Below are 46,278 nucleotides of genomic sequence, written 5' to 3' on the forward strand. Positions count from 1 at the left end.
ACGGCGTCGAATTCGCCGCTGGTGCGGATCCATTCGTTCAGTGCGCGCAGCTTCGCGGCGGAGGTGGGGGTGTAGTACTCGGCGCCCTTCATCGGCAGGAGGGTTCCGCCGATGACGCGCAGTCCGGCTCGGTGGGCGCGGGCGATCATGTCGCGGTAGCCCGCGATCAGCTGGTCCACGGTGACGACCGGGTTGGGCTTGTAGGTCGGCAGGTCCACCTCCGAGAAGCCGATATCGTTCAGTCCGCCGAGCATGACGACCGTGCGGGCACCGTCCTGGGCGAGGACGTCACGATCGAAGCGGCGCAATGCGCTCTCGCCGTACCAGGGGGAATCACTGATGATGGTGTTGCCGCCGATGCCCGCGTTGAGGACGGGGCGGGGGGTGCCGGCGGCGGCGAGGCGGTCGGCCAGGGCATCAGGGTAGCGGTTGTTGCCGTCGTTGTCGGAGCCGAAACCGTCGGTGATCGAGTCACCGAACGCGACGATCGCATCCGCGGAGGCGGCGCCGCTCGTCTGCACGTTCGACAGGTAGTACCAGGAGTGCGTTGTCTCGGTGAAGGCGGTGGCGTCGGCGTCGGCGGCATGGTTGCCGGGCGCGCGGTAGGACGTCGCATAGCCCTGGGCGTGGAAGGTTGCGGGCCCGGTGGGTTCGTCCAGATACAAAGTGACCGTGGCGAATTCGAGGGGCGCCAGATGCAGCTCGGCGGGGTCGCTGGTCAGGTCGGCGCCAGGAGCGATGGTGGCGGTTTCGCTGCCGTGGAAGCGGAGGGGGCGCAGTGTGTCCTGATGTACGCGGGCCCCGGAATCGGTGCGGGCGATCGTGGCCGAGGCGATGCGGAGATCGGTGCGGCCGAAGCGGTTGGAGAGGGTGATCCGGGCGGAATCACCGCCGCTGGTGACCCGGACGACCTGCCGGAGTGTGTGCTGGGCGAAACCGTCGAGCGACCAGTTCGGCTCGAAACCGGTGCTCGGCTGCTGCATCGGCACCGACCAGGCGGTGCTCGCGGTGTCGGCGGGAGCGGCCTCGGTGCTGGTGCAGGCCGCGGTGAGGGTGGCGGTGATCGCGATGGCGGCGGTCATCATCTTCTTCCAGACGTGCATGGGTTCGTCGATTCTCGGTAGTCGGTCTAGCCGCGGCGCTCGAGCGCACGGGCGAACAGGGTGGTGAGCAGGGCGGCGGCGGCCAGAGCCGCACCGATCCAGGCGGGCGCGGTCAGGCCGAACCCGGAGTCGATGGCGGCGGCGCCGAGCCAGGAAGCCACCGCGATGCCGATATTGAAGGCGGAGATATTGGCGGCCGAGCCGAGCGCCGATTCGCCGCCGGCGGTGTCGAGGACGCGCATCTGCACAGCGGGAACGATGGCGAAACCGGTCGCGCCGAGCGCGAGGATGCTGACGGCCGCGCCGACCGGATGCCCGGCGACGACCGCGAAGATCATCAGCACCACGGTCAGGGCGGCGAGCGCGCCGATCAGCGTAGGCAGCAGCGCGCAATCGGCCAGCCTGCCGCCGACGATATTGCCCGCGAACAGGCCGACGCCGAAAACGACGAGCAGCCACGGGACTGCACCGTCGGGCAGGCCGGTCACCTCGGTCAAGATCGGTTCGAAGAAGGTGAACGCCGCGAAGACGGCACCGAATCCGAGCGCGGTGATCGACAGCGCCAGCCAGACCTGCGGGCGAGCAAAGACAGCCAATTGCTCTGTCAGAGAGATGGATTCGCCGCGTGGCTGATGCGGGACCAGTATGAGGACGGCGAGCAGCGCGGCCACCCCGACGGCGGTCACCGCCCAGAAGGTCGACCGCCAGCCGAACGCCTGACCGAGCGCCGTCCCCAGCGGCACGCCGGCGACATTGGCGAGGGTGAGCCCGGTGAACATGGTGGCGATGGCCGCGGCCCGGCGGTCGGGTGCCACCAGACCTGCTGCCACCACGGAGCCGATGCCGAAGAACGCGCCGTGGGTGAGCGCGGCGACAATCCGGCCGGTGAGCAGCAGTTCATAGGTGGGTGCCAGGGCCGAGAGGAGATTGCCCGCGATGAAGAGGCCCATGAGTGTCGCGAGCATGGTCTTGCGGGGGACCCGCGAACCCAGCGCGGTCATCAGCGGCGCGCCGACGGCGACGCCCGCGGCATAGCCGGACACCAGCAGGCCCGCGGTCGGGACGGAGATGGACAGGTCGTCGCCGATCACGCCGAGCAGTCCGACGATGACGAATTCGGTGAGGCCGATTCCGAAGGCGCCCAGCGCAAGCGCACCGAGGGCGAGGGTCGGCCGGCCGGTCCCCGTTCGGGACGGGGCGGTCAGTGTGGTGGTCATGCGAGTGTGCAACTCCCTTAGTGGGAAAATTGTTCCGTTAAGACCATTCGTGTCGGTACCCGGACGTACGGTCTCGAATGGAGTGATTTCAGACTGCCGGTCGCGTTCACGTGCATCAACGGCCGTCGCCGACATGGTCGATTAGCGGGAGTTATGGAACGGCAGGAGATCGAGATCTTCCTGGCCCTGTGCGAGGAACTGCACTTCGGACGGGCTGCCGAACGTCTGTATCTGACGCAGGCGCGGGTCAGCCAGACGATCAAAAAGCTCGAACGACGTTTCGGCGCACAGCTTTTCGAACGCACCAGCCGCCAGGTGCGGCTCACGCCGGTCGGTCGGATGCTGCGCGATGACCTGCTCCCGATCCGGACGCAACTGAACCGGGCCGTCGAACGCGCGCAAGCGGCGGCGCGCAGCGTGGAAGGGACACTGCGCGTGGGCTATCTGGGCGGGTTGGCGGCGAGCCTGCTGGTCGACACCGTCCAGGAGTTCCGGAACCGTCATCCCGAATGCGAGGTACACGCCCGCGAGGTCCACCTCGGCGATGTGTTCGGCCCGCTGCGCCGCGACGAACTCGACCTGGTCATCAGCCACTCCCCGGTCGGCGAACACGACCTGGTCGCCGGACCGGAGCTACTCACCGAACCCACCGGCCTGGTTGTTCCGCGCGATCACGCCCTCGCCCGCAGCAGCTCGATCGACAGCACCACCACGGGCACCGAGGTGATCGCCATCGGCGGCCCCGCCGGCGCGTACTGGCACCGCTACCTCGACGAAACCTGGCACATCAGTCCGGCAGGCCCGAACGGCGCCCAAACCTTCGAAGACGTACTGACCGCCGTCGCATTCGGAGCCGGGGTCCACCCGGCCGGCGCCCACGCCGAGCGGCACTACCCCCGCCGCGGAACGGTATACGTCCCGTTCAGCGACGGACAGGGCCACGTGTGGCGCCCGGTATGGATGCCCGGCGCGGAAACGGCGCGCTTACGAGCCTTCGTGCAGATGCTCCTCGAGACGGTCGAGCAGCGCGGCGCGGACCACTACTTCGCACCGGACCGCACCGAATAGAAAAACGGCCCGGAGCAAAAGCTCCGGGCCGTTCAACAGATCTCGCAAGCACATGGGTAACTCACCGGGTACCGGCTAACTCACCCACGACCTCCGTCTGGCCGCCAACGCATCTCGCCCAGCACCTGAGTCCGGCCGAAATACGCGGAGAGGCGGAACAGCTCAGAAGGCGGCTTCGTCCAGCTCCATGATGTCGTTGTCCAGCGTGGTGAGGATCTGGCGGGTGGCGGTCAGCTCCGGCAGGACGTTGCGGGCGAAGAATTGCGCCGAGGCAACCTTGCCGGTGTAGAACGGCACGTCGGAGCCGGTGGCACCGTTGTCCAGGGCGGCCAGGGCGATCTCGGCCTGGTTCAGCAGCATCCAGCCGATGAACAGGTCGCCGACGGCCATCAGGAAGCGGACCGAACCCAGGCCGACCTTGTACAGCTCGGACGGCTGCTCCTGAGCACCCATCAGGTGGCCGGTCAGGGTGGCGGCCATGGCCTGCACGTCCTCGAGCGCGGTGGCGAGCAGCTTGCGCTCACCCTTGAGACGCTCGTTGGCGTTGTCCGCGTCCAGGAACTTCTGGATCTGGCCGGCCACGTGGGCCAGGGCCACGCCGCGGTCGCGGGCGATCTTGCGGAAGAAGAAGTCCTGCGCCTGGATGGCGGTGGTGCCCTCGTACAGCGAGTCGATCTTCGCGTCGCGGATGTACTGCTCGATCGGGTAGTCCTGCAGGAAGCCCGAGCCACCGAAGGTCTGCAGCGAATCGGTCAGGTACTGGTAGGCGCGCTCGGAACCGACACCCTTGACGATCGGGAGCAGCAGGTCGTTCACGCGGAACGCGACGTCCTTGTCGGCACCCGAGACGGCCTCGGCGATCTCCGGGTTCTGGTGCGCGGCGGTGTAGAGGTAGATGGCACGCAGGCCCTCGGCGTAGGCCTTCTGCATGGCCAGCGCGCGACGCACGTCCGGGTGGTGGGTGATGGTCACACGCGGCGCGGTCTTGTCGGTCATCTGGGTGAGGTCGGCACCCTGCACGCGGGTCTTGGCGTACTCGAGCGCGTTCAGGTAACCGGTCGACAGGGTCGCGATGGCCTTGGTGCCCACCATCATTCGCGCGTTCTCGATGACGTCGAACATCTGGGCGATGCCGTTGTGCACCTCGCCGACCAGCCAGCCCTTGGCGGGGACGCCGTGGCCACCGAAGGTGAGCTCACAGGTGGCCGAGGCCTTGATGCCCATCTTGTGCTCGACGTTGGTGACGAACACACCGTTGCGGTCGCCGAAGGTCTCGGTCTCGAAGTCGAAGTGGGTCTTCGGGACGTAGAACAGCGACAGGCCCTTGGTGCCCGGACCGGCGCCCTCGGGGCGGGCCAGCACCAGGTGCATGATGTTCTCGAACATGTCGTCGGAGTCGGCCGAGGTGATGAAGCGCTTCACGCCCTCGATGTGCCAGGAGCCGTCCTCCTGCTTGATCGCCTTGGTGCGGCCGGCGCCGACGTCGGAGCCCGCGTCGGGCTCGGTCAGCACCATGGTGGCGCCCCAGTTGCGGTCGGCGATCTTCTTCGCCCATTCCTTCTGCTCATCGGTGCCGTTGTTGTAGAACACCTGAGCGAAGCCCGCGCCTGCGGCGTACATCTGGATCGGCGGGTTGGCGCCGAGCACCATCTCGGCAAGGGCCCAGCCGATGACGGACGGGGCACCGAGGCCACCGAGCTCCTCGCGCAGCGGAACCTTGACCCATTCGCCGTCCTCGAGCGCCTTGTAGGACTTCTTGAAGGAATCGGGGATGGTGACGGTGTGGGTGTTCGGGTCGAACACCGGCGGGTTGCGGTCCGCGTCGGCGAACGAGTCGGCCAGCGGGCCCTCGGCCAGGCGGCGGACCTCGGAGAGCATTTCCTTGACGGTGTCGGTGTCGAGGTCGCCGAAGGCGCCCGCGTCCAGCACCTTGCCGACGCCGAGAACCTCGAAGAGGTTGAACTCGAGGTCGCGAACGTTTGCCTTGTAGTGGCCCATGTGAGTACTCACTCTCCGTTGAGTTCTGGTGCGGTCGGTTGTGTGCCGTTCTCGCCCGTCAGGTCGTCCACCGGGTAGCTGTCCGGTTTTCCGCATGCTACTCGCGGGTAACTTATTGACCATATTACCGATGGGTAAGGCTCTCGGCAAAGGGGTTCGCCAGCAATGTGACGTGAAAAACATGCGCGCGTGCCGAGACGTTGCTCGCGGCGACCACGGGGCTACCGTGAGGTGTGCGCATCGAGACGTCAGCCGGACCGGCCGAGATCGAGCTCGACGAGGTGGCCGACCCGGCATTCCTGCTGGTGATTACCCATGGGGCGGGCGGCGGCGTCGATGCGAAAGACATTCTCACCGTGCGCGATTCGGCCCTCGCCGCCGGTGCCGCGGTAGCCCGTGTGGTGCAGCCGTACCGGGTTGCCGGCCGGCGAGCGCCGGGCAATGCGGTGACCCAGGACCAGGCATGGGTCGAGATCGTCACGGCGTTGCGCGAGCGATTCCCCGGTGTGTCGCTCGTGCAGGGTGGCCGGAGCAACGGTGCGCGGGTGGCGTGCCGCACCGCCGTCGAACTGGGTGCGCGCGGGGTGATCGCCCTGTCTTTCCCGCTGCATCCGCCCGGAAAGCCCGAGAAGTCCCGGCGCGACGAGCTGGTGTCGGTGGGTGACGCGCAGGTGGTCGTCATCAACGGTGGCAGCGACCCGTTCGGGATCCCCGATCCCGCCGACGCCGCCGAGGTGCGCGTCATTCCGAAGCAACCTCACTCGTTCCGCACCGGATTCGACGTGATCGCGGCGACAGTGCAACCGTGGTTCGGCCGGTGGAGTTAGGCTTTCGGCACATCGGACCAGGTAGGGGGAGTAATGAAAGCGCTCATCGTGTGCACGTCCAAGGCGCTCGGCAATACCAGGAAAGTCGCCGACGCCATCGGCTCGGTGCTCGAGGCGCGGGTGGTGGATCCGGCCGAGATCAGCCCTGCCGAGCTGGGTGATTACGACCTGATCGGGTTCGGCTCGGGGGTGTATTGGATGTCGCTCGACGCCCGGCTGCGCGCCTTCGTCGACGCGCTGCCCGCCGGACAGAACCGCGACGCGTTCATCTTCGCCACCAGCGGTCTGCCCGAGCTGCGTGTACGTCCCTACCTGCGCAATCTCGGTGATCAGCTCGAAGACAAAGGCTTCGAGCTGGTGGGCGGGTTCTCTTGCCGTGGGCTCGACACGATGGGACCGCTCGCGCTGATCGGTGGGCTCAACAAGGGGCGGCCGAGCGAGGACGATCTGGCCTCGGCCAGGGCTTTCGCCGAGCAGCTACGCGGTCGGTTCGACTGACTCGGCAACGACAAGGGCGTCGATGGCGTCGGCACCCTCGGTGGGGCGAAACACCTCGCGGGCGGTGGTGACGGTGACGCCGGTGCCGTCGAGATCGGCGCGGATGTCGTCGGGAGCGAACAGGATCGTCGGATCCTGGGGGCCGCCGTAACCGTCGGTGATGTTGCGGGTGGCGTGGCCCAGGACCAGCAGCATGCCGCCGGGGGCGAGCATCGACGCGAGTCGGTGGAGGAGCGGGCGGCGCTCCTGCGGTGGCAGGTGGACGAAGACCACCAGGATCAGTTCGAACGGACCGCTGACACCCGCCGCATCGAGGTCGGTGATGTCGGCGCAGGTCCACTCGACGCGCGAACGAACCGAACGCGACAGGCGCGCGGCGACCGTTCGCCCCTTGTCGATACCCACCTGGGCGAAGTCGACGGCCTGCACCTGCCAGCCGTGAGTGGCCAGCCACAGCGCGTGGCGGCCTTCACCGCAGGCCAGGTCGAGGGCGCGCATCGGGGCGGCGGTGCCGTCGGCTTGCAGCGGCAGCCTTCGGTCGAGGCCGTGGACGTATTCGACGACCGTGCTGTTGGGTGGTGCGCCCCAGACCAATTCGCTGCGGGCATAGCGTGCGTCCCACTCCGCCGCGTCCATGCTGTTCCGCCTCCCCGCGAATTCTGGCCAGGCTCAGGTGCGTTCTCGGTTGCGACGCGGCTGGCGGTGTGTCGCTGTCATGTTAGCCCGTGCCCGGTGACTTACCCATGTGCTTGCCTGCGGTGGTCGAACTGTCAGAGGGATGTGCGCATCAGGATGACGTTGTACTGGGTGTGGACGGTTGTGAGGAAATAGAGGTCACGGCCGGTCTGGTACGGGAAGATCTGCGGGGCGTAGGCGGTGGGCAGTTCGCGGGCATCGATGAGGATCTCGGGCGGGCTCCACGGGCCTTCCGGTGACGGTGCGCGGCGCAGCACCACCGAATTGGCGGGGTCGGTGGTGAGGGAGACGAACTGGCCGAGGTGCTCGTTGTACATCACCGACAGTTCGGCTGCCCCGGCCATGATGGGGGCCGCGGCGTTCGCGTCGCCGCGCTTCCAGCCGCCGCCGTCCCAGTACTCGTAGGCGTCCAGATTCTCGATCTCGCCCTCGGGCACGCGGGCGAGGAAGGCTTCGTTGTCGCGGCCCGCCGGGGTGCCGAATTCGTAGACGTAGCCGCCGTCCTTCAGGAAGGCGTTCATCTGGAACTTGTTGTGGCCGTGGTCGTTCGGCCTGCGGGTATGGGCAAGGTCCGCCCATGTCTCGCCGTTGTCCGACGACACGGCCAACCCCGAATAGTTCGTGGTCCACTCACCGGGCGCGTCCCAGCTGCGCACCGACATCAACGACATGTACTGCACGCCACCGACCGACACCCCCGCTGTGGGGATCCGGCTGATCTCCTCGCCGTCCTTCGGGCTGAAGACGAGTTCGCGGGCCTGGCCGATACCGTCGCGCACCACGTTGTGGAAATGGATGCCTTCGGCGGGGTTGCGGCTGAAACTGCGGGCCAGGAAGTTCGAGCGCCACGCCCACTTGCTGTCGCGCAGCAGGTTCGGCAGGCCCACGCCCGCGGTGTCGCCGAACGCGGTGAGCATCTCGCCGTGCCCGTTGTCCCACATGATGCCCAGGTCGGTGCCGAGGACGTTGTAGGTGTGGGTGGCGTTCGGGCTCGCCATGCCGGTCACCTGGAACACGGCCTGTGCCCGGCCGTGCAGGACCGGCAGGCCGTAGGTGCCGTTGAGGACCGGGATCGGGTTGATCGCGTTCGGGTCGGCCGCGGCGGGCGCCGTCCCGACGAGCAGCAATGCGGTGGCCCCCGCCAATACGGTCATCGCGAGCGAGTTCACGTCAGCCTCCGGGCACACGGGAATAAGCACACCCAGTTGAATCGGGTGTACTTTTTCCGTCGGATTAGTGAACTGAAACTAACAGCCGGAAGCGGGAGAAAGTACTGTGACGCGGCCTAGAGTTGGGGTTGCGTTTATTTGTCCGCGTCAGCGAAAAATCGCCTTACGCAGCAACAGAGGGATTTGTGCAGCCCGTTCCGCGGCGAAACTGCCGCGTGCGGGCCGGTGCCAGGAGCGGTCGAACAGGTGCTTGGCGGCGGCGACAGCGCGTGGATCGCGGGCCGCGATCCGGTCGGCGAGAGACTCCGCCGCAGCCACCGGATCGTCGGCGATATCGGTGACCAGACCGATCCTTCTGGCGTGATCGGCGTCGACGCGCTCCGCGGTCATGGTGAGCAGCAGAGCCTGATCGATGCCGATGAGCTGCGACAACGACGCGGTGCCCGACATGTCGGGAACGAGGCCGTGCGCGGCTTCCATCACCGAGAACTCGGCAGCCGGGGCGGCGATGCGGAAGTCGGCGGCGAGGGCGAGTTGCAGCCCGCCGCCGAAGCAGCGGCCGTGCACCGCGGCGATCACCGGGACGTCCAGGCGACGCCATGCCCAGCAGGCTTCCTGGAAAGTATTGGTGCCCCGCCACGGTCGCGGCAGGAATTCCCGCACAATGGCGATCGGGTCGCGGGTCGCAGCGGCTATATCGAGTCCGCTACTGAAACTCGGGCCGTTACCTGTCACGATGACCGCGCGAATTTCCTTGTGCCCGGACACCGCATCTGCCGCAGCGACTAGGTCACGCAACATTTCCAGAGTCAGTCCATTGTGTTTCGCCGGACGATTCAGCGTGACATAAGCGCGTGCGTTCTCGAACCGCAGATCGATGTGCTCTCCCATGACCCGATCTTACTCGTGAGTCAGTTCGGGGGTGTGGCCCATCCGCCGCCGTTCGGGCATGATCCAACTCGGCCACGCATCGGCCGATGCGTGTCGACCGGGAGGACACACAGAGTGCGGATCTGTCTGATCGCCGCAGCGCTCATCGCGCTGCCGGCACTGTCGGCCTGCGGCAGCGAAGAGCCTGCGGTAACCCAGGCGGAACTGTCGAAATCCCTGCAGGACAAGGGCCTCAAGGACGTATCGCTCGCCGACTGCGCCGCCCAGGTCTTCCTCGACTCGGGCATGTCCCAAGACGGCCTGCGCGTGATGGTCGCCAACGGCCAGGCCGGCGACCAGGCCAAGGAGCTCAACGAGGAAGACGCGGCCAAAGTGGGTGCGGCCCAAGCGAAGATCGCCGCCGAGTGCGTGAAGCTGGGCGGCTGACAACCCGAGCAAGGCGGGGTGGTTGGTATGGCCCCGATCACACGGGGTTGACCTGAATTTTGGTTGAGGTTGGAGGCTGTGGGCAGCGCCAAGGCTGGTGCGATAGTCCAGAGGAGGGGCCTCATGAGCAACCACGTCGATATCGAAGGGTCGCAGGGCGGGGCGGTCCCGGCTCCGCTGCGGGTTGCGGTAGTCATCGGCAGTACACGGGAGGGTCGGTTCGGCACGACCATTGCGGACTGGTTTGTCGGTCGGCTGCGGCGCCACGACACTCTCGAGGTCGAGATCGTCGATACCCGGGAGGTCGCACTGTCGCACGCGTTCGGTGCGGTCACCGATCACCCGTCGCGGGCCGAGGCCACTGAAACGCTCACCCGTGCTGACGCTTTCGTGGTGGTGACGCCGGAGTACAACCACAGCTACCCGGGTGCGCTGAAGAATCTGATCGACGAACATCATGTCGAATGGCAGGCCAAGCCGGTGGGATTCGTTTCCTACGGTGGGATCTCCGGTGGGTTGCGGGCGGTGGAACATCTGCGGCCGGTCTTCGTCGAACTGCACGCGGTCACCATTCGCGACACTGTCAGCTTCGCGAATCCGTGGCGTCGATTTGATGACGCGGGTGAGCTGGCCGATTCGTCCGACGCGGTTACCGCCACCAAGGCGATGTTGAAGCAATTGACCTGGTGGGGTGAGGCGTTGCGTGCCGCCCGTGCCGCCAACCCGTACGGGGCGTGAGGGCCGTGACCACTACCGCGAAGGCTGCCGCGTCGTCCGTCGTCGCTCGCAACCCGATGACGATCGCCCTGGTGCTGGTGCTCGGCACCATCATGGCCACGCTGGACCAGACCATCGTCAATGTCTCGATCAACACGTTGTCCGCGGAATTCGACGCGGGCCTGAACACCATCCAGTGGGTGGCGACCGGTTACTCGCTCGCGCTCGGTGCCGTGGTGCCTGCCTCGGCGTGGCTGGTCGGCCGGTTCGGCGCCAAACGGCTGTACCTGACCGCGGTCGCCGCGTTCGCGATCGGTTCCGTGCTGGCGGGGCTGGCCTGGAACATGGAGTCGCTCATCGCTTTCCGGGTCGTGCAGGGCGCCAGTGGCGGGCTGCTCATGCCGGTCGCGATGACGATCCTGCTGCGCGCGGCCGGGCCGGATGGGCTCGGCCGGTTGATGAGCACCCTTGGTCTGGCCATTCTGGTCGGTCCGCTGCTCGGTCCCGTGATCGGCGGCTACCTGATCGATGAGGTGTCGTGGCGGTGGATGTTCTTCATCAACCTGCCGATGGGTGTGTTGGTGCTGGTCCTGGCAGCCCGGATCGTGCCCGACGATGTGCCGGAACCACGGCACGCACTCGACCTACCCGGACTCCTGTTGATGTCGCCCGGCCTGGCCCTGCTGATCTACGGGGTGACCGCGGCCGGTGAGCAGGCCGGATTCGCCACGCCCGCCGTGCTTGTCCCGCTGCTGGCCGGGGCCGTGCTCATCGCCGCCTTCGTGCGCCGGTCCCTGACCATCGAGGATCCGCTGCTGAACCTGCGGGTCCTCGGCAACCGGATCAGCGGACCCGCCGCGCTGCTGCTCGCCCTGTTCGCAGCCGGCTACTTCGGTTCGATGCTGTTGCTGCCCTTGTATTTCCAAGTGGTCCGTGGCGAATCGGCACTGGTGGCAGGCGCCCTGGGTATCCCGTTCGCGCTGGCCTCCGGTCTCACCATGCAGGTGGCGGGCCGATTGATCGATCGGATTCCCCCCGGCCGCTACCTACCGCTGTCGATCACGGTGGCGCTCATCGGTTTCGTGTCGTTCATCGTCCAACTGGACGCGGACGCGCCGTACTGGGCACTCGGCGCGAGCATGCTGCTGATGGGCGCCGGTGGCGGCGGCACCATGATGCCGGTCATGACCACCGCGACCCGGTCGCTGAGCCGCGCCGACCAGCCCGCGGGATCGACGGTGCTGAACATGATCAGCACCACCGCCCTTGCGGTCGGCACTGCGGTCTCCTCGGTGACCCTCGGCGCACTCCTCCCGGTGACCGGCGGCTTGCAAGCCCTGCACGACATGGCTCCGGCCCAGTGCGCCGAGCTCGCTCCCGCCCTGGCCGAAGCGTTCCAGCACACGTACCTGATCGCTCCGGTCATGATCGCGCTCGCATTGATTCCGGCCTTGCTGCTACCGCGCCGATCGGATGGTAGGGGTCGCTGATTTTGCTGGATCAGGGTGTGCAGTAGGCACATCCGTACGACTACCATGCCGCCATGTCGTCATCGAGCGTCTGGGCGCGCGTCTTCTCCGGGCTCGGGGCCTGTGTCGCTGCTGTTCTGGTGTTGGTCTACTCGTTCCTGCTGATGGTCGAAGGTATGCCCGACGAGGAGGTTTCGGCGGGTAGTCATGCCCTGCTCGTCACCAAGGTGGTCGTCGCGGTTTTCGCGGGTGTGGCGTTGGTCGTCGGTGCCGCGAGTGGGTGGAGGTGGGCGATCTTCGGCGGTTGTTTGTTGTTCGCCGCCGATTTCGCACTCTGGCTCGTTTGGTACTCGGGGGTTTTCAGGCTGCCGAGCTACGAGCACCCCGAGCCCGGCCCGGTCGCGCAGCCGCCGGTGTTCTGGCTCGTGCTGATCACCGTCTGGGGCGTGTTCCCTGGTCTGCTCGCGGCGCTCGCGTGGCGAGGGCGGCACAAAAAAGCCTCCCCGCGTCCAGGGCTGGCCTGAGTTCGCGGGGAGGCGGGAGAGCCGATGACGGGAATCGAACCCGCGCTACCTGCTTGGGAAGCAGGAGTTCTACCATTGAACTACATCGGCAGTTGTGCGATCGCGACTCTATCAGAACTGGCGTGCGGGGATGCAAGTCTTCGGGGGCTCGGTCGGGTGGTGGGGGCGTCACCTGCTTAAACTGGGCCGGTGCTGCTCTCCGATCGTGACATTCGCGCCGAGATCGCCGCTGGGCGGCTCGGGGTCGAGCCGATGCTCGAGTCGATGGTTCAGCCGTCGAGTATCGATGTTCGGCTCGACGGCCTGTTCCGGGTGTTCGACAACAGCCGGTACACCCATATCGATCCGGCCCAGCAGCAGGACGAGCTGACCAGTCTGGTCGAGCCGAAGCCGGGGGAGCCGTTCGTGCTGCATCCGGGAGAGTTCGTGCTCGGGTCGACACTGGAGATGTGCACTTTGCCCGACGACCTGGCCGGGCGGTTGGAGGGCAAGTCGAGTCTGGGCAGGCTCGGGTTGCTCACGCATTCGACGGCGGGGTTCATCGACCCGGGGTTCAGCGGGCACATCACGCTCGAGCTGTCGAATGTGGCGAATCTGCCGATCACCCTGTGGCCGGGGATGAAGATCGGGCAGTTGTGCCTGATCCGGTTGACGAGCCCGGCCGAGCATCCGTACGGGAGTGCGGCGGCCGGGTCGAAGTATCAGGGTCAGCGGGGGCCGACGCCGTCGCGGTCGTACCTGAATTTTCCCCTGTCGCCCGATTCGCTCAACGCGGTCGAGACACGCTGAGGACCGACTTCCAGAGCGATCCGCAGCACCTTCGTGAGCGGCGGGAACACGTCGCCGGGGCACGGCGGGCGCACCCAGTGGCAGCCCTCGCGGCTCCAGCGGCCGAGGCTGGTCGGCAGCATCACGGCGCTGCCGATGCCTGGTACGTCGATATCGAGGCCCGACAGTTCGGCGGCGAGATCGTCGGTGGGTCTGGCATCGGGTGTGGCGAGCACGCTCCAGCGGATCTGACGGGCGAGCACCGGGCCTTCCGTTCGTTGCTCGTGTAGCACCGCGAACACCTTCTCGGCACGCGCGGTCGGCAGATGGACCACACACAACCGATCGGTGATCGGCAACATCACGAAGCCACCACGCTCGCGCACGGGCAGCCCGAATTCGCGCTGGTAGCAACGCACCCAGTCATCGACAGTCCTGGCTTCCACCCCTTCAGGATCACCCCTCACGGCGGTCGGTGACCACTGCCCCGCACCGCCCTTTCGCTGCCTCAGGCAACCGATTCGGCGAACATGTGGTGTGTCTCACTGTCGCGACTCGTACTCTGGAAGGTGTTGTCCATCGGATGAGGTGACGTCGTGGTCGGGGAGTGGACGGGTAGAGAGGCCAGAGCTCTTCGCGATGCCAAACGAATGAGCATCCGGGAGTTCGCGGCTCATCTGGGCGTGCACGAACGGCTGGTGTCGAAATGGGAAGCCGGTGGGGCGCGGGTGAAGCCGCGGCCGGTGAACCAGGCGGCACTCGATACGTCGCTGGCCCGCTCCGACGAGGTGGTCCGCGCCAGATTCACGGCGCTGCTCGCCCCGGCGGGCGAGACCGACCTGCTCGCCTTCGTCGACGCGGGGGTAAGCAAAAGCGCTGTGCCCGAGTTGATGTCGGAGAGGGAGTTGATCATGGCGGCTGCGCACGAGGCCAGCGAACACGCGGCCGCCGCGGAGAGCACCAATGTCGGACCGACCACGTTGGCCCAGCTCGATGCCGACGTGCGAAGGATCGCCACCGAATACGTCTATGCCGCACCGGCTCCCATGATGGTGGAGATGTTGCGGGTGCGGCGGCGGGTGTACCGACTGCTCGACGGACAGCAGAAGCCGGTGGACACCTCGCACCTGTATTTGCTGGCGGGCACCCTGTCCGGCTTGCTCGCCAACGCGAGCACCGACCTCGGCTATCTCGATGCCGCGGGCGAACAGATCAGGGCCGCTTGGGCTTACGCCGAACTCAGCGGGCACAACGGGTTACGCGCGTGGACGCGCGGCATGCACGCGCTGATCGAGAACTGGTCGGATCGTCCCCGCAACGCTGTCCAATTAGCCCGTGGCGGACAGGAATTCGCACCCGGCGGGCTGGCGCGCGTGCGGTTGCTCAATATCGAGGCACGGGTGTGGGCGAGGCTGGGCAACGACTCCGAGACCGACCGATGCCTGCGCGCGGCCGAGTCGGTCGATCCGGACCGGCGCGAGGAGCTGCACGACGAGATCGGCGGGGTGTTCGGCTTCCCGACGGCCAAGGCCGCCTATTACGCGGGCGCCACCTGCATCCAGCTCGGTCGCGCCGAGCAGGCGCTCACGGCCACCGAACGCGCGATCGCGCTGTACTCGAGCGGGCCGCCGCTGCAGCGCTCCTACGGTGCCGAGTCGCTGGCGCGCGTCGACAACGCAGCCGCGCACCTCATCAACGGGAGTATCGACGGCGCGGCCGACGCCCTGCGTCCGGTGCTCGGCCTCCCGGAGGACCGGCGCATCGCTCAGCTGGGCGAACGGCTGGTCGGTCTGCGCCGCCGGATCGCCGCCCCGAACTACCGCAATGCGGTCGAAGCGCGCGGGCTCGACGAGCGCATCGAGGAGTTCTGCCTGGAAACGGCGGCTCAGGCGGGCAAACCCCGGCTGTGAATGTTGTCGGCAACCATCCCTAACATGGGGTGGGTGAGTCCACAGCATCCGCATGTCGCCCCGCGCGTCCTCGAGCAGTCGAAGAAACTGCAGGACGTGGTCTACGAGATCCGTGGGCCGGTACACGCGCAGGCAGCACGCCTGGAGGCCGAGGGCCATCGCATCCTCAAGCTCAACATCGGCAACCCGGCCCCGTTCGGGTTCGAGGCGCCCGATGTGATCATGCGCGACATGATCGCGGCGCTGCCGTACGCGCAGGGGTACTCCGAGTCCAAGGGGATCCTGTCGGCGCGACGCGCGATCGTCACCCGCTACGAGCTGGTGCCGGGCTTCCCCGAGCTCGACGTGGACGACGTCTACCTGGGCAACGGCGTGTCGGAGCTGATCACCGTCACCATGCAGGCGCTGCTCGACAACGGCGACGAGGTGCTGATCCCGGCGCCGGACTACCCGCTGTGGACGGCCATGACCAGCCTCGCCGGCGGCACCCCGGTGCACTACCTGTGCGACGAGGAGAACGGCTGGCAGCCCGATATCGCCGATATCGAATCGAAGATCACCGACCGCACCAAGGCGCTGCTGGTGATCAACCCGAACAACCCGACGGGCGCGGTGTACTCGGCGGAGGTGCTGCAGCAGATCGTCGACCTGGCGCGCAAGCATCGGTTGCTGCTGCTCGCCGACGAGATCTACGACAAGATCCTCTACGACGACGCCAAGCACATCTCGCTGGCCTCGCTGGCCCCGGACCTGCTGTGCCTGACGTTCAACGGCCTGTCCAAGGCTTATCGGGTGGCCGGGTACCGCTCGGGCTGGCTCGCGATCACCGGGCCCAAGGACCACGCGGCCGGGTTCCTCGAGGGGATCGATCTGCTCGCCTCGTCCCGGCTGTGCCCGAATGTGCCCGCTCAGCACGCCATTCAGGTAGCGCTCGGCGGCCATCAGAGCATCGAGGACCTGATCCTGCCCGGCGGGCGGTTGCTCGAGCAGCGCGATGTGGCGTGGGAGCGGCTGAACATGATCCCCGGCGTGTCGTGTGTGAAGCCGCGTGGCGCGCTGTATGCCTTCCCCCGTCTGGATCCGAATGTGCACGAGATCCACGACGACGGGAAGCTTGTGCTCGATCTGTTGTTACAAGAGAAGATCCTCATGGTGCAGGGCACGGGCTTCAACTGGCCCGCCACCGATCACCTGCGGATCGTGACATTGCCGTGGGCACGGGACTTGGCCGTGGCGATCGAAAGGTTCGGTAACTTCTTGTCCAGTTACCGACAGTGAGTGTCACAGTGTCAGGGGCCTTGACGGGGACGGCATAGGGTTAGACCGGCTGAAACCAACTCGGGGTTGGGAAATCTCGGGATTTTGAAGATGCACTAGCGCAAAAGTCCAAGTTTTGTGTACAGTGGGCATCGGCGCTTCGGCGCCCCGGCCCGGTCGTCTACCCCCCCTGGACGACCGAGAGCCCTAGGTACGAGCGCCTACCCCCCTGGGCGCCTGCCTGACGGGCGGCGGAGACAACCCCCTGCTCTCCGCCGCCCTGTACCTTTCCCGCCTCCCCGCGAATTTTGGCCGGATTCAGGCGCGGGGTTTCTTTGCGTTGGCGGCCAGACTTGCGTTGTTGGTGCTGGTAGCCCGTGCCCGGTGAGTTACCCATGTTCTTGCGAGATCTGGGGTTGCGTTCTACGGCTGCGTGAGTCGTTCTTGAAAACGGATTCCCTTAAGCTCTCTCGGGTGAGCGATCATCATCACCACCATCACCACGATCATTCGGGGCCCATCGCTATCGGGGCTACCGCGGCCAAGGTTGTTGTCGGGCTGTTGGCGGTTATCGGGGTGGCGGTGTTGATTGCTACCGCGCTGTTGTGGCCGAGTAAGCCCGAGATCGATATTCCCGCGCCGATGGGGACCGTCAGCGGTGGGGCGGTGCAGACCGAGGCGGGGACTGTCGTCATGCAGGAGGTGGGGCTGTGTGGGAGTCCCTCGCACGGGAAGGCGTTTCCCGACAAGCCGGTGCAGCCGCAGGTGGGGTACTCGTGTCAGCGCAGCATCATCGACATCCGGTCGGGGCCCGACAAGGGTAAGAAGACGCTGTTCGAAATCGCGCCGGGGCCGGGGCAACCCGATCTACGGGTGGGCGACGAGATCCGGATCGTGCGGGCCGCCGACCCGAGCGGCGGGACCATCTACGGGTTCGAGGACTACTCCCGCGGGTTGCCGCTGACATTGATCGTGATCGCGTTCGTCGCGGTGATCTGCATCGTCGCGCGGTGGCGTGGCTTCCGGGCGCTCGTCGGTTTGTGTTTCGCCTTCGGCGTCGTGGTGATCTTCCTGCTGCCCGCGCTGCTCGACGGGAAACCGGCGATCCCGGTCGCGCTCGTGTCGGGAGCGCTGATCCTCTACGTGGTGCTCTACCTCGCGCACGGACTGAATCTGCGCACCAGTTCGGCCCTGCTCGGCACGCTGGCATCGATGCTCGTGGCGGCGGGGTTGTCGTGGCTGACGTTGAAGGTCACCCACCTCACCGGGTTGTCCGAAGAACAGAACACCAATGTGGCCACCTACATCCAGCACGTCAGCATCACCGGACTGCTGCTCGCGGGATTCATCATCGGCTCGCTCGGCGTGCTCAACGACGTCACCATCACCCAGGCCTCGGCCGCCTTCGAACTCGCCGCCCTCGACGAAGGGGCCTCGCGGCGCGAGATCTTCACCGCCGCCATGCGCGTGGGACGCGACCACATCGCCAGCACCGTCTACACCCTCGTGCTCGCCTACGCCGGTGGCGCGCTACCGCTGCTGCTGTTGTTCAGCGTGGCAGGGCGATCCATCACCGACGTGCTCACCGGTGACGCCGTCGCCATCGAGATCACCCGATCCGCGGTCGGCGGTATCGCCCTCGCCCTGTCGGTCCCGTTGACCACCGGCATCGCGGTGCTGCTCGCCCGGCCCTTCGGGGCGCAGAAGGCGACCGTCGCGCCGCCACGCGCCCGGCACGCCAGGAACTGAACTACCGCCCGGGCGGCGGCATACCGGGCAGCACCACCGGCGGCAACGTCGGCACGATGATCGGTGGCAGGCCCGGCACCACGGTGAAGGTGTTGGGGCCCTGCGTCGGTGCCGGTTCCTCCGTCGGGGTATTCGGCGGCAGCTGGACGGGCGGAGCCGCCACCGTGCCGTGCACCGCTTCGGTGGTAGACGGCGGCGCCGTGGTCGGTACGGTCGGGCGCGGCGTCGAACTGGCCGGCACCGCCTGCGAACCGTCGCTGGAATTACCGCTCTCGAGCACTTCGGGGCCGTAGCCGAGGCCGATACCGATCGCCGCGACCACCGCCAGCGAACTGACCGTGAGCACCGCGCCGTTCAACTCCCGGCGATTGTGCCCGCGACCGGTCAGGGCGGCGAGCGGGCGCCTGCCACGGGTCGGGGCGGTGAGCCAGGCGGGCGTCACATCGTCGAGCTGCTCGATGGGTGCGATCGGCGCCGCGACCGGCGCCTGTGCGACCTGCGCGGGCCTGGCCAGCAACGCGGCACCGCGCGCCAACGCGGTCTCCGGCTCGAGCGGGACGATCACCGGCACCCCGATCGTGCGCTCGAGCACCCGCGCGATCAGCGGAATCCGGGCCCCGCCACCGATCACCAGCACCGCCTGCACCGGGTGCTGGGCCCGGATGATGACATCGCGGGTCATCCGCGCCGACGACTCGATCGCCAGCATCATCAGCGCTTCGAAGTTCTCCTGGGTGAGCAGCACCAGCCCCTGCTCGCTCGGCAACGCCACCGCATTGCTGCTCGACAGCTGCTCCTTGGCCGCCCGGCACAACGCGTCGAGCGCGGCCAGGCCGGCCGGATCGGCGGGGTGGGCGATGCGGCCCGACGCGATCTGCTGCTCGCGGATCAGCGAATCGAGGTAGTCGCCGCTGATGTCGCTGATGCGTTCACACTGGCGCACATCGCTGGTTCGCGCGTCGACCACGCTCACCGTGAGACCGGAACTGCCCAGGTCGTAGACGGCCAGCGTGGAAACTTCACGCAGGTCGGCGGTGGCGTGCGCGAAATGCACGGCGGCAACGGCTTCGGGAATCAGCTGGTAGTTGGTGAGCTGCCTGCGGGCCATGGCGGCGCGGATGGCACGAGCCTGTGGTTCGCTGCGGAAGGTGACGGTGGTCGCCGCGACCTCGGGGCCCGCGGCGAGGGTGGCGGCGATCGCGTCGGCCGCCGATTCTTCCGCGTGTTGTTCGGGGACCGGAAGGGTATGCACCTGAAAGGAATTCGGTGCGCCACCGGGCTGCGGGCGCGCCAGGCGCACCGTCGCCGCTCCGACGGAAACTCCCAAAACCGCACTCATCAGCTGCCCATCTCGTTGCACGACATGCGGAGCCTGCACAACCTGCCAGCCCCCGCCCGCCGTAACTCTACGGGGTGCCGAGTCCGGCGTACACCCACCCGGCATCACGCCAGGCGTGACGATCCAGACAATTGCGACCGTCGATGATCGAGCGGGAACGTACCACCGGTTCCAGATCGGCGGGCGTCAAATCCGTGAATTCATTCCATTCGGTAAGGACCAGAACTACATCGGCGCGATCACACGCCTCGGCGACGGACGTCGCGTAGTTCAGTGTGGGGAAGACGCGACGCGAATTCTCCACCGCTTTCGGGTCGTACACGGTGACCACGGCGCCGTGCAGCTGGATCATCCCGGCCACGTTGAGCGCGGGCGAATCGCGCACGTCATCGGACTCCGGCTTGAACGCCGCGCCGAGGACAGCGACGTTCGCGCCGAGCAGGGAGCCGCCGCAGGCGCGGGCGGCCATGTCGACCACTTTGGTGCGGCGCCGCATATTGATGTTGTCGACCTCGCGCAAGAATGCGACCGCATGATCGGCGCCGAGTTCGCCCGAGCGGGCCATGAAAGCGCGAATGTCCTTCGGTAAGCAGCCGCCGCCGAAACCCAGCCCGGCATTGAGGAATCGACGGCCGATGCGTGCGTCGTAACCGAGCGCATCGGCGAGCATCGTGACATCGGCGCCCGTTGCCTCACAGACTTCGGAAACGGCGTTGATGAACGAAATCTTTGTGGCCAGAAAGGCATTCGCCGAAACTTTCACCAATTCCGCGGTGGCCAAATCGGTGAGCAGGAAAGGGATTTCGGCATCGATGAGATCGGCGTAGATGTCGCGAATGTGTTGTTCGACCCAATCCGCGCGCTCGCGGGTGCGGTCGAGGCCGAGGACGAGGCGGTCGGGACGCAAGGTGTCCTGCACTGCGAAGCCCTCACGCAGGAACTCGGGGTTCCAGGCCACCTCCACGTCGACGTCGGTGAGTGCGCGAGCCCGGATGCCGAGGGCGGCAGCGGTTCCCACCGGGACGGTCGACTTGCCGACGATCATCGCCGGACGTTCCAGCATCGGGACGAGGGTGTCGACCACGGCGTGCACGTACTTCAGGTCGGCGCCGTACTCGCCCTTCTTCTGCGGTGTGCCGACACCGAGGAAGTGGACATCGGCGTGCGCGGCCGCGTCCTCGTAGTCGGTGGTGAACCGCAGCCTGCCCGCCGCTAGGTTGCGTTGCAGCACCTCGTCGAGCCCTGGCTCGTAGAACGGCACCACCCCGTCGGCCAGTTTGGCCACCTTGCCGGGGTCGACATCGACCCCGACCACATCGTGCCCCAGCTCGGCCATACACGCTGCGTGCGTGGCCCCCAGGTACCCCGTTCCGAAGACTGTGCATCGCATACTCTCGTTGGTAAGCGGCGCGCGTGGCTACGCCGCGTCAGCGAGGCAAGGGCGGGCGCAACATCTGGTGTACAGGGGGGAACGTGAGTTCGTCCCGCCGTTGTATGGGGCTTCTACCTGCGGTGATATGTCGCTGCTGTGTGCATGGTTCGGTTCGTGGGCGTGCATCGAGCAGTGGCTAGCTCGGTTTGTGGTGCTCGGCCAGGAGCTTGATGAGGGTCATGACCAAGCCGAGGTTGCGGATCTCGTCCAGTCCGATCAGGGGGATGGACTTTCGAGAGCGGGTGTAGCACCAGAGCATGCCGTCGGCCGCGGTCGCTTTCACAAGGTCGGACCAGGCCCGTGACTTCGAGCCCACGTGCAGCTCGGTGGCGCTGATCGCGATCTTGTGGAAGTCCAGCGTCTTGCCGCGCTGTAGGTCGGACCAGGCATCGGGGAGCTGGGTGCGGGCGATGCCTGCCTGCACCTCGGGTCCCCACACGCCTTCGAAGACGAACGGGGCGCCGCGCTGGATATCGGTGACGCGTCGACCCTCGAGGCGCGGGGTGGTGACGTGGGCGCCGCGGCCGATCGCGAACGCGCGGCGGTCGTCTCCGACGAGCACCCATCTGCTGTCGGTGAGACCGCCGTTGATGGAGCGGTTGTAGTTCCAGACCGAGGTCGAGCGCCAGGCGAAGGCGGTGGGTGGGTGGTCGCCGGTGAAGGCCAGACCGTCCTCGTAGACGTAGAGGCGGGCGTTGTTCAGGCGGGTGAATACCCAGCGTTGATACGGGCCGAAGACCTCACGCAGCGCACCCAGGTTGTGTTGTGCCGCAAGCTCTTCGATCGCGGCTGGTGTTGCTTCGCGGTTTTGTATGCCGCGCAGCTCTGTTCCCACGGATTCCCCCCGGCGTCACCAATGCTGTTGTTCAGCACGATGTTTGATCCTGTGGCACAACCTATCCGGGATCCGGCCGCTCGGCCAGTGGTGTTGCATCGTCGGGTGGGTGCTCGGTCGATGTTGCTCTAGGCGGGGTCAGCCGGGCTCGGTGACCGGATGGGGGCCTACCATCGGCGGATGCGCCGCAAAGTGGTGGTGGGTTGTGTGGTCGCCGTGGTGTTGTTCGGGGTGGTGCTGTGGCCGGTGTACGGGCGGCCGCAGACGGATGAGCCGCGGCGTGCGGATGCGATTCTCGTGCTCGGTGGGGCGCATGACGGGCGTGAAGAGGTCGGGTTGCGGTTGGCCGCAGAGGGATTCGCGCCGCGGGTGTTGATATCGGATCCGTATGAGCACAGTGCGATGGTGAATCGGATCTGCCACGGGGGTTACTCGTTCGAGGTGATCTGTTTCGATCCGAGTCCGCGGACCACACTCGGCGAAGGCCGCGCCCTCGCCCGTCTCGGTGCCGACTGGGATCGCGTCATCGTCGTCACCTTCACACCCCACATTTCCCGCGCACGCTACATTCTCGGCGAATGCTGGCCCGGCGAACTCCTCTTCGTCGACCCACAACCCCACCTCTCACCCGCCCGCTGGGCCTGGGACTACGTCTACCAATCCGCTGGTTACGTCAAGGCCTGGTTCGCCGACTGCTGACTCAACTGGTCGACAGCCGGTGATGCGGCTGACCTGTTACCTCGGCGATCGTCTGATAGTCGTTGTCCACATGCATCACGGTCGCTCCGTGGACCTCCGCTGTCGCTGCGATGATCAAGTCGGGGATAGGAATTCGATGGGCACCACGTTCGGCCAGCAGACCTTGCACGGCAAGTGCGCGATCCATTACTTCCTCGGTGACCGGCAGCCATACCAGCGACTTCTGCAGGCCGATCCGTTCGTTGTAATCGGACAGCGTTCGCGCCGAATACCCGATCTCGAGGGCGGTGAGATGGCATGCCGCGACAAGTGCTCCCGGCGTGCTTGTGGCAGCGTGGAAATCCGCTGCGGCTGCGGGGTCCCGGAGGACCCACTCGAAGGCGGACTTGTCCGCCAACATGAACATCGTCCTCAGCGCCAGGCCCCCTGCATTCCCTCCGGTGACAAGTCGGTGCCGGTATCACGCAGATGCTGGAGCATCTTCGCCACGGCACGTCGGTTCGCGACCTCGCGTAGTGCGGCGTTGACCGTCGCCACCTTGGTCTTCGTCCCCAACTCTTCTGCGGCCAGGCTCAAGGCATGGTCGTCGATGTCGATCAAGGTTCGGGACATACAGCAACCTCCAGATATCAAAACTCTCACTTCGATGATATCAGGGCCTGGCAGTGCCCCGTAAACAGCAGTGAGGCGCGGATTCTTGGAATCCGCGCCTCACTGGGTGTTCGGTTGTCAGTTCTTGCGGCCGGGAGCCTTTGCTCCGGACTTGAAGCCGAGGCCGCCGGGCTTGGCGGTCGGCGGGGCCACCGGTGGGGTGCCGTTGCCGTTGGAAGGTGTGGGCTCGGAGGCCGTGTCTTCCTGGGCGGTGGGCTCAGCCGGGGCTTCCGGTTCGGCGGGGGCCGCTGCCGGTTCCGCGGGCTTCGGGGCGCCGTTGGCCTTGGGGCCGGGGCGCTTGAAGCCGGACTTCATGGCGAGGCCCTTGGCGGCGACGGTCGGCTTGGTTTCGGTGGGGGCCGAAACCGATTCGGCAGCAGGGGCTTCGGGAGCCGCTGCGGACTCGGTCGAGCGGTCCGCGGCCGGGGCGGCGGGGGCCTGTGCTGATTCCGCGGGCTTGGGGGCGCCCGGAGCCTTCGGGCCGGGGCGCTTGAAGCCGGACTTCATCGCGAGGCCCTTGGCGGCGACCGTGGGCTTGGTCTCCGTGGCAGCAGCTTCGGCGGGAGCTTCCGCAGCCGGAGCCGCATCAGCAGCCGCATCGGCGGCCGGGGCGGCAGGAGCCTTCGCGCCGGGCGCCTTCGCGCCGCCCTTCATGCCGAGTCCGCCACCGGGTGCCTTTGCGCCACCCTTCATGCCGAGACCCTTGACCGGGGGAGCGGTGGTCTCGGGGGCCGATTCGGCGGCCGGAGCTTCGGCAGCGGGCGCCTTCGCACCCGGAGCCTTCGCGCCGCCCTTCATACCGAGTCCGCCACCGGGCGCCTTCGCCCCGCCCTTCATACCGAGACCCTTGGCGGGCGCGGCCGGGGCCGACTCCGCTTCGGCGGCAGGGGCCTTCGCGCCGGGCGCCTTGGCGGCACCCTTCATGCCGAGACCGCCACCGGGAGCCTTCGCGGCACCCTTCATACCCAGGCCACCACCGGGCGCCTTGGCAGCGCCCTTCATGCCGAGTCCGCCACCAGCCGGTGCGGCCTTGGGGGCTGCTTCGGCGGGAGCCTCGGCGACCGGCTCCGGCTCGGCTTCGGGCTCCGGCTCGGGTTCGGCCTTCGGCTCCTGGACGACGAGCAGGTTGGCCGACAGCTCGGCGGCATCGATGCGGGTGATCGAGTCGAGCATCAGCTGCGACACGTCGACCACCTCGACGCCCTCGCCCTGGCCCTGCTCCTGACGCGCGGTGACGCCGTCGTTGAGCATGACGCGGCAGAACGGGCAACCCGTGGCGATCTTGGTCGGGTTGGTGGACAGCGCCTCGTCGACACGGTCGACGTTGATGCGCTTACCGAGCTGCTCCTCCATCCACATGCGGGCGCCACCGGCACCACAGCACATGGAACGTTCGCCGTGGCGCGGCATTTCGACCAGGGTCGAACCGGAGGCTTCCATCAGCTCACGCGGCGCGTTGTAGATCTTGTTGTGGCGACCGAGGTAGCAGGGGTCGTGGTAGGTGATGTTCTGCGACACCGTGGCCACCGGGACCAGCTTCTTCTGCCGCACCAGGCGGTTCAGCAGCTGGGTGTGGTGCACGACCTCGTAGGTGCCACCGACCTGCGGGTACTCGTTGTTGAGCGCGTTGAAGCAGTGCGCACAGGTGACGACGATCTTCTTCTTGGACTGCTCGACACCCTCGAACACCGAGTTGATGACCTCGATGTTCTGCATCGCGAGCTGCTGGAACAGGAACTCGTTGCCCGCGCGGCGAGCCGAGTCACCGGTGCAGGTCTCCTCGGCGCCGAGCACCATGAACTTGGTGCCGGCGGTGGCGAGGAGCTCGGCGACGGCCTTGGTGGTCTTCTTGGCGCGGTCCTCGTAGGCGCCGGCGCAACCGACCCAGAACAGGTACTCGTAGCCGTCGAAGCTGTCGGCGTCCTTACCGAAGACCGGGATGTCGAAGTCGACTTCCTTGATCCAGTTCAGGCGGTCCTTGGAGTTCTGGCCCCACGGGTTGCCCTTGTTCTCCAGGTTCTTGAACAGACCGGCCAGCTCGGAGGGGAACTCCGACTCGATCAGCACCTGGTAGCGGCGCATGTCGATGATGTGGTCGACGTGCTCGATGTCGACGGGGCACTGCTCCACGCAGGCACCACAGGTGGTGCAGCTCCACAGCACCTCGGGGTCGATCACACCGTGTACGTCCTCGCCGCCGACGAGCGGGCGCTCGGCCTCGGTGCGGGCTTCCTCGGCGATCGCGGCGAGCTTGGCCTCGTCGGGCTTGCCTTCGGCGTCGACCAGACCGATCTCGTCGCCGCCCATGTCCTTGCGGCCGCCGGCCAGCAGGTAGGGCGCCTTGGCGTAACCGTGGTCGCGCAGCGACATGATGAGCAGCTTGGGCGAGAGCGGCTTACCGGTGTTCCAGGCGGGGCACTGCGACTGGCAGCGGCCACACTCGGTGCAGGTGGTGAAGTCCAGCCAGCCCTTCCAGGAGAAGTCCTCCATCTTGCCCGCGCCGAGGATGTCGGTGTCGGGGTCGACGTTCTCGATGGTCAGGACCTTGCCGTCCGACATCATCGGCTTGGCGGCGCCGAGGGCGACGCCGCCGTCGGCCTCACGCTTGAAGTAGATGTTGGGGAACGCGGCGAAACGGTGCCAGGCGACGCCCCAGTTGACGTTGCGGCTCACGACGACGACCCAGACCAGCGCGGCCATCAGCTTGAAGAAGGCGAAAACCGACACCGCTTCCGCGCTGGCGGGCAGCACCGAGGCGATGTGCATGCTGACGAAGTCGCTGCTGGCGTGGGATTCGCCGGTGTAGGCCAGGACGAGGGACTTCGCACCGAGCATGCTGATGCCCTCGACGAGCACGATGAGCTCGACGAAGTAGGCGGCGAAGAAGTTGGAGCCGGAGAAGCGCGACTGCCGTGCGGGCACTCGGGGGTGGTTCAGCTGACGGATGACGATCAGCACGATCGCACCGATGATGGTGCCGAGGGCGAGCAGTTCGTCGAGCAGGTGGTAGACGAAGGTGTTACCGACCAGCGGCCAGGTGAACGTGGGGCTGAAGATCTGCCCCTGTGCCTGGAAGACCGTGACGAAGCCGAGCATGAAGCCGACCATGACGAGCCAGTGCGCCCAGCCTACGGTCCGGAACTTCACCATGCGCGTGTGCGCGGCGAACTCCTTGATCATGGTGGCGAACCGCGGCACGAACGGAGTGAACCGGTCGGGGGCGGGCTGCCCGAGCATGATCGTCCGAGCCATCTTCCGGATGGCGAGGCCGAACCCGATCCACGCGGGGACACCGACCAGAATGGAGATGATGCCCAACGTCAAAGATATGGGGCTCATGCTGTGGCCTTTCGTTCACGAAGCGACGCGGTGCCGCTCGTCCCAGGTCGCATCATAGTACGGTCCAAGTTACCCGCCAGTAGGGGTAGGGATTCTATGTTACCGGTGGGTAGCTTCGATGTCTTCCCGGAGCTGAGGATCATCCTAACGTTGCAGTTCAGGGGTTGATTTGGCGCCTGGCCGTTGCGGCCTGTTCCGGGATCGCCGCGGGCGGGGCCGCGTGTCGATGGGGCTTGCGCGGCGGCGGGTGCGACAGCCGGGGCTCGTGCACCGGGGCCCGATGCTCGGCGGCGATGTGAAACAAGATGGAATTAATCTATCGTCCAGTTTGTTCGGTCCGTGGAAATAATTCCCAGCGAATTCACATTCTCACCTGAGCGGGCTCACGGCTGTGAGTTGCATAGACCATTCTATTCTCGGCGCGCCGGCTGGGCGGATCGTGACTTCGGGGCATGAACATGCTTGTCCAACTGTGGGTTTCACCAGTTGGACACCGTCAGGTCGGTTCGTTACCGGCCGGTCGGGCAGGGCGCCGCACGCCCCTGACCGGCGCGGCGACCCGGTCGAGGGTCTCGGATCGAACACTTGCCCGAATTGGCTCACTGCGATATTTTTTTACGCGGCTCTTGATCTTGATATCGATGCACAGCTTGAAAGACTGGGGGGCTTGATAGGTGAATCGCCCGCTGAAATCCAACCGGGTAAAACAGTCTGTGGAAATTGCCTCGCTCGTCATGGCGGGCTCCCCCAGATTCGAGGGGGAGGACCCCGCTCATATCGAGCGGCTGGTCGAGGCGGAATGGCCTTTGCCGCCGATTCTCGTCCATCGTCCGACGAATAGGATCATCGACGGATTTCACCGGACGAGCGCGGCGCTACGCAAAGGCCTCACGCACATCGACGCGTATATGGTCGAAGGTTCCGAAGAATTGGCGTTCATTCTCGGCGTACAAGAGAATGTGCGGCACGGCCTGCCGTTGTCGCTGGCCGATCGCCGAGCTGCGGCGGAACGCATCATCCTTTCCCATCCGCACTGGTCCAATCGGTCGATCGCCACCGCTGCGGGGCTCTCCGCGAAAACCGTGGCCTCGATCAGAAGCGGTACCGGCGATACGTCGCAAGCGAGTCATCGGCTAGGCAGTGACGGCAGGCTCCGGCCGGTCGACACGAATTCGGCGCGTAAAACGGCCGCCGAACTCCTGCTGGCCCGCCCCGATGCCTCGCTGCGTTCCATCGCACGTGAAGTCGGCCTCTCGCCGTCGACCGTCCGCGACGTCCGGGCCCGGCTGGAAAGCGGCATGGGCCCGCTCGTCCAGCCCGACGACACCAGGACCCCGGCGCCCGGCGGACCGGCGGAGAACGACCGCCTGACGCCGACACCGCACAAGAAGCAGGTGGACCTCGACGCCCTGCTCGCCGTGCTCTCCCGCGACCCGGCGCTACGGATGAGCGTCGGCGGGCGCGAATTGCTGCGGTGGCTGCATCAGCACGCGGTGAACGCGGGTGACGCCGAGAAGATCGTCGAATTCGTGCGACCCCATTCCTCCTACCATGTGATCGAACTCGCCAATCAATGCGCGGCCAATTGGGCGAATATCGCCCAGGCCCTGCAAGCCGCTTCCGATAATGCGTACGGTAATTCGCCGGACGCCCGTTCGGCCTGAATTTCCGACCTGTTTCCCATTCTTACGGACCTAAGGATCGGCATGTCCAAAATCGCCGTTGTCACCAGTGGATTGCAATACGACATCGTCGGGAAGAATCCCGATCGGGAAGCCGCTATCGCGGCCGCGACACCCCGCGTGAACGAATTCCTGACCGAAATGCGCAAACGAGGTTGCACGGTGTATCACCTGCAACTCCTCAATCAGCCCGACGACCCGCTGGCCGAGCGTTACGACGGTCGAGTACCTGCCCTGCGCGGAACTCCCGGCGCCGAGGTGATCCGGGAATTCGTCGACCCCGACGATGTGATCCAGGAACGCAGCAAGGACAGCGGCTTCTACGAAACCGACCTGCACGACCGGCTCCAGGCCGCCGGTGTGGAAGCGCTGGTGCTGATCGGCTTGCAGACCCAGATCTGTATCCAGACCACCGCCGCCGACGCCTTCTTCCGGGGCTACATCGTCGCGGTGCCCGGCGACTGCGTGTTCTCGGCGCAGGAGGCCGACCGGGTGCGGGCGCTGGATTGGCTGGAGAGCTACTGCGCCACCGTCGCCGACTCCGCCGAGATCCTGCGGCTCATCGACACCACCGGCGGCATCCCGCGCAAGGAGACCAAGACACCATGACCGTGGCCACGCAGCACATCCAGCTCGACCACGGCACCGGCGCGGTGCTCTCGGGCGAGCTGGTCGACTTCATCGCACGCACCCTCGGCGATGTGTACGTGGGGGAGATGGAGGACAGTGCGGTCCTGCCCGTGGAGGGCGACCGGATCGCGATGACCACCGACAGTTTCGTGGTGGACCCGCCGTTCTTCGGCAACGGCGACATCGGCAAGATCGCGGTCTGCGGCACCGTCAACGACCTGGCCGTCTCGGGTGCGGTGCCGCGCTATCTCACCCTCGGGCTCATCCTCGAGGCCGGATTGTCCTTCGACCGGCTCGAGCGCGTGCTCACGTCGGTGCGCGAGACCGCGCGCGAGGCGCGGGTGCAGATCGTGTGCGGCGACACCAAGGTCGTGCGAACGGGCGAGGCCGACCAGCTGTACCTCAACACCAGTGGTGTCGGGTTCTTCCTGCGCGAACCACTGCGGATGGACGCGGTCCGCCCCGGCGACGCGGTGATCCTGTCGGGCCCGATCGGCAATCACACGGTGCACCTGCTCTCCATCCGGGAGGGTCTCGGCTTCGAGAGCCGGGTGCTCAGCGACTGCGCGCCGCTCAACCTGATGATCGACAGCGTCTTCGCGGCGGTGCCGCGCGAGGCGGTGCGGTCGATGCGGGACGTGACGCGCGGTGGGCTCTCGGCGGTGCTGCACGAGTACGCGGGCCGCATGGGCAAGGCCATCACCATCGATGAGCAGTCGCTGCCCATCCAGCACGAGACCGCGATGGCGGCGGACATGCTCGGCATCAACCCGCTGAACTGCGCGAACGAGGGCTGCCTGGCGATCTTCGCCGATCCGGCCGCCGCCGCCGACATCGTGGCCGCGCTGCGCGGGCACGAGTACGGCAGGCATGCCACGGTGATCGGCGAGGTGACCGGCCGGGACGGCGCCGCGGTCGTGCTGCGCGACACCGCCGGACGCGAATCGACACTGCAACCACTGCGGGGCGCCGAGCTGCCCCGCCTGTGCTGACCGGGCCGCCATGACCGCCACCTGGCAGATCAGGGTCACCGGGGTCGTGCAGGGCGTGGGATACCGCCCGTTCGTCTACAAACTCGCCCGCGAACGGCAGCTCACGGGCTGGGTGCGCAACGATCCCGAGGGCGTACTCGTCGAGGCGAGCGGCGCAGAGGCCGCGCTGGAATCGTTCTGCGCGGAGCTGGCCGACCGGGCGCCCGAGCTGGCGCGGGTGGACCGGGTGGTGGCGTTGAGCCGGGTGGCGGACGGGCCGGTCGCGTCGAGTTTCGAGATCGTGCACAGCGAGCACACGGGGGAGAAGGTGGCGCTCGTCCCCGCCGACACCCATGTGTGCGCGGACTGTCTTGCCGAGCTGCGCGACCCGGCCGACCGGCGCTATCGCTACCCGTTCATCAACTGCACCAACTGCGGGCCACGGTATTCGATCATCCGGGCGTTGCCCTACGACCGATCGCAGACCACCATGCGCGCGTTCACGATGTGCGCGAAGTGTGATGCGGAATACCGGAATCCGATGAGCAGGCGCTTCCACGCGCAACCGAACGCGTGCGCGGACTGCGGGCCGAGGCTGTTCCTCGCCTACCCCGACGGGACGGTGCACGAGGACGCGCTGCGCCGCAGTGTGCGTGAGCTGTCGGACGGTCGGATCGTCGCGGTGAAGAGTGTGGGCGGTTTCCATCTGGCCGTCGATGCGATGAATGCCGCGTCGGTGGCGCTGCTGCGGAAACGCAAGCGGCGCGATTCGAAACCGTTCGCGGTGATGGTGCGGGATCTGGATACCGCGCATCGGATCGTCGAACTGTCGCCTGCCGAGGAGCAGGTGTTGCGTTCGCCCGCGCGACCGATTCTGTTGGCACGCAAGCGAACCGGCGCGGTGCCGGAGAGTGTCGCGCCACGGAACCCGAACCTGGGGGTGATGCTGCCCTCCGCGCCGCATCACCACCTGCTGCTCGACGAGGCCGACACCGATGTGCTCGTGATGACCAGCGGCAATGTGTCGGGATACCCCATCGTGCACCGCAATGACGATGCGCTGGCGCACCTGTTCGAGATCGCGGACGCGATTCTGTACCACGACCGCGACATCGAGTCCAGGGTGGACGATTCCGTGGTCCGGGTGTCGATCCACCCGGATCTGGACGGGCCACTGCTGACCTTCCTGCGCCGTGCGCGCGGGTACGCGCCGTACCCGGTGGAGGTGGGTCGTCCGCTGCGGCCGCTGGTCGCCTACGGTGCCGAACTCAAGACGACGGTCGCGTTGTCGGCGGGCACGCGGGTGTATCTGAGCCAGCACATCGGTGATCTGAAGAACGACGAGACGTTCGAATCGCACCGCCGAACCGCTGCCCACCTGGCCTCGCTGTACGACCTGCGGCCCGAGGCCGGGGTGTACGACATGCATCCGGACTTCCGGATCAATATGGGCCACAGCGGTATCGGTGAGACGGGTGAGCCGATCGCGGTGCAGCACCATCACGCGCACATGGCCGCCTGCATGGCGGAGAACAAGCTCGACGGTTCCGCGATCGGCGTGGTGTTCGACGGAGCCGGGTACGGCACGGACGGCACCATCTGGGGTGGTGAGTTCCTGGTCGGTGACTACGGCAAGGCCGAACGGGCAGCGCACCTGCGGCGTGTGGCCCTGATCGGTGGCGATCAGGCTGTGCGCGAACCGATCCGGACGGGTGTCGCTGTGGCTGTCGACGCGTTCGGAGCCATCGATGCTGCGGTGCAGGCCTTTCCGGTGCTCGAGACGCTCGATGACGACCGCAGGCACGTCTACGCGACCATGTGCGCCCGTGGCATCAACTCACCCGAGGTGACGAGTATGGGCCGGTTGTTCGACGCGGTGGCGGCTCTGCTCGGCGTGTGTTCGCGGGCGGAATACGAGGCGCAAGGCCCGATCGAACTCGAGGGCCTGCTCGATCGCGACCTCACGCTCGTCGACGGGTACGAGTTCGGCTCTACCGCAGGAGAAGTCGACCACCGGCCGGTGATTCGCGCGATCGCGGCCGACCTGGCCGCCGGGACCGCGCTCGACCAGATCAGCAGGCGGTTCCACAGCGGGGTCGTCGCCATGGTCGTCCGGCAGTGCCTGCACCTGGCCGACACCACCGGCATCCGCCAGGTAGTGCTCTCCGGCGGTGTGTTCCTCAACGAATTCCTGCTGGTCAACTGCATGGTAATGCTCGAACGCGCCGAACTTGCGGTGTACAGCCACCGGCAGGTTCCACCGAACGACGGTGGGATCGCCCTCGGGCAGCTGCTGGTGGCCGACCGGGCGAAACGGGAGTGATGATGGGTTCTTCGCAATTCGCGGTGGTGCTGCCGATCGCGCTCGTTGTGGTGATGCTCGGCCTCGGACTCACCCTGACACCCGACGACTTCCGGCGGGTGGTCCGCCATCCGAAAGCGGCGGCCGTCGCCCTCGTCTGCCAGCTCGTGGTGCTGCCGCTGATCTGTGTGCTGCTCGTGCTCGCCTTCGGCCTCACCGGGGTGCTCGCGGTCGGCATGATGCTGCTCGTCGCCTCGCCGGGCGGCACCTCGGCCAACCTGTTCAGCCACCTCGCCGGTGGCGACGTGGCGCTCAACATCATGCTCACCGCGATCAATTCAGTGATCGCGGCGTTCACCATGCCGATCGTGATCACCTTGTCGGTGGCGGCGTTCATGGACGGTGACGCCTCGGTCGGATTGCAACCGGCCAAGCTGGTGCAGGTGATCGTCATCGTGCTGGTGCCGGTGGCCGTCGGGATGTGGATCAGGCACGCGCGGCCTGCGTTCGCCGACCGGATGGGTAAACCGGTGAAGCTCGGTTCCATGGCGGTGTTGGTGCTGGCGGTGAGTGTGGCAGTCGGCTCCGAATTCGACACGCTGCGTGCGAATTTCGGCAAGCTCGGCGCGATCACGCTGCTGCTGTCGGTGCTGAGCCTGGCTGTCGGCTACTACGTGCCCCGCTGGTTCGGAGTCGATATCCGGCAGGCCATCGCCTCGTCCATGGAGATCGGGATCCACAACGCGACGCTGGCCATCGCGGTCGCGGTGTCGGCGCTCGGCAGCGAGGCGATGGCGGTGCCCGCCGCCACCTACGGGATCGTGATGGGTGGGACGGCGGCGGTCGCGGCGTTCCTGCTGGCGCGGCGATCCCGCGCGGAATCGGATGCGCCCGCGCCGGTCGCCGCGACCGCACTGCCCTAGGGGAACCGTTTGGCGATGGCCTCGGCGATCTCGACGGGGGCGTGCTCCTGGATGAACTGGCGGGCCTGTGGCAGTTCGACGACCTCCACGTCGGTGAAGGTCGACACCATGCGGGGGATGTGGGCCTTGGGTCGGTACACCATGTCGCGCATGCCCCAGACCAGCAGCGTCGGCTTGTCGGCGAGGACCGCGGGCACGTCGCGGGCGAGCTGAGCCATCAGCGGGCGGGCGTCGACGATCTGCTTGGCGATCACCGCGAGTCCCTTGCGTGCCTGCGGCGACGGCTGCACCAACCGGTAGTGGTCGATCTCGGCCGGGCTCAACGTCTTACCGAGTTCCGACAGCAACACGCGCTCGACGAGGAAGTTCTGCTCGAGAACGCGCCGCTGCATCGGTCCGGTGCGGATGGCCTGGGCGAAGACGCGATTCGCCATCGCCTCGATGGGCCAGAAGATGGTGTTGCCCAGCACGATTCCGCGCAGGCGTTCGGCTCTGGGGATGCTGGCACCCAGGCCGATCGGGCCACCCCAGTCGTGCCCCATCAGCACGTAGTCGTCGAGGCCGAGGTGGTCGATGAGCTCGCCGAGGATGCCGGTGTGCTCGGCGACGGTGTAGCCGAAACCCTCGGGCCGCTCGGACAAGCCGAAGCCGAGATAGTCGACGGCGACGCACCGGTACCTGGTACGCAGCTCGGCGATGACGTGGCGGTAGAGGAAGCTCCAGGCGGGGACGCCGTGGCAGAACAGAATCGTCGGCCCCGATCCCTCATCGATGTAGTGGACACGGCCTGCGGACGAGTCGAACCAGCGTGACTCGAAGGGGTAGAGGTTCTTGTCGGGCACGAAGTCGATCAGCATAGGGAAACCTATACCCCATTTGTGAAACGGCCGGAGTGTGCAACCGGAGAAAGCGCCGGTTGCACACACTGCCGCTCTTTTCGAAACTCGGGTATGGTCGCCCCAGCCGCCTCTTCCGCGGCCGGGCCGCAAACGGGTGACGAGTGGGCTTTGATTGTGACTGGAACAATTCCTGAACCGACGCTTGACGAATTTCTGCATAAATCGGCGGAGAAAAGAATCGACTGGGTGAACTCGTCCGACGGGTTCACCACGGGCACAGTGGAACGGGTCGGCCTGTTTCTCTCGTTCGCGCGGCCGCGCACCTGCCTGCCCGGCATGCTCGCGTTTTACCTGGGTTGTGTACTGCTGGACGTGCCGATGGGTATCGACGTTCTGCTCGGCTTCTTCGTCACGTTCCTCTACAGCGCCGTGGCCAACCTGTTCAATGCCTATTCCGATATCGCGGAAGACAATCAGAACATCCCGGCCCGGCTGTACCTGCTCGGCCTGTACGGGCGCCGGCGACTGCTGCGGAGCAGCTACGCCGCCGGTGCGGTGATGCTCGTGGCCGCAGTCGTGGTGAGCCCGGCATTCCTGCTGCTCACAGCCCTGTGCCTGCTCATCGCTCATCAGTACTCGTTGGCGCCGCTGCGGATGAAGGCGCGGCCGATGGGTTCGCTCGTGTTCTTCGCGCTCGATGTGGCATTGCCGTTTCTGATGGCGCCCGCCGTCGCGGCGAACGGTCCGGCGATCGCGGGAAATTGGTCCTTCCTCAGTATGGCCGCATATTTGTTACTCTGGTTCGTCGCCAAGGGATTCGTGAAGAACCTGCCGGATTTCGAGGGTGACCGGGAAGCCGGGTTGTCGACCTCGGCCACCATTTTCGCGACACGGCAGCAGGCGGCTCTCGCTGCTGCCGTCGCCACTGTTCTTGTTTATCTCGGGCCGCTTTTTCTGGTGGTCGCCGGACAATTCGAAGTGAAGTATTTGTTCGCTTTGGCCTGGTTCCCGGTGGCATGTGTGCAGGGCGCGCGGATGATCCTGCGCGACGACAATCAGTCGGCGAACAACATGCTGCGATTCGACATGATCGTATCGACCGGATATCTGTCGACCTGGGTGTTGCTGGCCGATCCTTCCATTTCTTCGCTGCTGGTCGTCGCCGGATCTTTGGTGGTCATTTTCGCTATGGACGCGCTGAAACTCGATACCCGCAAAAAGGAAGACATCGGGTGACGGCGGAAAGGATGACGGTGGTGCGCGACACGGTATTACTCGACGAATATCGATCCGGTGAGGAGGCCGATACCTCGGCGGCCGCGCTCGACCTGTCCAACAACGCGCTGCCCTTCGCGCCCCTGCCGAGCGTGCGCACCGCGATCGCCGACGAGGTGGAACACGCGGCCGCCTACCCTGCCGCCGCGTACGGCGATTTGCGCAGCGCCATCGCCGAATTCGCCGACTGCACATCAGATCAAGTCGTCGTCGGGCCGGGCAGTGTCGGTGTGCTCGCCTATCTGCTGCGCTGGGTCGCCGGCCACGGTGGCCGGGTCGTGTACGCGGTGCCCGCCTTCGACGCCTACGAACGGGTGGTCCTCGGCGCGGGCGGTATCGCGGTGCCGGTGATCGGGACACCGAATCGATGGCAGCCCTTGACGGAGATGGTCGACGCGGCGGGCGACGACGCTGCCGCGATCCTGATCTGCTCACCACACAACCCGACCGGTGAACAGGTGACGCCCGAGGAGATCGAGCAGGTACTGGCGCGGGTACCGGAGCACACGGTCGTCGTGGTGGACGAGGCGTATATCGAATTCGACCGGGACAACGACCGGTCGGCGGCCCTGCGAATGGCCAAGGAAAATCCCAATCTTGTTGTGCTTCGTACCTTTTCGAAGGCGTATGGGCTGGCGGGCCTGCGCGTGGGTTACGCGGTCGGACACGGTGACCTGATCGGCGCCTGCCGCTCGATGGCGATGCCGTTCGGGGTGAACCGGCTCGCGGTGGCCGCGGCCGTCGCCTCGCTCGGCGTGGTGAACGAGCTGGAGGCGCAGGTCGATTCGGTGATCGCGGTGCGGACGGAATTCGTCGCGGCCATTCGCGGCCACGGCATCGACGTGCCCGATTCGTCCGGCAACTTCGTCTGGGTGCCGACGCCGAATCCGGCGGCACTCGTGGCGCACCTCGCCGAATCGGGCATCGCGGTGCGCTGCTACCCGGACGCGGGCGTCCGGATCACGGTTCCTGCCAGGGGGCACCTCGCCGACGTCGTCGACGTACTCGCGCGGGGATACAGACGAGTGGAGGCACTGACATGCAGATGAACACCAACCTGGGCGCCGACGTGCTCGGGCGGCCGCGATTCGCCGACGCCCTCGTCGACCGGCTGATCGGCCACGACGTGCGCTACCTGTTCGGCATGCCTGCCGAATCGGTGAACTGCCTGGTCGACGCGGTAGGACGGCGGTCGGAGATCGACCTGATCGCGGTGCGTCACGAGAGTGCCGCCGCCTGGATGGCGGTCGGTTACGCGCAGGGGTCGGGCACCGTCGGAGTGTGCTTCGGCACGGCCGGTCCAGGCGCCACCCACCTGTTGCCCGGCGTGTACGGCGGGCTCTACGACCGGCTGCCGGTGCTGGCCATCTCCGGGCAGGTGGCGCGTGCCGAGATCGGCACGAAATCGTTCCAGGAGATCGACTCGGCGCGACTGTTCCGTGACGGAACGTGGCGGTCCACCGACATCGTCTCGCCCGATCAGCTCGCCGTCTTCGATCAGACAGTGCTGTCGGTGCGGCTCGAACAGACCTCCGCGCACCTGGCCGTGCCGTCCGATGTGCTCAACTCCCCCATCGAGGGGCTCGAGCAACAGAGCCCGTACCGGTTCGGCGCACGGACAGCGCCAGACGTGGACAAGAAGCGTGTCGAAGATCTGGCCGAATACCTTTGCTCCGCCCCGGGTGTCATCGTGCTCGGTGCGGGCGGCCGGGCGGTCGCGGACTGTGCGCTACTGCTCGCGGACGCGCTGGGTGTGCCGATCGCAGCCCTGCCCGAAGCGGGGATTCCGGACTGGTCGGTGCCGCCGGTCGAGGAGTCCGACGCCCGGCAGGTGCTGTTGATCGGCAGGCCGACCGCCGGTGTGGCACGGCACTTTCCGTCGCTCGAGCTGCTGCTCGAGATCACCGATGTGGCCACGTCGGGGTTCGACGAGGAGAGCAGGCGGATCGGGATCGCGGGGGAGGTCCCGCAGATCCTGCACGCGCTCGTGTCGGCCGTGTGGAGCAGGCGCGGTACCCCACCCGCGGCGAGTGCCCCTGTCGCACCGGCAGATCCGAACGCACCCGAGGGCTGGGGTGTGCTCGCCGATGCCCTCGCCGGTGCCTCGGTGGCCGTCGATCCCGGGGCGACGAGGGAACTCGCCCGCCGCTACCTCGGTGAGCGCGCGCAGCTGCACAGTTCCTGGAATTTCGAGGCGGAGGGTTCCGCGCTGCCGCTGGCCATCGGCCTGGCCCTCGCGAACGGTGCTCGCTCCTACGCGCTCACCGACCTGGACTCGCTCGACCAGTACATCTCCGAATTCTCCACTGCCGCAAGGTATGACGTTCCGGTCACGGTGGTATGCCGGGCCGAGCCCGGTGTGCCGGTGAGCGACCTGGCCAAGGCATTCGGTATCGGGGTGTTCTGGGCCGGTGACGCCACCGAACTGCGGTCGCGCCTGAGCGAGGACCGGCACGGTCCGGCGCTCGTCCTCACCTCGGCGCTCGAGGACGACCGCCCCGCTCCGGCACCGGATGTCGATGTCGTCGATTACGTCACCGATCTGTTCGCGGCACTCGCGCACCGGGGCATCGACTCCGCGTATCTGTCGAAGAACAGCCGCGCGCGGCTAGGTGCCACGGCTGAGCTGGACCTGCATGTCGTCGCCGATGTGCAGGCCGCGGCCATGCGGGCGACCGCGGCGTACAAGGCCGACGGAACCACCTCCTGCGCGGTGGTGACCTCGCCCGCCGAACTCCTCGGCCAGCTCAACGGGCTCTACGACGCCGCCTTCGACGACGCGTCCGTGGTGCTGGTCTCCGTCGAGACCACACCCTGGCTGCTCGATCCCGTCGACGTGCTCGCCGATATCGCCGCCGTCTCGGTGGTTCTCGACGGTGGTGCCAAGGACGCGGTCCGGTTGCGCGACGCGTTCGCGACCATCGCCGGTGGCGGCCGCGGCGTCACCCACATCCACGTGACACGCACGGCGATCGCCGCCCGCGACAGCGGCGCCCTCGTGGACAGCGCTCGGTCGTTCGCGATCCCACCGTCGTTGATCGGGCTGCCCGGCCGCGCCACCGCCGCACCCGAGGACATCGTGCGGGCCGCCGAACTCATCGGCGCCGCCGAGGACATCTCCATCATCGTGGGGCGCGGGGCGGCGGGTGCGCGACGTGAACTCGTCGAATTGGCCGCCCGCACAGGCAGTCCGCTCTACTGCACGATGGGCGCGCTGGCGGCCGACGTGGTCGGCGAACACTGCGCGGGACTTGTCGGCACCTCCGGGACCGACGACGCCATGCAGCGGGTCCGGCGCAGCGGGCTCGTCATCGTGGTCGGAGTGTCCTGGCGCGGTTCGGCTTTCGAGATGGTCGGCCACAACCCGGTGATCTCGGTGAACACCGATCCGCTCACCTTCCTTCGCCTGCCGTCGGATTCGGTCGGGCTGCTCGGTGACGCACGCGAAACTCTCGAAGCACTTGTCGGTCTGCTCGGCGAGAAACGCGGCGCACCCGAAGCCACCGAACGGCCGCGCCGCAAGCCGAGGGAGAGCGCACGCAAGCTGCGCGCCGCCACGGTTGCCCAGATCATCGACAGCGAACTGGCGCACCTGGACAAGCCGTCCACCCTGAGCGTCGACGTCGGCATCAACACGCTCTGGGCCTACCGCTACGTGCGCTCGGCGCACCGCTACCTGTGGACGGCCTCGTTCGCGACCATGGGATTCGCGGTGCCCGCCGCCGTCGACGTGGCCGTGCGCCACCCCGACGAGGTGTCCGTGGCGATCGTCGGCGACGGTGGTATCGGCATCACGCTGGCCGAACTGCGCAACGCCGCCGACGTGCGTTCGCCGCTGGTGATCGTGGTGTTCAACAACAACGCCCTGGCCGCGATCAAATTCGAGAGCTGGATCATGGGCTGGCCCGACCGTGCGTCGGGCTTCCACGAAATCGACTTCGCCGGGTTCGCCAGGCACTGCGGCGTGCGCGCGACAACGGTGCGCTCCGCCAAGGAGTTCGGCAACGCCTTCCGCACCGCACTCGCCGGTGACGGACCGACGCTGATCGACGCCAGAATCCCCGCCGCCGAAGCACCCGTGCTCGCCGGCCGCGCGCACATCCGCCAATTCGCCGGCCTGCTCACCGGGTGGGCCCGCGACGGCAAGAACGCCCGCACCGGCGCCCTGTCCACCCTGCTGGCCTTCGGCGCGGAGAAGGCGGTGCGCGTCGCGCGCCGCGCCGACCCGCGCCGGTGAAACCCGAGGAGATCGCGATGGCCGGAACACGCCCTGCCACCCCGCAGGCCATGTTCACCAGAATCGCACCGCGCTACGACGCGGTGAACTCGCTGCTCACCCTCGGCGGCGACAAACGGTTGCGCCGCCGCGCCGTCCGAGCGCTCGATCTGCGGCCGGGCGCCGAGGTGCTCGACATCGCCGCCGGAACGGCCGAGATCGGGGCCGCACTGGCGGCCGTATACCCGCTGCGCCTGTCGTATGTGGCCGTCGACCTCAACGAGCAGATGCTCGCCGTCGCCGCACAGAAGTTCGCCCGGCTGCGGCGCAAGCGGCCGAGCAACGACTGGCAGCTCGCTCTCGGCAGCGCGGAATCGCTCGACTTCCCGTCGTCGAGTTTCGACGCCGCCGTGATGTGTTTCGCCCTCGACGACATGGACGACCCCGCCGCCGCGCTCGCCGAAACGGTGCGGGTGCTACGCGCCGACGGGCGGTTCCTGCTGATCGAACTCGCCATGCCCGACAGCCCGCTGCTGCGCAACCTGCTGAAACTGCGGCTGCGACTCATCCGCGGTGCCGCCGCCATCGCGGGCATGGATTCCGTCGCCCACATGACCAGGGAAGTCGAACTCGATCGCGGCGTCGAACACACCCTCGCGCGCTGCGAGAACGCCGGCCTGGAACTGGAATCCACGGCCCGGCACCTCGGCGGGCTGGTCCGTGCCCACGTCTTCCGTAAGAGGAAAGGTTTGTGATGACCGAGAAATGTCCCCACGCCACGGCGGAGAAGGTGCCATCCGTCACCGGAATCACCAGTCGCAGGCTCTCCAACCGGCACCTGCCCGGTCCGCCCGGCCACCGGATCATGGGCTCCTATCCGGAATACGCCAAGGACCGCAACAAATTCCTGCGGGACGCGGTGCGCCAGTACGGCGATGTGGTGCGGATCAAACTGCCGCTGCGCGACCTGGTGGTGATCGCCAATCCCGAAGACGCCCACGCGGCGATGGGCGACACCTCCGGCGACTACAGCAAATTCGGCAACTACCATCCGGCAATTGCCAAGCGGCAGAACGGTTTGTCCTTCATCGAGGGCGAATTGTTCCGCGAGCGGCGACGCATCGTCAGCCCGCTGGTGACCCGCGACGGCCTCAAGAGCACCTTCCACGCCAATGCCGATGCCTACCTGGCGAGCCTCGAGTCGAATATCGCCGCCGCGACCGATGCCGACGGTGTGACCGACCTGCAAGAGGCGATCTTCCAGACACTGCTGCGTGGCGTGCTGGCCCAGACCTTCACGGAACCGTTCACGCCCAAGGAAATTCACGATCTGCACGACGGTCTGTCGACGTTCACGAAATTCCTCGGCTCCACGCTGAAGATCGCGGATCCGCCGAATCTGGTTCGCCCCTGGGGCAGGTACAAGATCCGGCCGTGGGCGGTGTACTCAGCCGGCAAGATCGTGCGCGACCGGGTGGTCGAACGGCAGAACTCGCCGTCGCTAGGCACCTACAACGACGTGCTCGACGGCATGCTCGCCGGCTATAAGAAGCTCAAGACCCCGATGACGTTCTGGGACTTGTGCTTCGACGTGGCGACCATGACCAGTGCCTCCTACGGCACGACGGCGGGCGCCATCACCCAGACCGTCGTGCGCACCTGCCTGGCCGAGGAAGCCAAGAACCGGCTGGTCGAAGAGGCGAGCTCGGTCGACCTGTCCAAGCCGACCATCGAATCGGTGCGCAGCATGCACTGGGTGAAGGCGTGCTTCGAGGAAGGCATGCGCATGCAGGGCCTTCCGCTGCTGCTGCGATTCACCGCGAGGGGCGCGAACTACCAGGGCTACGACATCGCGCCCAACACCATGCTGGGCGTGCCGATCTCGACGATCCACCGCGACCCGCGCTGGTGGACCGACCCCGATGTGTTCGACCCCGAACGCTTCTACGACCAGAGCAAGCGGGTCGACCAGCCGCGCGTGCTGCACTACCTGGCCTGGGGCGCGGGCCCGCACCGCTGCACCGGCGCACAGCTCGGCTACCTCATCGCGCCGTACCTGGTCGCGCTCATCTTCAGCCGCTACAAGATCGAGCTCCCGCCGAACTGGCAGCTCGTGGAAGACCCCGGCCTCGCGCCGATGATCAAGGGCGGCTTCAACGTCCGGCTCACCCCCCGATAACCCACCGACGAGAGATCTGAGAGATTCGCATGAAATTCGCAGAGCGGTACGACATCGCGGCCCCCATCTACGACCGGACGGCGTGGTTCCTGTCCCTCGGTGGCATCGACAAACTGCATCCGGGCCTGGTCGAAGGCCTGGACCTCACCGGAAAGAAGGTGGCCGACCTCGGGTGCGGCACCGGCCTCGCCTTCCCGGCGCTGCTCTCCGCCGTCGGACCGACCGGGCACGTGATCGGGGTGGACAACAACGCCGCCATCCTCGCCAAGGCGCAGAAGCGGGTCGACGAGAACCATTGGCCCAACGTCACTCTGCTCACCGAGGACATCGCCGAGCTGCCCGTGAACCAGGACGTGGACGTCCTGTTCAGCTGCATCGCGTTCAGCTGTGTGCCGCACCCGTCGGACAAGCTGGCCGAACTGCTCGGCAACCTCACGCCGGGCACCCAGGTGCGCATCATCGACGCGCTGCCGCGCACGTCGGGGCTGAGCCGGTACCCGATCAACGGCTACAACTTCGTGAAGTCGGGCATCGTCGGATCGCATTTCCGGGAGCTGCACCCGTTCGAGCAGGTCTTCCGTGACCGGCTGACCGATGTGGTCGTCGACTACCTGCACGGCGGCATGTACACCCGCCTGACCGGCGTCAAAGGCGCGTAGGCACTCCGCGCGCACCGGCGCCGACGTCGGTGCGCGCGGCCCTTGGTGACACTTTTCTCGAGAGACGGCCGAATTGAGTATCTGGGAACTGAAAGTCGACGGCGGTGGCAAGACATTCGGCGAAAGCACCGTGCTCGACGACGTGGACTTCCACGTAGACCGCGGTGAATTCCTCGCCGTGCTCGGTCCGAGCGGCAGCGGCAAATCGACGCTGCTGCGCGTGCTGGCCGGACTCGAACAGCTGACCACCGGAACCATCAGCTGGAGCACCGACGGCGCCCGCCCGCGTACCGGGGTGGTCTTCCAGCAGGCGCTGCTGCTGCCCTGGCTCACCGTCATCGACAACATCTCGCTCGCCGGCCGGTTCGCCGCGCACCGGCGCGAGTTCGACAAGGACTACCCCGAAATCCTGCTTGCCCGTTTCGGATTGGGGGCGCTGGCGCAGCGGTACCCCGGCGAGCTGTCGGGCGGGCAGGCGCAGCGCGTCGCAGTGCTGCGCGCCGCCGCCACCCGGCCCCGGCTGCTGCTGCTCGACGAACCGTTCAGCGCGCTCGACCCGGCCACCCGCCTGGACCTGCGGAAGTGGCTGGCCGAACTCGTCTCCGAGATCGAGGCGACGGTCGTGCTCATCACCCACGACGTCGACGAGGCGATGGATCTGGCCGACCGCATCGTGCTGCTCGACAAGGGCCGCATCCGGCGCGAATGGACCGAGGTGCGCGACGGCGGCGACGCGTTGCGCGCCGATATTCTCGGGCAGTACCACCCGGACGAAGTAGTGGTGTCGTGAGCGGGCTTTCACGACGTCACCTGCTCGCCGGAGCGGCCGGACTCACCGCGGCCGCCGGGCTCTACGGGTCGGCCGACCTGGTCCGCAGCGCGGCAGGCGCCGGGCAACGGCGCGAACAGGCACTGCGGATCGGGTACCTGCCGATCACCGACGCGGCACCGCTGCTGATCGCGCACTCGGCACACCTCTACCCCGCAGGGTCGGTGAGCAGCGCCAAACCGGTGATGTTCCGCAGCTGGTCGGGGCTGGCGGAAGCGTTCGTCTCACGACAGGTGGATGTGGCGCACCTGTTGATGCCCATGGCGATTCAGCTGCGGCAGGTGCTCGGGGCGAATGTGCGGGTGCTCGGGTGGAACCACACCAACGGGTCGGCGCTCACCGTCGCACCCGACATCACCGAGCTGGAACAGCTGATCGGAACCCAGGTGGCCATTCCGTTCTGGTGGTCGATCCACAACATCGTGCTGCAGAAACTCCTGCGCGCTCACGACATCACACCCGTGGTTCGCCGGACCGCCTCGCGCGCCAAGCGGACCGTCGAGCTCATCGTGATGAGTCCGTCGGACATGGTTCCCGCCCTGGCCAACAGGTCCATCTCCGGCTATGTGGTCGCCGACCCGTTCAACGCCATCGCCCAGATCAAGAAGATCGGGCGCATCCACGTGTTCCTCGGTGACGTGTGGCGTGAACACGCCTGCTGCGTGCTGGTGACCCGCGACGACGTGATCGCCGAACGACCGCACGCCGTCCAAGCCGTCACCGACGCGGTGGTCGCGGCGCAGCTACGCATCGGCACCGACCGGCCGCGCGCCGCGGAAGCGCTCACCGCCGGCAGCTACCTGCCGCAACCCTTGCCCGCCGTACGGACCGCGCTCGCCTACCCCAACCCGCCCTACCAGTTCCAGCGGCCCGACTGGTCGCCGCAGCTGGTGGGGTTCCAGCCCTACCCGTACCCGAGCTTCACCCGGCGGCTGGTCGAGGAGATGCACGAGACCGTCGTCGACGGCGACCGGGGTTTCCTCGACACCCTCGACCCGGCTCGCGCGCACAGCGAGCTCGTCGACGACACCTTCGTGCTGAATTCCCTTGCCGCACAGGGTGGGCAACAAGCGTTCGGGCTCACCGGCCTCGACCGAACTGAACAGGTGCACCTGCTGTGACTACAACGACCCAAGCCCCACCGAAAACCGGCTCGACCGTCTCGCGCTCGGTCCTGGCCAGGGTGTGGCCGCCGGTGCTCGCCGTGCTGGTCACCGTCGGGTTGTGGTGGACGGCGACCACGGTGTTCTCCCCGGAACACTCGCTGCTGCGCCGCACCGCGCCCCAGCACGTGCTGCCCGCCATCGCCGATCTGCACGAACGCGGTGTGCTCGTCGCCGACGCGGGAATCAGCCTGTGGCGGTTGCTGATCGGGCTCGCGATCGCCACCGTGCTCGGCGTGCCGATCGGGTTGCTGATCGGGCTCAGCACCCGGATCGAACAGGCCGCCTCGCCCGTGGTGCAGTTCCTGCGGATGATCTCGCCGCTGTCGTGGACCCCGATCGCCATCGCCGTCTTCGGCATCGGCAACCAACCGGTGTACTTCCTCGTCGCCGCGGCGGCGGTGTGGCCGATCATGCTGAACACGGTGGCGGGGGTGCACGCCATCGATCGGGGCTTCCTCGACGTGGCACGCTCGTTCCACGCGACCCGGGCGGAGCAGCTGCGCGTTGTCATCATTCCGGCGGTGCGCGACCACGTTCGTACCGGGTTGCGGCTCGGGCTCGGCACGGCCTGGATCGTGCTCGTGCCCGCCGAGATGCTCGGTGTGCGATCGGGACTCGGGTACCAGATCCTCAACGCCCGTGACCAGCTCGCCTACGATCAGGTGGTCGCCATCATCCTGGTGATCGGGGTCCTCGGATTCGCCGTCGATTTTCTTGCGGGCAGGTTGCCGGGGCGGTCCCTGAACAGCCGTACGTACCGATGATTATGTGATGTATGTCACTAGCATGTTTGACCCGGTCGGGTCGTGTTTGTGATTGAGCATGGGAAACCTCGTCTGCCGACGCGATGGGTTAGGGCAGCCTCACCCATGCCCCTGGAAACTGTGCTGGCATCAGGGGTTTCGGTCTACTAGGCTCCAGACGTTCTGTCTGCTGTGCCGGTCTTCACACTGCTCGGGGAGAAGTTGGGAGCATCTCACAAGGGTGCGTCCGCTTGACGAGTCTCGCGTGTCGCTTGATCGCACGCCGCACCACACCTGATGGATAGGAACTTCAATGAACATCCGTAAAACCGTTGCGGGTGCCGCCTTGGTTATCGGGGCCATGACGGTGGCCGCTGGGACCTCGCATGCTGAGCCCGTGGCGCCCGAGGGCATCAAGTACTCGGTGAAGCTGGTCGACAAGACCGTGGTCGCCACCGTGAAGAACGGGACCTTCTCGCTGGTGGAGCAGGAGGGGGAGACTCCCGAAGCGCCGAAGACCCAGGTGGCCGAGATCAAGGACAGCACCGGTGCTGTCGTCATGGCCATGCCGATCGCCTTCTCGATCTCCGGCACGGAGATTCCGACCAAGGCTGAGGTCGTCAAGGACTCCACGGTGCTCGAACTGACGCCGGAGCGTCCCCAGGGCGTCGAGATCGCCGCCCAGCCGGTCGCGGTCAAGCCGGTCCTGCAGGGCCAGGAGATCGCCTCCGCCCAGGAGAACCAGAAAGCGATCAACGACTTCTCTTCGAAGTTCAGCATCGGCACCGCCATCGGCACCTTCGTCGGCACCGCCATCGGCGCCGTCATCGGTTGCGTCGTAACCATCCCGCTCGGCTGCCTGCCCGGCCTGACGGTCGGCGCCGCAGCCGGCGGCATCATCGGGATGATCGCCATCGGCGGTCCGGTGATGGCTGTGACAGGCCTGGAACTGCTGCAGGTGCTGCAGGCGCCGGACGGTACTACTGTCTGGGCTGACAAGCCGAAGTAGAGGCTCGCTGTAGAAGCCCCGCTCCATTCGTGGAGTGGGGCTTTTTCGTGTGGTTGGGGTGGTTCGGTTATGTGCCGGGGTTGCAGCTGAAAGGGACCACCTTGGTGTTTTGTGCACCAGGGAGGTGCGGAAACCATCTTGGTGTTTTGTGCACCACAAAGGTATTGGGCTGTGTTTATTGGAGCGCTGGCGCGCTCGAGCGCGGCCCCTGGGGGGCCGCGCGAACAGCGCTCGAGACTCGCGCTTCGCGCATGCGCTTCGAGCGCTGTTCGC

41 protein-coding genes and 1 tRNA gene (1 of these 42 only partly in view) are annotated in these 46,278 nt (G+C 66.9%); 27 read left to right on the forward strand and 15 right to left on the reverse strand.

The genetic code is table 11. The features are described 5' to 3' along the window. Positions 1-1,103, reverse strand: the 5' portion of a protein-coding gene (locus AB0F86_RS18095) for an SGNH/GDSL hydrolase family protein (RefSeq protein WP_356985505.1). Its footprint begins 139 nt before the window's first position; 1,103 of the gene's 1,242 nt are visible here — the first part of the coding sequence; it begins with the start codon at positions 1,101-1,103; the stop codon falls past the left edge of the window. A gap of 26 nt (positions 1,104-1,129) precedes the next feature. Next, the gene (locus tag AB0F86_RS18100; RefSeq protein WP_356985506.1) at positions 1,130-2,320 is read right to left on the reverse strand and encodes an MFS transporter; all 1,191 of its coding nucleotides are present in this window, start codon (positions 2,318-2,320) and stop codon (positions 1,130-1,132) included. 153 nt (positions 2,321-2,473) lie between these two features. Here AB0F86_RS18100 and AB0F86_RS18105 point away from each other — a divergent pair, with 153 nt between their 5' ends. Continuing rightward, positions 2,474-3,388 (forward strand): LysR family transcriptional regulator, encoded by a 915-nt coding sequence (locus tag AB0F86_RS18105; protein ID WP_356985507.1) that lies wholly within the window; start codon positions 2,474-2,476, stop codon positions 3,386-3,388. A gap of 162 nt (positions 3,389-3,550) precedes the next feature. Here the strand turns inward: AB0F86_RS18105 and AB0F86_RS18110 are convergent, their stop codons facing one another. Next, positions 3,551-5,386: an acyl-CoA dehydrogenase gene (locus AB0F86_RS18110; RefSeq protein WP_356985562.1), complete on the reverse strand. Its 1,836-nt coding sequence runs from the start codon at positions 5,384-5,386 to the stop codon at positions 3,551-3,553. A gap of 233 nt (positions 5,387-5,619) precedes the next feature. Between AB0F86_RS18110 and AB0F86_RS18115 the strand changes: the two genes are divergently transcribed. Further along, positions 5,620-6,213 carry an alpha/beta family hydrolase gene (locus tag AB0F86_RS18115; RefSeq protein WP_356985509.1) on the forward strand — a complete coding sequence of 198 codons (594 nt, stop codon included), beginning with the start codon at positions 5,620-5,622 and terminating at the stop codon, positions 6,211-6,213. A gap of 33 nt (positions 6,214-6,246) precedes the next feature. Next, on the forward strand, positions 6,247-6,711 hold the full coding sequence (locus tag AB0F86_RS18120) for a flavodoxin family protein (protein WP_356985510.1): 465 nt from the start codon (positions 6,247-6,249) through the stop codon (positions 6,709-6,711). Here the strand turns inward: AB0F86_RS18120 and AB0F86_RS18125 are convergent. From AB0F86_RS18125 to AB0F86_RS18135, 3 genes are all read right to left on the reverse strand, one after another. Next, positions 6,691-7,347 (reverse strand): class I SAM-dependent methyltransferase, encoded by a 657-nt coding sequence (locus tag AB0F86_RS18125; protein WP_356985511.1) that lies wholly within the window; start codon positions 7,345-7,347, stop codon positions 6,691-6,693. The genes AB0F86_RS18120 and AB0F86_RS18125 overlap by 21 nt on opposite strands. A 134-nt stretch (positions 7,348-7,481) precedes the next feature. Continuing rightward, entirely contained in the window at positions 7,482-8,561 is a 1,080-nt protein-coding gene (locus tag AB0F86_RS18130; protein ID WP_356985564.1) for a DUF4185 domain-containing protein, read from the reverse strand. Between the two features lie 162 nt (positions 8,562-8,723). After that, on the reverse strand, positions 8,724-9,467 hold the full coding sequence (locus tag AB0F86_RS18135; RefSeq protein WP_356985513.1) for a crotonase/enoyl-CoA hydratase family protein: 744 nt from the start codon (positions 9,465-9,467) through the stop codon (positions 8,724-8,726). A 114-nt stretch (positions 9,468-9,581) separates the two neighbouring features. Between AB0F86_RS18135 and AB0F86_RS18140 the strand changes: the two genes are divergently transcribed. The 4 genes from AB0F86_RS18140 (at position 9,582) to AB0F86_RS18155 (ending at position 12,603) form a co-directional block, all read left to right on the forward strand. Further along, positions 9,582-9,893, forward strand: coding sequence for a hypothetical protein (locus AB0F86_RS18140; RefSeq protein WP_067497116.1), 312 nt, complete (start codon positions 9,582-9,584; stop codon positions 9,891-9,893). A gap of 123 nt (positions 9,894-10,016) precedes the next feature. Continuing rightward, positions 10,017-10,631, forward strand: coding sequence for an NAD(P)H-dependent oxidoreductase (locus AB0F86_RS18145; protein ID WP_356985514.1), 615 nt, complete (start codon positions 10,017-10,019; stop codon positions 10,629-10,631). Between the two features lie 5 nt (positions 10,632-10,636). Further along, on the forward strand, positions 10,637-12,100 hold the full coding sequence (locus AB0F86_RS18150; protein ID WP_356985516.1) for a DHA2 family efflux MFS transporter permease subunit: 1,464 nt from the start codon (positions 10,637-10,639) through the stop codon (positions 12,098-12,100). 53 nt (positions 12,101-12,153) lie between these two features. After that, the gene (locus AB0F86_RS18155; protein ID WP_225281510.1) at positions 12,154-12,603 is read left to right on the forward strand and encodes a hypothetical protein; all 450 of its coding nucleotides are present in this window, start codon (positions 12,154-12,156) and stop codon (positions 12,601-12,603) included. Positions 12,604-12,622: 19 nt separating this feature from the next. Here the strand turns inward: AB0F86_RS18155 and AB0F86_RS18160 are convergent. Continuing rightward, a tRNA-Gly gene (locus AB0F86_RS18160) sits at positions 12,623-12,693 on the reverse strand. Between the two features lie 99 nt (positions 12,694-12,792). Between AB0F86_RS18160 and dcd the strand changes: the two genes are divergently transcribed. After that, positions 12,793-13,392, forward strand: coding sequence for a dCTP deaminase (dcd, locus tag AB0F86_RS18165; RefSeq protein ID WP_067497111.1), 600 nt, complete (start codon positions 12,793-12,795; stop codon positions 13,390-13,392). On the opposite strand, the gene AB0F86_RS18170 is transcribed toward dcd, so the two are convergent. After that, positions 13,311-13,817, reverse strand: a complete 507-nt coding sequence (locus AB0F86_RS18170) for a hypothetical protein (RefSeq protein ID WP_225281509.1) — start codon at positions 13,815-13,817, stop codon at positions 13,311-13,313. The two genes, dcd and AB0F86_RS18170, sit on opposite strands and share 82 nt — an antisense overlap. Before the next feature lie 204 nt (positions 13,818-14,021). Between AB0F86_RS18170 and AB0F86_RS18175 the strand changes: the two genes are divergently transcribed. The 3 genes from AB0F86_RS18175 to AB0F86_RS18185 all read left to right on the forward strand — a co-directional run bounded on the left by AB0F86_RS18175 (position 14,022) and on the right by AB0F86_RS18185 (position 18,287). Further along, positions 14,022-15,281 carry an XRE family transcriptional regulator gene (locus AB0F86_RS18175; protein WP_181698786.1) on the forward strand — a complete coding sequence of 420 codons (1,260 nt, stop codon included), beginning with the start codon at positions 14,022-14,024 and terminating at the stop codon, positions 15,279-15,281. Between the two features lie 24 nt (positions 15,282-15,305). Further along, entirely contained in the window at positions 15,306-16,559 is a 1,254-nt protein-coding gene (locus AB0F86_RS18180; RefSeq protein WP_067643759.1) for a pyridoxal phosphate-dependent aminotransferase, read from the forward strand. A gap of 453 nt (positions 16,560-17,012) precedes the next feature. Further along, positions 17,013-18,287: a YibE/F family protein gene (locus AB0F86_RS18185; RefSeq protein WP_225281507.1), complete on the forward strand. Its 1,275-nt coding sequence runs from the start codon at positions 17,013-17,015 to the stop codon at positions 18,285-18,287. A gap of 1 nt (position 18,288) precedes the next feature. On the opposite strand, the gene AB0F86_RS18190 is transcribed toward AB0F86_RS18185, so the two are convergent. From AB0F86_RS18190 to AB0F86_RS18200, 3 genes are all read right to left on the reverse strand, one after another. Next, positions 18,289-19,626: an Hsp70 family protein gene (locus tag AB0F86_RS18190; protein WP_356985518.1), complete on the reverse strand. Its 1,338-nt coding sequence runs from the start codon at positions 19,624-19,626 to the stop codon at positions 18,289-18,291. Positions 19,627-19,693: 67 nt separating this feature from the next. Further along, positions 19,694-21,016, reverse strand: a complete 1,323-nt coding sequence (locus AB0F86_RS18195; RefSeq protein ID WP_181698783.1) for a UDP-glucose/GDP-mannose dehydrogenase family protein — start codon at positions 21,014-21,016, stop codon at positions 19,694-19,696. Between the two features lie 178 nt (positions 21,017-21,194). Then, entirely contained in the window at positions 21,195-21,893 is a 699-nt protein-coding gene (locus AB0F86_RS18200; protein WP_356985520.1) for a hypothetical protein, read from the reverse strand. Between the two features lie 180 nt (positions 21,894-22,073). Here AB0F86_RS18200 and AB0F86_RS18205 point away from each other — a divergent pair, with 180 nt between their 5' ends. Further along, the gene (locus tag AB0F86_RS18205; RefSeq protein WP_356985522.1) at positions 22,074-22,592 is read left to right on the forward strand and encodes a YdcF family protein; all 519 of its coding nucleotides are present in this window, start codon (positions 22,074-22,076) and stop codon (positions 22,590-22,592) included. Position 22,593: 1 nt separating this feature from the next. On the opposite strand, the gene AB0F86_RS18210 is transcribed toward AB0F86_RS18205, so the two are convergent. From AB0F86_RS18210 to AB0F86_RS18220, 3 genes are all read right to left on the reverse strand, one after another. Next, on the reverse strand, positions 22,594-22,992 hold the full coding sequence (locus AB0F86_RS18210; protein WP_356985523.1) for a PIN domain nuclease: 399 nt from the start codon (positions 22,990-22,992) through the stop codon (positions 22,594-22,596). 11 nt (positions 22,993-23,003) lie between these two features. Then, positions 23,004-23,204, reverse strand: a complete 201-nt coding sequence (locus tag AB0F86_RS18215) for a type II toxin-antitoxin system VapB family antitoxin (protein ID WP_225281502.1) — start codon at positions 23,202-23,204, stop codon at positions 23,004-23,006. Between the two features lie 117 nt (positions 23,205-23,321). Further along, positions 23,322-26,582, reverse strand: coding sequence for a (Fe-S)-binding protein (locus tag AB0F86_RS18220; protein ID WP_356985524.1), 3,261 nt, complete (start codon positions 26,580-26,582; stop codon positions 23,322-23,324). Positions 26,583-27,256: 674 nt separating this feature from the next. On the opposite strand from AB0F86_RS18220, the gene AB0F86_RS18225 reads away from it, so the two are divergent. From AB0F86_RS18225 to AB0F86_RS18245, 5 genes are read left to right on the forward strand one after another with little or no spacing between them, the layout of a single operon-like run. Next, positions 27,257-28,246, forward strand: coding sequence for a ParB N-terminal domain-containing protein (locus AB0F86_RS18225; protein ID WP_356985526.1), 990 nt, complete (start codon positions 27,257-27,259; stop codon positions 28,244-28,246). Positions 28,247-28,288: 42 nt separating this feature from the next. Then, a complete protein-coding gene (locus AB0F86_RS18230) occupies positions 28,289-28,873 on the forward strand; it encodes a cysteine hydrolase (protein ID WP_181698778.1) in 585 nt (194 codons plus the stop codon). Beyond that, positions 28,870-29,886 (forward strand): hydrogenase expression/formation protein HypE, encoded by a 1,017-nt coding sequence (gene hypE / locus AB0F86_RS18235; protein WP_181698777.1) that lies wholly within the window; start codon positions 28,870-28,872, stop codon positions 29,884-29,886. Before AB0F86_RS18230 ends, hypE begins: the two co-directional genes overlap by 4 nt. 10 nt (positions 29,887-29,896) lie before the next feature. Continuing rightward, on the forward strand, positions 29,897-32,188 hold the full coding sequence (hypF, locus tag AB0F86_RS18240) for a carbamoyltransferase HypF (RefSeq protein ID WP_356985528.1): 2,292 nt from the start codon (positions 29,897-29,899) through the stop codon (positions 32,186-32,188). A gap of 2 nt (positions 32,189-32,190) precedes the next feature. Further along, positions 32,191-33,090 carry a bile acid:sodium symporter family protein gene (locus AB0F86_RS18245; protein ID WP_356985530.1) on the forward strand — a complete coding sequence of 300 codons (900 nt, stop codon included), beginning with the start codon at positions 32,191-32,193 and terminating at the stop codon, positions 33,088-33,090. Here the strand turns inward: AB0F86_RS18245 and AB0F86_RS18250 are convergent. Further along, the gene (locus tag AB0F86_RS18250) at positions 33,087-33,947 is read right to left on the reverse strand and encodes a haloalkane dehalogenase (RefSeq protein WP_225281496.1); all 861 of its coding nucleotides are present in this window, start codon (positions 33,945-33,947) and stop codon (positions 33,087-33,089) included. The two genes, AB0F86_RS18245 and AB0F86_RS18250, sit on opposite strands and share 4 nt — an antisense overlap. Before the next feature lie 93 nt (positions 33,948-34,040). Between AB0F86_RS18250 and AB0F86_RS18255 the strand changes: the two genes are divergently transcribed. The 10 genes from AB0F86_RS18255 to AB0F86_RS18300 all read left to right on the forward strand — a co-directional run bounded on the left by AB0F86_RS18255 (position 34,041) and on the right by AB0F86_RS18300 (position 46,005). Beyond that, a complete protein-coding gene (locus AB0F86_RS18255) occupies positions 34,041-35,165 on the forward strand; it encodes a UbiA family prenyltransferase (protein WP_356985532.1) in 1,125 nt (374 codons plus the stop codon). Next, positions 35,162-36,253 (forward strand): aminotransferase class I/II-fold pyridoxal phosphate-dependent enzyme, encoded by a 1,092-nt coding sequence (locus AB0F86_RS18260; protein WP_356985534.1) that lies wholly within the window; start codon positions 35,162-35,164, stop codon positions 36,251-36,253. Before AB0F86_RS18255 ends, AB0F86_RS18260 begins: the two co-directional genes overlap by 4 nt. Continuing rightward, on the forward strand, positions 36,244-39,441 hold the full coding sequence (locus AB0F86_RS18265) for a thiamine pyrophosphate-dependent enzyme (protein ID WP_357171691.1): 3,198 nt from the start codon (positions 36,244-36,246) through the stop codon (positions 39,439-39,441). The genes AB0F86_RS18260 and AB0F86_RS18265 overlap by 10 nt, the downstream gene beginning before the upstream one ends. Positions 39,442-39,458: 17 nt before the next feature. Then, positions 39,459-40,175: a class I SAM-dependent methyltransferase gene (locus AB0F86_RS18270; RefSeq protein WP_356985538.1), complete on the forward strand. Its 717-nt coding sequence runs from the start codon at positions 39,459-39,461 to the stop codon at positions 40,173-40,175. Next, positions 40,175-41,599: a cytochrome P450 gene (locus AB0F86_RS18275; RefSeq protein WP_356985539.1), complete on the forward strand. Its 1,425-nt coding sequence runs from the start codon at positions 40,175-40,177 to the stop codon at positions 41,597-41,599. The genes AB0F86_RS18270 and AB0F86_RS18275 overlap by 1 nt, the downstream gene beginning before the upstream one ends. A gap of 29 nt (positions 41,600-41,628) precedes the next feature. After that, a complete protein-coding gene (locus AB0F86_RS18280; RefSeq protein WP_181698768.1) occupies positions 41,629-42,258 on the forward strand; it encodes a methyltransferase domain-containing protein in 630 nt (209 codons plus the stop codon). A 130-nt stretch (positions 42,259-42,388) separates the two neighbouring features. After that, positions 42,389-43,048: an ATP-binding cassette domain-containing protein gene (locus AB0F86_RS18285; protein ID WP_225281713.1), complete on the forward strand. Its 660-nt coding sequence runs from the start codon at positions 42,389-42,391 to the stop codon at positions 43,046-43,048. Next, a complete protein-coding gene (locus tag AB0F86_RS18290) occupies positions 43,045-44,208 on the forward strand; it encodes an ABC transporter substrate-binding protein (RefSeq protein ID WP_356985541.1) in 1,164 nt (387 codons plus the stop codon). Before AB0F86_RS18285 ends, AB0F86_RS18290 begins: the two co-directional genes overlap by 4 nt. After that, entirely contained in the window at positions 44,205-45,017 is an 813-nt protein-coding gene (locus tag AB0F86_RS18295; RefSeq protein WP_356985543.1) for an ABC transporter permease, read from the forward strand. The genes AB0F86_RS18290 and AB0F86_RS18295 overlap by 4 nt, the downstream gene beginning before the upstream one ends. A 292-nt stretch (positions 45,018-45,309) precedes the next feature. Then, the gene (locus tag AB0F86_RS18300) at positions 45,310-46,005 is read left to right on the forward strand and encodes a hypothetical protein (RefSeq protein WP_067497071.1); all 696 of its coding nucleotides are present in this window, start codon (positions 45,310-45,312) and stop codon (positions 46,003-46,005) included. The last annotated feature ends 273 nt before the right edge of the window (positions 46,006-46,278 follow it).

It is taken from the genome of Nocardia sp. NPDC023733, from assembly GCF_040639775.1.
In the GTDB taxonomy this organism is placed as follows: domain Bacteria; phylum Actinomycetota; class Actinomycetes; order Mycobacteriales; family Mycobacteriaceae; genus Nocardia; species Nocardia rosealba.

Excerpts from the sequence above, each read along its gene's own strand:
- AB0F86_RS18145 (WP_356985514.1), top strand. The coding sequence starts at position 10,017 with ATGAGCAACCACGTCGATATCGAAGGGTCGCAGGGCGGGGCGGTCCCG.
- AB0F86_RS18195 (WP_181698783.1), bottom strand. The coding sequence starts at position 21,016 with ATGCGATGCACAGTCTTCGGAACGGGGTACCTGGGGGCCACGCACGCA.
- AB0F86_RS18190 (WP_356985518.1), bottom strand. The coding sequence starts at position 19,626 with ATGAGTGCGGTTTTGGGAGTTTCCGTCGGAGCGGCGACGGTGCGCCTG.
- AB0F86_RS18130 (WP_356985564.1), bottom strand. The coding sequence starts at position 8,561 with ATGACCGTATTGGCGGGGGCCACCGCATTGCTGCTCGTCGGGACGGCG.
- AB0F86_RS18180 (WP_067643759.1), top strand. The coding sequence starts at position 15,306 with ATGGGGTGGGTGAGTCCACAGCATCCGCATGTCGCCCCGCGCGTCCTC.
- AB0F86_RS18125 (WP_356985511.1), bottom strand. The coding sequence starts at position 7,347 with ATGGACGCGGCGGAGTGGGACGCACGCTATGCCCGCAGCGAATTGGTC.
- AB0F86_RS18300 (WP_067497071.1), top strand. The coding sequence starts at position 45,310 with ATGAACATCCGTAAAACCGTTGCGGGTGCCGCCTTGGTTATCGGGGCC.
- AB0F86_RS18250 (WP_225281496.1), bottom strand. The coding sequence starts at position 33,947 with ATGCTGATCGACTTCGTGCCCGACAAGAACCTCTACCCCTTCGAGTCA.
- AB0F86_RS18265 (WP_357171691.1), top strand. The coding sequence starts at position 36,244 with ATGCAGATGAACACCAACCTGGGCGCCGACGTGCTCGGGCGGCCGCGA.
- AB0F86_RS18100 (WP_356985506.1), bottom strand. The coding sequence starts at position 2,320 with ATGACCACCACACTGACCGCCCCGTCCCGAACGGGGACCGGCCGGCCG.
- AB0F86_RS18155 (WP_225281510.1), top strand. The coding sequence starts at position 12,154 with ATGTCGTCATCGAGCGTCTGGGCGCGCGTCTTCTCCGGGCTCGGGGCC.
- AB0F86_RS18105 (WP_356985507.1), top strand. The coding sequence starts at position 2,474 with ATGGAACGGCAGGAGATCGAGATCTTCCTGGCCCTGTGCGAGGAACTG.
- AB0F86_RS18215 (WP_225281502.1), bottom strand. The coding sequence starts at position 23,204 with ATGTCCCGAACCTTGATCGACATCGACGACCATGCCTTGAGCCTGGCC.
- AB0F86_RS18280 (WP_181698768.1), top strand. The coding sequence starts at position 41,629 with ATGAAATTCGCAGAGCGGTACGACATCGCGGCCCCCATCTACGACCGG.
- AB0F86_RS18135 (WP_356985513.1), bottom strand. The coding sequence starts at position 9,467 with ATGGGAGAGCACATCGATCTGCGGTTCGAGAACGCACGCGCTTATGTC.
- AB0F86_RS18230 (WP_181698778.1), top strand. The coding sequence starts at position 28,289 with ATGTCCAAAATCGCCGTTGTCACCAGTGGATTGCAATACGACATCGTC.
- AB0F86_RS18175 (WP_181698786.1), top strand. The coding sequence starts at position 14,022 with ATGAGCATCCGGGAGTTCGCGGCTCATCTGGGCGTGCACGAACGGCTG.
- AB0F86_RS18245 (WP_356985530.1), top strand. The coding sequence starts at position 32,191 with ATGGGTTCTTCGCAATTCGCGGTGGTGCTGCCGATCGCGCTCGTTGTG.
- AB0F86_RS18275 (WP_356985539.1), top strand. The coding sequence starts at position 40,175 with ATGACCGAGAAATGTCCCCACGCCACGGCGGAGAAGGTGCCATCCGTC.
- AB0F86_RS18205 (WP_356985522.1), top strand. The coding sequence starts at position 22,074 with ATGCGCCGCAAAGTGGTGGTGGGTTGTGTGGTCGCCGTGGTGTTGTTC.
- AB0F86_RS18110 (WP_356985562.1), bottom strand. The coding sequence starts at position 5,386 with ATGGGCCACTACAAGGCAAACGTTCGCGACCTCGAGTTCAACCTCTTC.
- AB0F86_RS18255 (WP_356985532.1), top strand. The coding sequence starts at position 34,041 with ATGGTCGCCCCAGCCGCCTCTTCCGCGGCCGGGCCGCAAACGGGTGAC.
- hypF (WP_356985528.1), top strand. The coding sequence starts at position 29,897 with ATGACCGCCACCTGGCAGATCAGGGTCACCGGGGTCGTGCAGGGCGTG.
- AB0F86_RS18210 (WP_356985523.1), bottom strand. The coding sequence starts at position 22,992 with ATGTTGGCGGACAAGTCCGCCTTCGAGTGGGTCCTCCGGGACCCCGCA.
- AB0F86_RS18270 (WP_356985538.1), top strand. The coding sequence starts at position 39,459 with ATGGCCGGAACACGCCCTGCCACCCCGCAGGCCATGTTCACCAGAATC.
- AB0F86_RS18220 (WP_356985524.1), bottom strand. The coding sequence starts at position 26,582 with ATGAGCCCCATATCTTTGACGTTGGGCATCATCTCCATTCTGGTCGGT.
- AB0F86_RS18120 (WP_356985510.1), top strand. The coding sequence starts at position 6,247 with ATGAAAGCGCTCATCGTGTGCACGTCCAAGGCGCTCGGCAATACCAGG.
- hypE (WP_181698777.1), top strand. The coding sequence starts at position 28,870 with ATGACCGTGGCCACGCAGCACATCCAGCTCGACCACGGCACCGGCGCG.